Genomic DNA, 57,671 nt, shown 5'->3' on the forward strand with positions numbered 1-57,671 from the left:
TGGCGATGGTACCTTAACACCACCGGTCATTCAAGCAGCGCTGACCCATTCGCTCAGTGTTGTTGACGCTCAGACCGGACTCGATCGCTACACAGGCGCAACGGTTTTCACACCCAATCTGCCTGAAGCCGAGCAAGCTGTTGGTTATTCGCTCGTTAGTCCATCAGGTAATCCGGCTGACCTAACGCAACTTCAGCAAGGTGGACACGCCCTCTTGCAGCTGACTCAGGCAAAGCAAATGCTCATCACTCGTGGCGAAGAGGGGATGAGCCTATTCGATCGCAACGGCACTCAGCACCATATTCCTGCCTTTAATCGTACGGATGTTTTTGATGTAACAGGCGCAGGCGATACCGTTGTTGCTGCCTTCACGCTGGGGCTGATCGCAGGAGCAACTTCATGGGAGGCAACCGTTTTAGGCAACCTGGCAGCCAGCATTGTCGTCCGGCAGTTTGGCACCACACCCACAACGCCAACCGAGATGAAAGCCTCGCTCCAGGCGCTTTTGGATGAGTTTCAGCATGAATAAGGAGTGATGAGGCAAGGAGCTTAGCTATCAGGCGTTAGGAGTCAGAAGCTAGAAGTCGGAACTTAAAAGACTGCTTCTGCTCCCCTGCTTCTCCGCTTTCCTCCCTTACCCCAATAAAAGATCAGAACAGTTGGAATTAAATAGTACAAATATACTGTTCTACGTGTAGAATACTCTCAGCAGAACGTTGAGGAACTCTCTATGCAACCAGCGCTTAAATTCTCGCTCGAAATGGTTGATGGCGAAAAACTGGGTAAGCTTGCTGTGCCCTATGTTCAGGTCGCTCGATGGCTAAATTTCTTGACCTCTCCCCACTACGGTGCACAGATTATTTTCGCCGAGCAGGGCAGAGAGGGCGTCACCATTTATTTCGATGCGTGTGACGGTATGTATAGCTACTTGAACGATCGCCTTAATCCCGAGCGCGCGCCACACCAAGCTGAATCAATCCCGCTCGCGCTGGCTAGCTAAGGTTCTAGCAAGCTTTGCTGACGGTTGGTATCTTTCAAAGCTATTGTTTTTTGTAGGAATGTTATTGCAATATCCCTACAGCTCTGTTCTACTGATACCTACCGTTAGCCCCTATGCCTGAACCAATCCAGCTCCGCGCGGCAACTGCTAGCGATGTGCCGACTATCTTTGCTTTAATTCAGGCATTGGCAGAGTATGAAAAACTTTCTCATGCAGTTACAGGCACGCCGGAAGCATTAAAGGAGCATTTGTTTGGTTCACGTCCCTATGCTGAAGTGGTTTTGGCTGAAACCGCAGGTAACGTTGCTGGACTGGCGCTCTTTTTTTACAACTATTCGACGTTTTTAACAAAACCAGGGCTTTATCTGGAGGATTTGTTTGTTTTGCCAGAGTATCGTCAACGGGGTATCGGCAAGGCTTTGCTGACATCTTTAGCGCAACGGGCGATCGCAGAAGGCTGTGGGCGGCTGGAGTGGAGTGTGCTCGACTGGAACGCACCCGCGATCGCCTTTTACGAGCAGATGGGCGCTACTGTTTTACCCGATTGGCGCATCTGTCGCGTTACAGGAGATGCATTGACGCTGATGGCAGGTAAAACATCGTGAGACGATAGCGGTGAAGCTTGTAGACTGGGAAGTAAGAGTAATTGAGAACGGAGACGAAGAGCGATCGACACTAATTGCTTTGTCTCCGTCTCTAACCAAAACCCTCTAAACACTTCAGGAGCGTGTGATCGTGTCTATTTGGGTAAACGAACAGATTGATCCATCCGGTATCCTCTACTCGTGCATTGCGTGTTGCGATGAAGACCACGCGCAGGACTGCCACCAATCGTTTCAAAACAATCTGACCGCCGAACAAGTAGCAGCAGGCTGGATTGCCCGCCTACGTACCGTCAATTCGTGGGACGAAGTGCCTGCCAATGCGTTAAAGCTGGACTAATCGAGTTGGACTAGCTGAACGATCGTCCTATAGTCCAAGAAGCCAACTCTACTGAACCGTTGGTGTCTCCAAGCCGGGGAACAATTCTCATGGCATGACAGTTTTTGATGATGGTCTTTGCCTAAAATCCAACAGTTGCCCCGTTCTCTATTGAGTCTTTGAACACTTTTGTCAGTTTAAAGTGAAGAAAAATCACTAATAGTTGCAATTACGTTAAAAAGCCCGTTGCCAAAGTAATTGTGACAAAAGGTAGCACTTTTTCTTGGATGCTTATTTCATCGTGATTGTGACTTTGAAGGTCAATTGCTTGCGTCTGCGATCGCTTCGTAAAACTTAAAAATCAATCTTCGTAGACTTCGCTGAATAGCAACGAATCAAGCTCTTAAACCAGTCTATTAAAGGGCTTTGAGCGATAGAAAGAGATTGCAATCGAGTTGATAAATCTTCACAGGCAACGCTGGAATAATAAAAACGGATCTCAATACTATGAGAGTAGGTAAGCAATACCAGCATCTGGTAAAGATTGCCAAACATTTATTTTTTGGCTACGGATTTCCTGTAGTTTCTAGCACTTATTACTACTATGACAACAACCATTCAAAGGCGCGAAAGCGAAAGCGCATGGGATCGGTTTTGTAACTGGGTCACTAGCACTGATAACCGTCTGTATGTAGGCTGGTTTGGAGTGTTGATGATCCCTACCCTGCTGTCAGCAACTATCTGCTTTATCATTGCTTTCATTGCTGCTCCCCCTGTAGATATTGACGGCATTCGTGAGCCTGTGGCTGGCTCTTTGCTGTACGGCAACAACATTATCTCCGGCGCGGTTGTGCCTTCCTCCAACGCGATCGGTCTTCATATGTACCCCATTTGGGAAGCCGCTTCTCTAGATGAGTGGCTCTACAACGGTGGTCCTTATCAGCTCATTGTTTTCCACTTTTTGATTGGCATCTTCGCTTACATGGGTCGCCAGTGGGAACTCTCCTACCGCCTCGGTATGCGTCCCTGGATCTGCGTCGCTTACTCTGCACCTCTAGCGGCAGCTACGTCCGTACTGCTCATCTATCCGATCGGTCAAGGCTCCTTCTCTGACGGGATGCCCCTCGGCATTTCTGGCACCTTTAACTTCATGTTCGTGTTCCAGGCAGAGCACAACATTCTGATGCACCCCTTCCATATGTTGGGTGTGGCAGGTGTTTTCGGTGGTAGCTTGTTCTCCGCGATGCACGGTTCATTGGTCACGTCTTCTTTGGTGCGAGAAACCAGCGAAAACGAGTCGGCGAATAGCGGCTACAAGTTTGGTCAAGAAGAAGAAACTTACAACATCGTGGCAGCACATGGCTACTTCGGTCGTTTGATCTTTCAATACGCCAGCTTTAACAACTCGCGCTCACTGCACTTCTTCCTGGGTGCATGGCCCGTGGTTGGTATCTGGTTGACGGCTCTGGGCATTAGCACGATGGCGTTTAACCTGAATGGGTTTAACTTCAACCAATCAGTGTTGGATTCTCAAGGTCGCGTGGTTAACACCTGGGCGGACATCTTGAACCGCGCCAACCTAGGTATGGAAGTGATGCACGAACGCAATGCTCACAACTTCCCGCTTGACCTGGCAGCAGGCGACGCAATCCTCGTTTCAATGCAGGCTCCTGCGATCGACGGCTAATTACACCAGGCTCTCGCTCAACAAAGCGCTCTCCTTTTAGGAGGGCGTTTTTGTTTAGAAATAAAAAAGTTTGGTAAATGGTTAGAATGACGGCAACAAGTCCGATGAACTTGCCAATAATTAAGAGAAAGAATGGCACCGCTCCTGGAGTGACACAATGGCGACCTCAAATCATCCGACTGATCGCTTTCGTTCAGCAACAGACTTTCCAAAAACGGTAGAGCATCTGAGTCCGTCGGATGTGAGTCAGCTTTATGTAGAGATGCGAGACTGCCTTATTTTTACGAACCGCAGTCGATCGCAGCTCATTCGACGTAATGAAGAGCATAAGCAAACTGTTGTAACGTTACGAAGTGATGTCGCTCGTTTACAGCAACTGATTAATCAGGTAGCTCAAGATAAAGAAGTATTGGCTCAAAACAAACAGGATATTATTACTGCTCTGGAGCAAGAACTAGGCACAATGTCTTCTCATTTGGAGCAAATTTCCCAGGCATTTAGAGAGGTTGAAGACATCGGTAGCCCCATGGGAGCAATGGCTTTCCCCGGTCGGTTTAACCGCTTTTGGCGAGCCTTGAGAGCATTAATTACCTGGTGGCGAGAAGAAAGCGATGATTTGGTGCTCAGTTCAAATCAATCGCCCGCTGCATCGTCCTTACCCTCAAAGCAAGAGGATCGTCAGGAAAATCCGCAAATGTATACTGATCCAGCGTCTGTCCAGCGATCGCTGCGCGACTTATAAGTTTATGGGCAAAAAACGCATTAATCAGTTGTTGGATCAACTGCATATCAATCACGAGGCAGATCTCAAGAATGCTGCCCAGATTTTTACAGTGGCGCAAGTTGCGGTTAATCAACTGCACCAGCAGGCAGAAACGAACTCTCAGGTCTTGCCCGCCGTGCGGTTTCAGCCTCCAGTTGTTCTTGATCAAGCAGGGCTAAAACAACGGTATGGCTCGTTCAATGAGTGTCGTAAAGCAGCACGGCAGCTAGGTATTCAGTTTCATCGCAGTCCCACATGGGCGCAGCTAGTCGTTGCCTTCAGCTATTTTGATGCCCTGCAAAACCTGGTTCAAGACTATACAACTGCTTTTCCAAATGCCAATCTGCATGATGTGACGGTGGCATTCAGGCTGAAGTAGTTACGAGGGTCTTCGGTGATTCTGACCCGTCCTCAAACGCCCGTTTTCCATTACGATCGCCATCTTACCCTCTCTCCAACAATCACTATGGGCAATACCTTCGGTCATCTCTTTCGCATTACCACCTTCGGCGAATCGCATGGCGGTGGCGTTGGTGTCGTCATTGATGGTTGTCCGCCCAGGCTAGAAATCTCGGTTGAGGAAATCCAGGCAGAGTTGAACCGCCGTAGACCGGGACAAAGCAAGATTACAACGCCGCGCAATGAAGCGGATACCTGCGAAATTCTCTCTGGCATGGTTGATGGTAAAACGACGGGCACCCCGATCGCCATCCTCGTTCGCAACAAAGACCAGCGATCGCAAGACTATGACGAAATGGCGGTCAAGTACCGTCCCTCTCATGCCGATGCAACCTATGACGAAAAGTATGGCATTCGTAATTGGCAGGGTGGGGGTCGTTCATCTGCACGGGAGACTATTGGGCGAGTCGCAGCAGGCGCGATCGCTAAAAAGATTCTTCAGCAAGTGGGAGGGGTAGAGATCATCGGCTACGTCAAGCGAATCAAAGATCTGGAAGGTGCCGTTGATGCCGAAACCGTGACTTTGGAGCAGGTGGAGAGCAACATCGTCCGTTGTCCCGATCAAGATGCTGCTGATCGCATGATTGATTTGATTGAACAGATGCGGAAAGAAGGGGATTCGATCGGTGGTGTGGTGGAATGTGTTGCCCGTCATGTCCCCAAAAGTCTGGGAATGCCCGTTTTCGACAAGCTCGAAGCTGATCTAGCAAAAGGTATCATGTCTCTCCCAGCGACTAAAGGCTTTGAAATTGGCTCTGGCTTTGCAGGCACATTGCTAACAGGCAGTGAGCATAACGACGCATTTTACACAGACGATCGCGGCACCATTCGCACCGTTACAAATCGATCGGGCGGTGTACAAGGGGGCATCTCCAACGGCGAAAATATTCTCGTTCGCGTTGCTTTCAAGCCCACTGCTACCATTCGCAAAGAGCAACGCACCGTAACGAATGCAGGCGAAGAAGTGACATTAGCAGCCAAAGGTCGTCACGATCCCTGTGTGTTACCCCGTGCCGTGCCGATGGTTGAAGCAATGATGGCACTCGTACTATGCGATCACCTCTTACGCCAGCAAGGGCAGTGTGGCGTGCTGTGATCTTTGACCAGTGGATGGGCACTTTGAAGAAGGAATTGCATCCACGAAGTCTCAGGAAAAAGGCTATGAAGCAGGTCAAGACTCGCTGGCTAGGCTCTCTAACCAGACGAGTCAGCTCCAGCCTATACGGTTGGCGATCGTTCAGTGGCTTAAGCTTCATCGCCCTGATCATTAGTCTTGGTCTCAACGCTTGTGCCGTCGGGCAGCCAAAATTGCAATCGCTGAAGGTTGGCATTCAGTCGCAGGGCAGGCTAAAACAGTCGATCGCCCAACTGGCTCAACTGTTGCAAGACGATCCACGCGCTGGTCACGTGCCCCGTAAAGATATTGAAATCAGCTCCAGACCAATCACTGCTGCAATTGAGGCTTGGAAAGCTTGAACCAACTCTTGCAATTACGGAAGCAAAGTCTTTCAAAGCAACTCTTGCTTGGCTTTGGGCTTTCCCTCCTAACAGTCGGCTTTGCAACCCTATGGGTAAACTACCGTCTCATCCAGGAAGACTTAGCTCAACAGGTAAAACAACGCGCTCAAACAATTACGCAATCGCTGGAGTTTTCCACTGAGGGGTTGCTGGCGATCGAAAATCGCCATATTCTGCGGCAGGTCGTGCAAAATTACGCCACCCTGCCTGCCGTCATTGAGATTGTCATTGTGAACCCAAGTGGCAAGATTTTGGCACATAGTTCTCAGGACTCAGAGCACTCCTCTCATGGAGTCGCAGACAGCTTTTACACCATCGAGCACCCAGAGTTAGCACCCTCTATTGAGCAAGCGGCACTGAAAGGTACGGAAGTTAGTCAAGCAATGACTCTACATGGCAAACCTGTGCTGGTGCAGGTCTTGCCTTTTAACAGCGTACTCTTTGGTACTTCAGGGCAGCGTGGGCTGGCGATCGCGATCGTTGACCTGCAAGAGATGCAAGCCGACTCAAAACGTTTCTTCTACTCCTCTACTCTGGTTTTGCTGGTTGGCACGATCGGCATTCTGTGTCTCATTGGTGTTCTCATTCATCGAACGGTCTTACTTCCCCTGAGGGTACTGAACGATGCCGTCAGGGACAGCAAACAATCGGGCGCTTTTACAATGCCCCGCATCACGCTTGCTAGCGAAATCCGGTTTCTAGCCATGACCTTTGACACAGTAATTCGAGAATTAGCTACCCATAACCAGCTCAAGTCTGAGATTGCTCAACGCGAGCAGGTTGAAGCAGAATTGCGGGAGAGCGAAGCAGGCGAACGGCAGAAGTCTCAGGCGCTCGAACAAACGCTTCAAGAACTGCGTCAAGCCCAAACGCAACTGGTGCAAAGCGAGAAGATGTCTAGCCTGGGTCAGCTTGTAGCGGGTGTAGCGCATGAAATTAACAATCCAGTCAACTTCATTCACGGCAATATCCATCACGCTAGTCAGTACACACAAGACTTACTCGACCTGTTGGAGCTTTATCAGGAGCATGATCCAGCGCCTACCGCAGCCATTGAAACAACCATTGAAGACATTGACCTGGACTTTCTGCGGAGCGATTTGCCCAAGCTGCTCGTCTCCATGAAAGTAGGGGCAGACCGCATTCGCGAAATTGTGCAATCGCTGCGATCGTTCTCGCGGCTAGACGAAGCCGAAGTGAAAGATGTGGACGTTCATGAGGGTATTGATAGTACGCTGATGATTCTCCACAGTCGGCTGAAGTCAAGAAGTGATCATCCTGCTATTCAAGTAGTGAAAGAGTATGGCAACCTGCCCAGGATCGAATGTTATGCGGGGCAGCTCAATCAGGTGTTTATGAACATCTTAAGCAACGCGATCGACGCGATGGATGACCATAACCAGCAACGTTCACCTGCTGATTGTGTTGCGGAGCCAAGCACCATTACGATTCGTACCAAGCAACGGGGCGATCGTGTCGTCATTCAGATTGCTGACAATGGTCCGGGGATGTCCGAGCAAGTGCAAAAGCGGCTCTTTGACCCCTTCTTCACCACTAAAGCCGTTGGTCAAGGCACGGGCATGGGGATGTCCATCAGCCATCAAGTAATTACCGAACGGCATAAGGGTACGCTTCAGTGCAGTTCTCAGCCTGGGCAAGGCGCAACCTTTGTCATTGAAATTCCAATTCGGCAGACACCTACAGGTAATACAGGCTTGCTGGTCTAGAGCCGCAACCATCCAAACAGCGCGAGCTTACCATGCTGCGTTAACACATTCTTTGTTCAGGGCATGATGAAGACGGTAGTTAAAGCCGCTTTTGTCCTCATAGGGAGTGTTTGACGCGCATGCAGTCCACCGAACTGAGCTTGGATTCAAACGATGAGGGAACTGATCAAGCCACACTACTGCGATCGTTTGCCGAGCATAGCCCGATCGCGATCGCCATGTTCGATCGCACGATGCACTACCTGTTAGCAAGTCGTCGTTGGTGTGAAGACTACGGCTTTGGCGATCGCGACGTTATCGGGCAATCTCACTACGACCTTTCTCCCGACCTGCCACCGCATTGGAAAGGTGTTCATCAGCGGTGTTTGGCAGGTGCAATCGAGCGCTCTGAGGAAGAAGCTGTAACCGACGTTGATGGCAATATCATCTGGCTCAAGTGGGAAGTCCGCCCCTGGTATGGCTCTATGGGCACGATCGGCAGCATTATCATTTTTGCTGAGTTGATTACAGAGCAAAAGCAACACGCTTTAGCGTTACAAGAAGCCAATGCCCAACTAGAGGCTAAAATCACAGCCCGCAATGCTGAACTAGAGCAGACCATTGAGCAATTGCAGCAAGAAATCTCGGAGCGTCATGCTGCCTTGAACGAGCGCAAACATGTTGAGGCAAAACTGCAAGAACAAGAGCAATTTCTACGTAGCATTTATGACGGCGTAAACTGCTCTATTTTTGTCGTCGATCGACTGGAAAACGGTGAATATCGATATGCTAGCCACAACCATGTGGAAGCAAAGCTCATGGGTCGTTTAAGTGCTGAGGTGGAGGGCAAAACGCCAGCCGAGGTGTTTGGTGCAACTGAAGGTGCAGCGATCTGTCAATTTCTAGACCACTGCATTGTTACCAAGACAGCTCTGACGACAGAAGAAAATTTGACGTTTGATAGCAAAGATACCTGGCTGATGACTACCTTTAACCCACTATTCAATCAGGAAGGGAATGTTCATCGTCTTGTCGGCACCAGTTTTAACATTACTGATCGCAAACAAGCAGAAACACAGCTTAAGCAACAAGCAACGGACTTAGAGCACGCTGTGCAAGAACTCTGCCGAACGCAGACGCAAATGGTGCAGAACGAGAAGATGTCGAGTTTGGGGCAACTGGTCGCTGGGGTGGCACACGAAATTAATAACCCCGTTAACTTCATTTACGGCAACTTAACTCATGCGAATGACTATACCCAGGATTTGCTCAGGCTGCTCTCACTCTACGAGGAGCATTACCCTAATCCAGTAGACGCAATTAAAGCTGCGGTCGAGGCGATCGACCTGGAGTTTTTGATGGCAGATCTTCCCAAACTCTTGGTTTCCATGAAAGTGGGTGCCGATCGCATTCAAAAGATTGTTGCATCATTGCGATCGTTCTCGCGGTTGGATGAAGCCGAAGTGAAAGATGTTGATATTCACGAAGGCATCGACAGCACGCTCATGATTCTCCACAATCGGCTGAAGTCTAAGTCAGACTGTCCCGCCATTGAGATCGTGAAGGACTATGGCACGTTGCCGAAGATTGAGTGTTATGCAGGACAACTCAATCAGGTGTTTATGAATATTTTGAGTAATGCGATCGATGCGTTGGATGAGCAGAATCAGCACCGCTCTCTAGCAGCATTCGCAGAGCATCCCAGCACCATTACTATCCAGACAAAGGTAACTGGCAAAACTGTGGTGATTCAAATGACTGATAACGGACCTGGTATTCCCAAAGCGGTTCAGAAACGCTTATTCGATCCCTTCTTTACTACCAAAGCTGTAGGCAAAGGTACGGGCATGGGAATGTCTATCAGCCATCAGGTCATCACCGAACGCCATAAGGGCAGCTTGAAGTGCCGCTCGTTGCCTGGACAGGGTGCCTCTTTCATCATTGAAATCCCCATTCAGCAAACGTGCTAAGTCGTCAAGCATGGCTCAACTAAGGATGTTTTTCGGTTTGTTCCATCCTCTTCTTACCGATTGTGAAATCTACTCAACTTTAGAAATCCTTGCTTTAGAAATCGAAGTAGATGTAAGGCAAGGAATCTTTGGGCGCCAAAACCCAGACCGCAAACAAGCAGAGCGGCACGAGCATCAGCTTGATATGCCAGTTTAGCTGTAGTTTAAACGCGCGATCGCACAGATACGCAGCCCCCATTGCGACGCCCAAGCCCCAAAGCAGCAGCACAATCTGAAACGGTGCGAGACCAAGCGCTTCCAGGTACACTTTTTGAGCAAACTGTGCGTCAGCAGTATGTCCCCACAAGCGCTGCACCACCAACCAAGACTCTTTTAAGTCTGGCAACCGAAAGAAAATCCAGGTACTAAACACCATACTTTGCGTCAAGAACCACGCCAGCACAACGCCTGGTAAGCTTTGCCAAGCGCTTTTTAGCCAGGGCTGCCGCTGTGACAACGCTTCAGTCAGCCGATGAACGACAAGCGCGACCCCATGCAGCAAACCCCAGACAACAAAGCCCCAGGTGGCTCCGTGCCAGATACCCGCGATCGCCATAACAATGACCAAATTCAAGCAGGTACGCAACAAGCCTTGCCGCGAGCCGCCGAGTGGAAAGTAAAGGTAATTGCGTAACCAGTCGCCCAACGTCATATGCCAGCGTCGCCAGAAGTCTGCAATGCTAGTGCTGAAATAGGGAAAGTCAAAATTTTGTGGCAGGTCAAACCCCAACAGCACAGCACTTCCTCGTGCCATATCGACATAGCCGCTAAAGTCTAGATAAAGCTGTAGCCCATACGTAACAGTTGCTAACCACAGATCGCCGCTGCCTGCCCGTTGCAGGTTTTGAAAACTGAGATCAACTAGAACGCCAAGATTATCTGCCAGTAACCCTTTTTTTACTGCGCCGCAGGCAATTAGCCATACGCCTTCAACCAGGCGATCGACCGTTGGAAACGTCTGCGTTTCGACTTGCGCTGCCAGCGAATGATAGCGAGTAATGGGACCACTAATCAGCTTGGCAAAAAAAAGTTTGTAGGCAGAAAACTTGAGAAATTGTTGCGCTGCTGGTGCCCCACGATAAACATCTACCAGATAAGCAATGCACTCGAAACAAAAAAAGCTTAGTCCCAATGGCACAATCAGATTTGATCGCGTCCAGTTCGCGCTGTTTTGTAGGTCTGGGTTGCCCAACACAGCCCCAATCGTTGAAAGCAAAAAGGGTATGTACTTAAACCCGACCAGCAGCAAGACATTGACCCCAATCCCTAGCCACAAGAGCCTCAGTCGTCGCCGATTCCAATCTTGTTGGGCAAACTGCCAGTCATTGTTACGCCAGTCAGGGGGAAGGTCGATCGCCTGCCCTAGCTGAAACGTCACCCATGTACCCGCCACTAGCAACGGCAGATACTGCACTTGAAAAGATGAATAGAAGACAATGCTAGCTGCTAGCAGCGCCCACATACGAAGCCATTGCTGCTGAACCGACCAGTAAATGCCGATCACGCTTAACAGAAACAGTCCGTAGGCGATAGAGATAAAAGTCATGCGGTGAAGGAGTGACGACAGGTTTGGCTTGCAGACAGCCGATTCAACTTGCAGACAAGTGGTGACCCAGAGAAGTGCAGATGGCGTTGATTATAGTGAAGGTTGAGACATTCGCACAGATTCTTGCAGCAGTCTGCGATCGAAACACACGATGGCTCTTAACGTAAAGGGCGATCGTGACTTGCAGCACTACTTTTTAATTTAGGATCAAAATCTACTAACGATGATTTTGGTGCATCTCGTTGTGCTAGGATCTATTTTCGTGGACTGAAGTGGGTCGATGCCCGAGTGGTTAATGGGGGCGGACTGTAAATCCGCTGGCTACGCCTACGCTGGTTCAAATCCAGCTCGGCCCATCCACGATAATGTTGTAAGCAGTGAGTTTTAAGTTTTGAGTTAATCCAACTGGATTCTTTACTTAAAGCTAAAGCTTAAAGTTTATGACCCTGTTTGCCCGTGTGGCTCAGTGGTAGAGCACACCCTTGGTAAGGGTGAGGTCACGAGTTCAATCCTCGTCACGGGCTCTTTTTGTAAGAGACGTTCAGCTTCTAAGAATAATTTTATTGGCATAAACCTGACACAGAGTTTATGCAAAATCGTGGTGTCAGGACGATCGAGTTGTTCCAAGCTGTCTTTAAACCAGTCTGGATGTGCTAGAAGATTACAGCCTATGGACAGCGCTCGTCGTCAAACGATCGTTATCAGACACCAGAAGGGAAAGTCTAGCCAAGGGTATAGCTCTAGCAAAGGGCTACGCTACTAACGTACTTGCTCAAGATAGAGGGTCTAGAAAAGCATAGACGGCATCATTGAAGTTAAAGAGCATTACTAGAGGCTAGAGTCATGAATAGAGTAATTGCTGTCCTCAGTGCCGTTGTCGTAGTTGGTGGCTTAAGTTCTGCTGCAAACGCACAATCTCGTCCCGTTAATGGTGCTGCTGCACTTAGCGGTCTGCAAAGTCAGGCAATTCGGATCAGTGCTACTCCTGCACAAGCGCCCTTGCTAAACCCTTACGAAAAGAGCACGATCGGCGTTTCTGGTTCCTCTGACAACCAAGTTGTTTATGAGCGACTAAACAACGATACATTTTTGGTTATAAGCCCTGTAAAAGACGACAGAGAGCTTTTGGATAACGTGAACGCAGGCGATACAGGTAACAATCGCGTTCAAGTTCTCTTTCAACCAACGCTTTAGCAAGCCGTGCAGTTACCGTTTGAAACCAGACGTTAGCTTGAAAGGACAGCTCGCCCCCTGCTCTAGTTTTATTTAGGTAATTGAAAGGATGTTAAGGGTAGGGAGCGATCGTCACGCTTGAGTTGATGAGTGTGTTTTGGATGAGCGATCGTACTTAAGTCCGCCTTAAAGTTGTCCTAAGAGTAGGGTCAAACTCTGGTGGTGAGACGAGGGAAGGCAATGAGACGAAAGAAACTGTTGCAGTTAGTTTTGCCACTAGCGGCTTCAGTCTGCCCTCACCAGACTACAGCGCTAAGTGTTGGAGGGTTATAGATAGGGACAGTACGGCGATAAAAAGCCTTCTCTAAAATGAGAAAGCCCGGTGCCAGCGACCGGGCGTTGTAAACCTTACTCAGGAGTTCATCAATGGCGAATGCTGCTGGCTTAGCTTAGCGTGCCCATACAGTTAGGCGGATAAACATAGTCAAACAAAACCCCGATCGTTAAACCGGGGTAAAGTATTAGCTTTTAAGTTTTTTGACTGCTTCAGCGCTTACGAATCAGCATTGGTTACTTTCTCAAGGGCTTTCTTAGCACCTTCTAGCAAGCCCCCTTGTTCTTGCTTATGAGCTTTTTGATCTTGGTCGTACGCTTCATCAAGAGCCTGCGGATTGTTAACGGCATCTTTAGCCTCTTTTACGACTTGCTCATAAGCCTGTTCTGGCGTTTGATCTTTCTTGCTACTGTCGCTCATGCGTTCTTGAGCTACTGTTGCATAGCTAGGTTGCACGGCAACGAAAAATGCGCCTGACAAACTGATTAAACTTACTAAACCAATAACTAATAAATTCTTGCCTAAAAAGGAAATGATGCGTTGCATGATAAGCTCTCCCGTATCTTTTGTTAAGTTTTACTTTGCTGAGATCGAAAAAATCTCAAGTGCATCTTAGGGGTTTGCTAAGTACTACGCCTTCTACCTCTAGACGCATTAGATTTCTTTGCTAATAGCTGGTTGCAAAGATGTTTCGAAATAGTTGCAAGTTTTAAAGTCAAGCTTGCGCCCTAAAACTTTTTGATTGCTTAATAGGGCGCGCCGCAGCGTGCCTGTAAATCTGCTTCAGGTAACCCAAAGCTTTGCTGTCGGCAGAGCAAAACTTGGGCAGTGCGTTGCTGAGCATAAATACGATGGGTAAACCAACCGATAGGTGTACCGGCAATCGTACCCAGCACCAGCCCAATGATCAGACTAGAAAACAGATTTTTTCGGGTAATCTGCCGTTCTGTAGGTCGATGAGTAACAGGAGTTTCTTGCATTGGAGGAACCAGATGAACTGAATCTATGGTCTTGCCTCTATTGAAGAAAAGAACGGAGCGTATAGCCTCCTTCTAGCTATAGACATTTGTAACGAGAACTCGGGAGAAGTTCAGTCAAAATTGCAAGCTTTCACACCAAAAGGCACCTGTTAACTGCCTTTTGGAGGAAATTAGACACATAATGCGCTAATGGGGCTTATGGTAGCACTTTAACTGGAGTACCTAAGCTGACGTGTGAAAAGAGGTCTCTCAAGTCACTGTCGTACATATGAATACAGCCGTGGGAGGCAGCTCTGCCGACACTGCTAGCATCTAACGTGCCGTGAAAGCCAATCCAGTTCTTGCCGTTTGTCCAGAAGCCAATCCAATAACCGCGCAGTGGGTTTCTGGGGTCATTAGCAGTGATGCGCTCATCAGTGAAGGGATTGATCCAAGTAGGGTTGCGCTTCTTTTGCATCACGTGAAAGTTGCCTAACGGTGTTTTCCACCCTTCCCGTCCTGTCCCAATCGGATAGCGTTTGATTGGGGTGTTGCCCTGATAAAGCACAGCCTGACGTCGATTGAGGTGAATTTCGAGGTGCGTAACCTTTGCATTTAAGCGGGCTGCGTGCAGCATCGGATCATGAATACCTATCTGGTTGCTGCTTGCACTTAAAGGTAAGGCGGCGATCGACCAACTTGATAGCAAGCCTGTACAACAAGCGATCGTCGCGATCTGTCTAGCTTGTTTTGTTAACGCACTGAACTTAGCTTGACGATACATCGTACATTGCTCCAGATTGAAGTGCTGCAACCGTTCATCTAAAGAAAACGGGTGGATGAGAAGCAGCATACGTCTACAATATGCCTCTTTCTGTACCAATCTCTACACTAAGATAGATGACCATTCATAAATATTCAATCAAGTTCCTGAGCGAGAGTCCATAACGTGCTGGAATTCAGCAATTCTTTATCTCCACTCATCCATCAAAGGACAGTTGTACAATAGAGCCGTTGTGCTGTGCGACACGAACCTTGATTGAGCGTTATACTCTGCCCGAAATGGGCAACTTGTGGACAGATACCTACAAGCTGAAGACCTGGCTGCAAGTCGAAATTGCCGTGTGCGAAGCGCAGGCAGAACTTGGTTATATTCCAACGGATGCGGTGGTAGACATTAAGGCGAAGGCAAACTTCGACCCGAAGCGAGTACTGGAAATTGAGGCGGAAGTACGCCACGACATGATCGCTTTCCTCACGAATGTCAACGAGTACGTGGGCGATGCGGGACGTTATATTCACCTTGGCTTAACCAGTTCTGATGTGCTGGATACAGCTTTAGCGCTCCAGCTTGTCGCTAGTCTAGATGTCTTGATGGCACAGCTAGAATCGCTCGTTCAGGCAATTCGCTATCAGGCTCAGCAGCACCGTCATACCGTAATGATTGGTCGATCGCACGGCATTCATGCAGAACCGATCACCTTCGGCTTTAAGCTTGCTGGCTGGTTAGCGGAAGTTTTACGTCATCGCGATCGCCTTTGCCGTCAACAGCGCAGCATTGCGGTTGGCAAAATTTCTGGCGCAGTAGGAACCTATGCCAACATTGACCCGCAAGTAGAGGCGATCGCCTGCCAGCATCTTGGGTTAGAGCCTGATACTGCTTCAACGCAGGTAATTTCACGCGATCGACATGCTGAGTTTGTGCAAACACTGGCGCTCTTAGCAGCGTCGATCGAGCGCTTTGCTGTCGAAATCCGTAACCTTCAGCGCACTGATGTACTGGAGGTTGAAGAGTATTTTGCCAAAGGGCAGAAAGGCTCCTCTGCAATGCCCCACAAGCGAAACCCCATTCGATCGGAACGTCTAACTGGAATGGCGCGTGTGGTTCGCAACCATGCAGGGACGGCGCTAGAAAACGTGGCGCTTTGGCATGAACGCGATATTTCCCATAGCGCAGCAGAGCGGGTGATTCTACCGGATGCCTGCATCTTGACCCACTTTATGCTCGTCGAAGCAACTGATCTGGTTAAAAACCTGCTGGTCTATCCCGAAAACATGACGCGTAATCTGAACCTTTATGGTGGCGTTGTCTTTAGTCAACGGGTGCTGCTGACGCTGGTCGAGAAAGGCATGAGCCGAGAAGATGCGTATGTTGTAGTACAAGCCTGCGCTCATCAAGCCTGGAATAAACCCGATGGCGATTTTCGTCATCTGATTAGCCAGGATGCTCGTGTTGCCAAGCACCTATCTGCCGAGGAGGTCGAAGCGTGTTTTGATCCGCAGCACCACTTGAAGCACCTTGACCCCATCTATCAGCGTTTAGGTATTTAGCGGTCAGCTTTGGTCTGCTAGTTGGTATGAGGAGACTTCTCACCATTCAAAGACAGCGTTCAGGCATAAACTGCAACGCGTAGGGCGTGCACTGGCTACTCCACAGACAAGCTGATAGCTATCAGCTTGTCTGCTTGAAGCGCTCTTTTGCCGTAGCAAAGGATGCGTTCATTACCTGTTGAATCCGTTTGGGGTCAGGTTTTTTGCCGCCCATTAAGTCGCCAAAGTAAACGCAGGCAGCTTCACCCAGTGCCCAGGTATAAGCGGCTGCCCACGATGCTGCAATCACGCTGCCGAAGCCAGGGATGAATTTGATTAGTTCGCGCCCGATCGCCTGTGCCAAAAACCCACCGCCGATCGCGCTGACGACTCCGCCTGCCTGCGATGGCGACAGTGTTTGCCCATACAGTTGCCCTAGCAACCCCACTAATGAACCCTGTAGCGCGGTCAAAACGGGCATCGTTGCAAAGGGTAACGGCACAGCGGCAAGAGTTGCCGCCATAATCGCAAAGGGCAGAATGTAGCGGCGACCTGCGTCTCTGTAAAGGTTGCCAAGCTGCTGTCCAGCTGTATCGTCTAGAAGCTGATGGATAGCGCGAGCTTCTGCCTCTGGCAATAAATCGGCTAAGGCATTGACCAATGCCTCCACACCATAAAACGTTGGCGTAAACTCGTCTTCCTCTAATGTGAAGTCAATCATGACTGCGCTATCAAACAACCCCTTAAACGATTCTTGTACAGCCGCAAATGCTCGGTTCACCGCCTCTACATCGGGGGGATAAGCGGGATGATCAGTGCGATCGACTGGGTAGAGTTCGTGAAGGGACGTCACAGCTAGTAAGCAAGGCACGTCTGGATGCTGCTTACGGATCGTGCTAGCAATCTGATGTAGCGTATCAGTCGCAAAATCATTAATTTTGACAGTAAGAATCAGGACTCTGGCGCGGCGGTTTTCGTTAGGCTGAAGTTCGCTGATAAGCTCCTGCGCGATCGCTCCTGTCTCCCGAGAAACATCGCCCAAACCAACCGTATCGGTAAAAATGAGCAATGGTAAATCGCTTGTAGGGTAGCTATAGCGCTGCGTGTTCTGAGTATGCGGTCGAAAGCCTTGCCCAACAATAGCAGCAGAAACTCCAGTTAACCCTCGCACAAGCGAACTTTTGCCTGCCTGCGGCTTGCCTACTAGCAGTGCTTCAGTGGTAGGCAACTGTCCCCGCACCTGCTCCAAAATCTCGGCAATCTCGGCTTCACTAACACTAAACCAGGACATTAAAGTGTCTGTAACCCACTGTGCAGGTACAAGGCGCTTCCATCCTTTTAGGGAGCTTAGAATGTCATACCAAAGAGCCGCTGATGTCTCCACTACTGAGGTAGAAACGCTCGCGGCATCCTTCGGCTTTTTAGTTACATCTGAAGGTTGCACTTCAGGTAGTTCAGAGTTCGGCTTTTCAGTTACGTCTGAAGGCTGCACTTCAGGTAGTTCAGACATGGGCTACCTAGTATTAAGCGACTGCACTTCTATAGTAATCAGGATTGGCGCTCTAGGCTCAGTTAAGCATCATCACGCAGATCACTTGAGCCAAACGAACTCGCACCCGGAGACGATTCATAAATTGCGTCCAACTGCTCACGTGCATCTTCCATGCTCATCGACCGCATGACCAGCAGTGGCTCGTTAATCACTTTGCCAGCGTCATCTAAAAACTCTGGATGGGGGACTGCTTGTAGGCGCGATCGTCCTGCTACTTGAGGTTCACCCATCGTCCAACCTTTTGGCGCTGGGGGACGCTGAGATTCCATACCCAGCGTCATCATGTTCCGAATCAGATTGCCAACCGCAAAAAAGGCAAGCGTAGTAAAGGCAATGACATAGAGCAAATGTAATAGCATAGGTTTTTCCTCAAAAGCCGCAGTCTCAGTTGGAGCCGCAATAGTGTGTTTTTATGAATGCTTACAAAGATAGGTGTTTCAAAGTCGCTTGAAGTGATTGGACTAAATCGAGTCATCAACAAAGTTAAAAAGTGATGCTAATCACTCCTCAATCATGCTACGCGACTACCCTAAGTTTATTCAAATGCTACAGTCCGTTACAGTCTTTTTCGTCTGATGCCTGTGCAGCTGCTTCCTGCATCCGTCGGCGCACTGCTACTTGCCAGCATTCTGCTACTAAATCATGCCAGGGTTTCATGACTGACAGCTCAATCCCCACCTGACCACCTGTTGCCCTAAAGAGCATCTGTGCCGTAGAGACTTCCTGCTGCGCTACCACAATCCGCTTTAGCAAAGAGTCTCGTTGCTCAGTACCTAAAAAGGGAAGTGCTTCTGTTTCCAACAAAAGCCGCGATCGCTGGAACCAATACTGAAAATCTTCAAGGAGTGGCTCCAAGATGGAGCGAAGCAGGTCTGCATTCGGTGAAGGGGAATCAAACATTAGTAAAGCTGACTGGTTATGTCCATATTTTCATTTTAGCGCTTTCTCAGGTTCGTAAACCTTCTTTACATAGATTTAAGTAACGCAAAGCCGTTTGCGCCAAGGGGGATCAAGAAGATTCAGTAATATAGAGACTGCGGTCTTTGCGGTAAATGCTTTAGCCGTAGGTGGAATGCGCTGCATCAAACTTTAGACTGGAATCATCTGGCATTTGGATTGATTCTGAGGTCAGGGTTTGATGATAACTCGCTGCGATCGTGCGCTTTCCTCTGTTTGCCCTCTATTGTCTGTTGTATCGATGCCATCTCCTATGCCTGTTTCCGCCTCCCCTGAAGACGATCAACCAGAGAAAATTCATCTGCCTCGCACCAGCGAATCGGAACCGTTGCAGAAGATTCGCCACACCACGTCTCATGTGATGGCGATGGCGGTGCAAAAGCTGTTTCCGAAAGTGCAAGTCACGATCGGACCTTCGATCGAAACTGGCTTCTATTACGACTTTGATAGCCCAGAGCCATTTACTGAGAAGGATCTGAAGGCAATCAAGAAGGAGATGACGAAGATCATCAATCGCAAACTGCCAGTGATTCGGGAAGAGGTGAGCCGGGAAGAGGCTCGGCAGCGTATTCAGGCAATTAACGAACCCTACAAGCTAGAAATTTTAGAAGGCTTGCAAGAACCAATTACGCTCTATCATCTGGGTGACCAGTGGTGGGATTTGTGCGCGGGTCCACACGTTGAGAGTACGGCTGAGCTTAACCCCGATGCCTTTGACTTGGAAAGTGTCGCTGGTGCCTATTGGCGGGGCGATGAAACTAAAGCTCAACTCCAGCGAATCTATGGCACTGCTTGGGAAACTCCGGCACAGTTAGCAGAATACAAGCGGCGTAAAGAAGAAGCCCTGAAGCGCGACCACCGCAAACTGGGCAAAGAACTGGGTCTCTTCATTTTTTCGGATTCAGTTGGTCCTGGTTTGCCGCTGTGGACACCAAAGGGAACGGTGCTGCGATCGATCCTCGAAGATTTTCTTAAGCAGGAACAACTAAAACGGGGCTACCTGCCTGTCGTCACCCCCCACATTGCCAGAGTGGATTTGTTTAAAACCTCTGGGCACTGGCAAAAGTATAAAGAAGACATGTTTCCGCTGATGGCAGAGGATGAGGCAGCAGCGGCACTGGAGCAGGGCTTTGTCATGAAGCCAATGAACTGCCCCTTTCACATTCAAATCTACAAAAACGAACTACGTTCTTACCGTGAGCTACCACTGCGGCTAGCAGAATTTGGCACGGTCTACCGTTATGAGCAATCGGGTGAACTCGGCGGTTTAACCAGAGTGCGCGGCTTTACGGTTGATGACTCGCATTTATTTGTCACGCCTGAACAGTTGGATGCTGAGTTTTTGAGCGTGGTGGATTTGATTCTGTCCGTGTTCAAGAGCCTGCAATTGAAGAACTTCAAAGCGCGTTTGAGCTTCCGCGATCCTGATTCTGATAAGTACATTGGCTCGGATGAAGCATGGGATAAGGCTCAAGGAGCGATTCGTCGTGCGGTAGAAACACTGGGCATGGATCACTTTGAAGGCATTGGGGAAGCGGCATTTTATGGTCCCAAACTAGACTTTATTTTTCAGGATGTGCTCGATCGCGAATGGCAGCTTGGCACAGTTCAGGTAGATTACAACCTCCCCGAACGCTTTGACTTGGAATACGTTGCCGAAGACGGCACTCGCAAGCGACCTGTGATGATTCACCGTGCGCCGTTTGGTTCTCTAGAACGACTGATCGGCATTTTGATTGAAGAGTATGCAGGCGATTTTCCGGTCTGGTTAGCGCCGATTCAGGTGCGCCTGCTGGCGGTTAGCGAAGATCAGCTACCCTTTGCCAAACAGGTGGTGAGCCAACTGCTGGCGATCGGCATTCGGGCAGAAGTGGATACTAGCGGCGATCGTCTCGGCAAGTTGATCCGTAACGCCGAAAAGGACAAAATTCCCGTGATGGCAGTGGTTGGTGCTAAAGAGGTGGAGGCCAATTCTCTTAGCATCCGTACCCGTGCCGCTGGCGAATTGGGCGCAATTCCGGTGGCAGAAGTGCTAGAGCGGCTGAAAGCGGCAAATGAGAACCATGCTAACTTTTGAGGCTATGCCTCAGTGGTAGGACATTAGGAGATTTCTGAGAAAGAATGTACCGCTTGTAGGGGGCAGGTTTTGTCAGAATCTTACTCATAGCCGATCACGTTGGTATCAAACCTGCCCCTACGGGTATTTTGTTTGCTAGCAATCTTCTTAGTAAGCGATACGCTTTCGCGGATCGGCTCGGGTGGCGGAAGTCCAGCTTTTCTACTGGTCTACTGATGCAGGCTGTTGGTTTAGCAGTCGCTCGATGAGGCTAGGAGGAGTAGCTTGACGATAGGCTCCACAGTAATGCATTGTGAGGACTGCCTTAAACGCCCAATGATTGGCAGGCACATCGACAAATGGGTTGGGCAATGTTTCGGCTCGATTCTGTACACAGGCTTCGAGTACCTGTCTAGCAGTTGGTTCAGCCTGTGCTTGATCGCCTGATGTCTGTGCGATCGTGCGAGGTGGGTTATTTGGCAAAGCCGCGCTCGCCGCTAGAGGCAGCATGAGCGTGGCGATCGCCGACAGCATTACTGTGCTGAAAATTGTGCTGAAACGGTTGCAGTTCATAGAACAAACCAAGGAGAGGTTAAGAGTGCTAGAGCTAACATTTAACTGATAAGACTAGTGTAGTCATGCAAGCGCTGAAGTGCATTTAAGGGCAAGTGTTAGTGACGGCTGCTGGACTTGAATGGCGATGATGCTTGCTCTACCAGCACCTCTTACCAGAAATGATTTGTGTACACGCTGTCTTTTTGATGCTGTTATGACTACTACTGTTGCCCGCTTAACAGTTTGCCTGATGAGCCTCGTCGCTTTAACGCTGGGAAGTTGCAGCGCTCCGCCTGTGGCTGATGCTCCTCCTGGCGATCGCAGCCCAGTGCCTACGCCTTCACCGAGCGCGACACAGCCATCACCCTCTCCTAGTGTTGCCGCTCGCCTGACAGCACCGACGGGCACACTCAGTCCGACGACAACAATCAATATCTATAAAGTCGATACGCAATGCGCGAATTTGGCACCAGAAAAGGTGACGGTGACAGCCTCGAAATCCTTGGAGGCAGCGATCGCGCAAGTGCTAGCCGAAACCGATAGCGGTGACTTCAGCATTGCGGGCTACCGAGTCAGCCAAGAAGGGGCGCGGGCGATCGTCGATCTCCGCCTTCCTGCTAATGCTAAACGCAGTTTCTACTCCCTCTCAAGTTGCGAACAACTTGCCCTCTTTGGCGGCATCCGCAAAACGTTGCTCAACAACTCCCAGTGGAAGATTCAATCCGTACAGTTTACGGAGAAAGGGCAGGAGATTGTTTTGTAAGAAAGGCTAAAGGCTAAAAGGGCTGGTTTTATCCTTTAGTTCTTATCTTTATACTTTCTACTTTCGACACGGCTGGGCAGTTTGCCAGATACCAGCGCCAGGGGAAGTCAGCGCCCTGAGTTAAGCCAATGCGGGTTGTTTGAGTCAAGGAATGTGTGCCGTCATCTAGCTGCTGTTGAAACGTGGCATCGCGGTGTTCGAGCCACAGCGGTTGTTCCAGTTGCAGCGGTTGGGCAGTAAAGCTCAGGTCAATCTTGAGGGCGCGACAGAGTTTGCCAGGTCCGGCAGCAATGCGGTGAGGTTTTGGCTCTTTTTGTTGATCGATCCAGGGTGGAATCGTCTCAAGCTGGAGTGCCCGGATTAACACAGCGCTGGGCACTCCATCCAGGTCAGTGACAATATTCAGGCAGTAATACATCCCATAGATGAGATAGACATAGGTCATGCCAGCAGGACCAAACATCACGCTATTGCGATCGGTGCGGCGGCGGTAGGCATGACAGGCAGGATCGCCTGGGGTATATGCTTCAGTTTCGACAATCTGCCCACGCCAGGTCGTGCCATCAGGTAGCAGTCGCGCAAGGGTGCAGCCGATGAGGTCAGGTGCAACGGCTGTAGAAGGGCGGGAAAGCCAGGACGGTGAAATGACCAAACTTGTTGCGAGATTCTGTGAATTGGTAGGATTACGGAAAGACCGTTTTACAATCTTCAAACGTTTAAGAGCGTACTGCGATCGTATGCCGCTCTTTTAACTTAAAGTCAAACCTTCATTTAGAGAGGCATAAAAAGATGGATGTTAAATTAGCACTAGTTGTACTCACGGCTGTCTTTACAGTAGCGTGCTTGTTTTTCGGCACCAAAAATGGCTTTTACGACACTGACGACTATCACGGCAATGGTTCTGCTCATTGAGGCACTCGTAAGACCTGTGCAATCTGATTGCTGAGAGTGTTCAATACCTTACTGGCAGGAACAACGCGCTTGTAAGGTAGCCTCTTATTGCTGTTGCTATAAAGCTTAGAACCTTGGAAAAAGAGTGCATGGGCTGCCCCTGACCAGAATGTGACCCCTGCACCTTGTTTCAACTAAGATGGCTACTGCTTGTAAGACCAAGAGATGCAGAGACTGCAACGCTTTCTAACCGCATACGACATGGTTATTTTCATGTTGATACATTCGTGTCGATATAGTGAGTTGGAGTGCATGGCTGGTTAGTTTGACCCTACGTTGATGAGTCGGCAATATTGCTTCATCGGTGTATCTGGTGCAGAAGTGCAGGAATGTTTGCTCTCTGCACTAGGCTGCTGGACAACTAAGCCTGAAGCTTTGATTTTGCTTAACGAAAGCGCCGCCCTGCAAGATAACCGACGTGAACGCCAGAGTAGGACGACGTGAACGTGAGTGAACTGGAATGTGTAGCATATGGTGTGGGAGCAGATGAGGGCATTTGCCTTCTGCTTAAGCTTGGGCGCTACCGTGTTTTATTAGATTGTGGGCTGGCAGATCTCTCTCCGCTGCTAGCAGAAACGACGCTTCCTCCAGCCGATCTAGTATTGTGCAGCCATGCCCACGCCGATCACGCCAGGGGATTGTTGGCACTGCATCAAGCATTTCCTCAGCTACCTATTTATGCGAGCGAGGTGACGACACAACTGCTGCCGCTGAACTGGTCTAACGTGAACCATAATGTCGATCGCAATGTGAGGGTGATCGATCCATCACCCCTTTGTCATGCCTTACCCTGGCGCACGCCGATCGAGTTTTGTGATGGTCTCAGCGTTGAGCTGTATCCAGCAGGGCATTTGCCTGGTGCAGCAGCGTTCTTGCTCACCTATGCACCGTTGCCAGAGGACGATCGCCCGGTTCGTGCCTACACCATTTTTTATACAGGCGACTTTTTTCTCTCAAATGCGCGACTAGTCGAAGGGCTGCCTCTGGAAGAGTTGCGGGGCATTGCGCCGGATGTCTTGATTGTGGAGGGTAGCTACGGCACGGCACGACATCCCCACCGTCGTCAGCAAGAAAATCAACTGGCAGAACGCATTGACCGAGCGATCGTCAACCAGCAATCGATCTTGCTACCAACGCCAGCGCTAGGGTTAGGGCAAGAACTCTTGATGCTATTGCGGAGCCATCATTATTTCACTGGGCGTGATCTAGATATCTGGGTAGATAGCACGGTTGCCGCAGGCTGTGATGCCTATATGGAGATCTTGCCTCATCTGCCGACTGCGGTGCAAAACTTTGCTCGGCATCAATCCCTTTTTTGGGATGAGCGCGTGCGTCCACGGGTGCGTGCGCTAACCCCAGACCAGCAGTTCCATTTGGAGACGCATCCTGCGATCGTGCTGGCTGATGAAGCTGCTGATCTGAGCCAATACTATGGCACCAACCCTGATGCCTGGTTAATCTTGCAGCCACAGCAACCTCACTTGGCGGGAGAGGAGCGAGGAGAGAGGGGAGAAGAGAAAGATGAAAGGGAGGCAGGGGAAGCAGGCGTAGCAAAGAGGCGAAATGATTCTTACCTCTCACCCCTCACCCCTCTCACCGAAACCTACCTGCTGGCGCAGCATGGCGATGGTCCTGGTACAGCGCAGCTCATTCATAACTTGCGCCCACAGCACGTAGTTTTCATTCATGGTTCGCCCACTTATTTGGCAGATCTCGCAGGCTTAGAAGAACTGCACAACCGCTATCACCTGCACACACCGTCTGCAAACAGTCTAGTGGAACTGCCGATCGGCGAGACGTTTTTGCACACTGCTGCTCCTGAAGCCAGCTATGAAGGTGAATTGACTGAACTCAACACGATCGTAAGTATTACGTTGCCGGATGCAATTACAGCCGATCCGCGCTGGCAACAATTAGCTGATACGGGCTTGGTAGAGGCTCGCTGGCAGGGTGATGAACTGGTGTTGCGGGGTCTACCACAACGGGAACTCCTGCGACCCAGCGATCGCCTGCTGGATTGGGTAGACGGTAATTCGCCGCTGCGTAGCTGCTGTGGCAATTGTCGCCATTATCGTGGACAACGCTGCTGGAATCAGCTTTCGCCCTTGTTTGAGTTTAAGGTTGCACCAGAAGGTTTTTGTCCCGTCTTTGAGCCGCTTCAACCGCCAGAGGATTAAGCCTGGCTGCCTTTGATCAAGATTAGGTTTAGCTTATGAAGTTAGTTGTAGAGCGCAGGTATACCGTTCCAACAGAGAACCGTTAGAGGGAATATACACCACTGACTTGGAAGCCTTGCTGTGATTCTCAGCACCTGGTTTAGTGTCGATCGCCCATACCCTAAACTATTAGAAATGTTGATGAGTCTAATACCGATGAAACCCCTCGCTTCAGCTAATCGTGTTAAACCTGCTAAAGCTGTGAGTCTAGCGATCGCAGTGCTAGCGATCGGTTTTCTCTCTGCTGCCTGCCAAGAAGCCGCTGCACCGCCAGCCAGTACTTCTGCTGGTTCACCGTCACCTGGGACACCTGCTGCTGGTGATGCCAAAAGTCTAAAAATTGGCACCCTACTCCCTGCAACAGGCGACCTAGCTTCTGTCGGTCAGCCAATGCTAGCAGCAGTCCCGCTACTAGTCGAAACCGTTAACCAGTGCGGTGGAGTGAATGGCGCTCCAGTAACGCTCTTAGCCAACACCGATGACCAAACTGATCCAACGGCGGGTGCAGACGGTATGACCAAGCTCGCAGAAGTGGATAAAGTAGCAGGCGTGGTCGGGTCGTTCGCTAGCAGCGTTTCGGCGGCGGCAATTCCGATCGCTATTCGTAACAAGGTAATGCTCGTCTCCCCAGGTAGCACCAGCCCAGTCTTTACAGAACGGGGTCAAAAAGGCGAATTTCAGGGCTATTGGGCGCGCACAGCTCCACCAGATACCTATCAGGCACGGGCGCTGGCAAAGCTTGCCTATGAAAGAGGCATTCGACGAGCAGCCACGGTAGTCATCAACAACGACTACGGCAGAGGGTTTGAGAAAGAATTTGTGCAGGCGTTCAAAACGCTTGGCGGCACCATCACCAATGAAGCAAAACCCGCTCGTTATGACCCTAAAGCCACCACGTTTGCCACCGAAGCTCAAGCTGCCTTTGGCAATAAGCCGGAAGGAGTGGCTGCGGTTGCCTATGCCGAAACAGGTGCGCTGTTGCTGAAAACTGCTTACGAGCAAGGGCTAAGTAAAGGGGTGCAAATTCTACTGACTGATGGTTCCAAGTCTGATCAATTTGCTACTCAAGTAGGCAAGACAAGCGATGGTAAATTTATTCTGCAAGACGCGGTGGGGACCATTCCCGGTGCTGACGGCAAAGCGCTTGATGCATTGACCAAACTCTGGCAGGCAAAATTTAAGCAAGCCCCTGCTGCGTATGCACCCCAATCATGGGATGCTGCTGCCTTGCTGGTACTCGCTGCTCAAGCTGCTAAAGCAAATACCGGTGATGCAATTAAGAGCAAGATTCTTGAAGTGGCAAATGGTCCTGGTAAGGACGTAAGCGACGTGTGTGAAGGGCTGAAGCTATTGAGCCAGGGAGAAACCATCAACTACCAGGGAGCTAGCGGCAACGTCGATATTGACAAGAACGGTGATGTCTCTGGTGTCTATGACGTGTGGCAAGTGGCAGCAGACGGCACGCTAAAGACGGTTAGTAAGGTGAGTCCTGTAACCAAGTAGGGAGTAGGGAGTGAAACTAGAAGTCAGACGTTAGAAAGCACGAACTTTCTAACGTCTGACTTCTAACTCCTTCATTCTCATGAGCGTGGCTGAAGACAGTGCGTTAGGACGACCTAAAAGCCTGCAAAGTTGTAGCCAATTCCGATTAAAACGCCCAGTTCAATGCCATCAATCAAGCCTGCGTTGGCGGCAGCGGTAAGCGTGAGTTGGGGTGAGAGTGGAACGTCAACGCCACCAGAAACAATCAGGTCGGCGTTTTTGCGATCGCCTGTAGAAAACGACGCACCAACGCCCACATAAGGCGCAAAGCTCACTCGTCCAGCGCTTTGAATTGGAAAGTCGAGCGTAACGGGGAACAGGAAGCTGACATCACCATCGATCAAAATTGTTGGTCGTACTGAGATGTTGCTGGTCAAGCCAATCTTGCTCAAGATCGCGCCGCTCAAATCACCAAGAGGCGTGCTGCCGATCGCGCCAATGTTTGCACCGACACCGACATAGCTTGAGCCAGAGCGGGTTGCCCGACCTGGTTCGATCGGCTCAATTTGGGCAAGCACGGGTGCAGTCGTCTGTGCAAAATCCTGCTGCTCGGCAAAAGCAGATGTTGACGCTTCAAGGTCAAGTGCTGCTGCCGACGTAGGCACTGTGCCAGGGGCAGGAACGGCTAGCGTGGTTGCAGCCGTCGAGCTAGCAGCCGTCTCTACCTGAGGCACGTTTACTGATTGAGCTGACAAATTCGCTGGCTGATTCGCTACCGACGCAGCTGGCTCTAACGCCGCAGACAAAACAGCTGTTGTCTCCTGGGGAGCCACAGCAGCATTGCTGAAAGACGCTGCCTCTGGCAATATCGGATTGCTGGTCAGACGAATCGTATCAGCCGTCTGTAGCATTGGGGCTTCGGAAACCGGATTGGTTGTTTCGGCTTGAACCGCTAACTGACCACAGGCGATCGCAGAAACAGCAAGACTAAACGACAGACACAGACGATCGATCGAACGGTTAAATTTCACGGACACATCTCCACACGTAATAAAAAATTGGGTAGCTACAATTGGTGTTAAATCGAGCGGTTCATACAAGTCTGCTCTCTCACTCTAGTTAAACGCGGCAAAGCGATCGTCCCGGTGGCGATTGAGAACGTATTTCCACAAAGCCTGTTGCCAGGTAGAGCGTTGATACTTAGCGTCATCAGGCTTCAGCATTCAGAAGTCTGAGTAACAGCAAACTGTATAAAAGCGCTTCCAATAACGGCAAATTGCTTCTACCTCTATTCAATGAGAAACGGAGTGCTGGTGAGTCACTCCTACGGTAGATCATGTCCTAAAAGCTCAATTCTCTTAGGGCTTACACACTTGACGCTTGAAATATTGCTCCCTTAAAAGGGGAAATGCCAAAAGTCCCTTTTTTGATGAAAGTAGAAACTTCTGCTGCGTCAGTCCTATCTTTTTACGCTATCGACCAAGCCAAGGGTCAAAATCGAGGATGATTGGATAGCAACGCGATATGACAGCATCAGCCAAACGCTAAAAGCAAAGATGGGCACCCGAGCAGTTTTGTGTGGATATTATGGGCAGGGCAATGGTGGCGATGAGGCGCTGCTGGCATCGCTGCTGCAAATGCTGCCAGCGTCGGTAACGCCGATCGTGCTGTCGGGTAATCCTGCGCAAACCCACGATCGCTACCACGTGGAGGCGATCGATCGCAAAAATCCCTATGCGATCCAGCAAGCCTTACGCAGTGCCCAGGTCTTTATTTGGGGTGGTGGCAGTCTGCTTCAAGACGCGACGAGTGCGGTTAGCCCTCTCTACTATGCAGGCTTGATGGCGCTGGCACAAAAACTGGGGTTGAAAACGATCGCCTGGGCGCAGGGCGTTGGTCCACTTCAGCGATCGTTCACACAATGGATGGCACATCAGACGTTTGCAGGCTGTAATGCGGTTAGCGTGCGTGATCATGGCTCGGCTGCCATGCTGTCCAACTGGGGCATTCCTTTTACGCTGGCTCCCGATCCAGTTTGGGCACTCGAATCAACGCCAGTCGAGGGTTTGTGGGATTTGCCTGCGCCTCGTGTTGCTGTTAACTTACGCTCCCATCCACAGCTAACTCCAGCGCGGCTAGAGGCGTTAACGCAGGCATTGATCACCTTTCAGAAAGCAACTCAGACTTGCCTTTTGCTGCTGCCCTTTCAAGCCGCTCAAGACCTGGAGATCGCCGAAGCCATTCAGTCCCAATTACCTGGTGTCAGCCACATTCTGCAATTAGAAGATCCACAGCAGTTGAAAGGGGTGTTTCGTGGCGTAGAGATGGCGATCGCCATGCGCTTTCACGGTCTCATCATGGCAGCTGCCGAAGGCTGTCGTTGCTTTGCCCTCAGCTATGACCCCAAGGTCAGCAACTTGATGCAGGCACTCGATCTACCAGGCTGGTCTCTCGCAGAGATTCCCGATGATCCAAACGCCATTAGTCAAACCTGGCTCGAACTCTATGCCAATGGTGAAGCCCTCTCTACGGATCAAATACAGTTTCAGGTTGATCGGGCGTTGATTCATCGAGAGGTCTTGGAGACAGCGATCGGGGAGTAGGAGGAGAGGGCAGAGGGCAGGAGGCAGAGGGTAGCATTTAGGATTTAAAGCTCAGCACCTCTAGCGCAGGGGCGCAAAGTGCTGCGCAAAGTTTCCCTTGCTTCCTCTGCTACTCTTACTTCCCCCGCTTCCCCATCTTCTCCGCTCTCGCTTTTCGCCCCTAAGCCAAGTAAAATACAACCTGCGACGATCGCCCAAAGGCAACTGACATGGATTATCGAGAGGCGGGTGTAGACGTTGAGGCGGGGCGAGCGTTTGTGCAGCGTATCCGCAGTATGGTAGACAGCACAACACGACCAGAGGTTTTGGGCAACTTTGGTGGGTTTAGTGGGCTGTTTCAACTGCCAATTGGTTACCGTGAGCCTGTGTTGGTGTCTGGCACCGATGGCGTGGGGACAAAGCTCAAGCTGGCGCAGAACCTCGATCGCCATGAAACCGTTGGCATTGATCTGGTCGCTATGTGCGTAAACGATGTGCTGACCTGTGGCGCAGAGCCACTGTTTTTTCTCGACTATTTGGCAACGGGAACGCTGAACTCAGAGCAATTGGCAAATGTCGTGTCGGGCATCACAGCAGGTTGTCGGCAGTCAGGCTGTGCGCTGCTAGGCGGCGAAACGGCAGAGATGCCAGGGTTTTATCAGGTGGGAGAATATGACTTGGCGGGCTTCTGCGTCGGCATTGTAGAGAAGAGTAAAATTCTCGATGGGTCGCAGGTGCAGCTTGGCGATGTGGCGCTCGGTCTTGCCAGTCAGGGAGTCCACAGCAACGGCTTTAGTCTGGTACGCAAGATTGTGGACGATCGCGGCTACAACTGGAGCGATCGTCCAGATGCCTTTGACGGCAAAAGTCTGGGCGACGTACTGCTGACCCCCACGCAAATCTATGTGCAGCCCATTCTAGGGGCGCTCAAACAGGAATTACCAATCCACGGTATGGCGCACATTACAGGTGGTGGGCTGCCAGAAAACCTGCCGCGCTGTCTCGGTGTGGGGCAAGCGGTCAAGGTCGATCCAACAGCGTGGACGGTGCTACCCATCTTTGATTGGTTAGCGGCTGAAGGCGATGTTTCCCCAACGGCAATGTTCCACACCTTCAATATGGGGATTGGGTTTGTTGTGCTGGTACCAGCGGATGCTGTCGTCACTACCATGCAGTATTTTTCAAACCAGAATTTAGCTGCTTACGCGATCGGCGAAGTGATTTCTGGCAGTGGTGTTGTGGGTCTACCGGAGTAACCCTGTGCCCCAACCCCGTAAAAAATTTGCCCAACACTGGCTTCGTAGCGAAAAAGCACTCAACAGTATTGTGAATGCTGCCGCGTTGACAGAGCGCGATCGTGTCCTCGAAATTGGTCCTGGTACAGGCATCCTCACCCGACAATTGTTGGCGCTTGCCCAGGCAGTCATTGCCGTAGAAATCGATCGAGATTTATGTGAGCTATTAGTCAAAAAGTTTGGCAAAGTCGAGCATTTTTTGCTGCTACAAGACGACTTTCTCGCTACCGATCTTGATCGCTTACTGGCACTATCGCCAGAGTTTCAAAATCCGAACAAGGTTGTTGCCAATATCCCTTACAACATCACAGGACCGATTATCGAGAAACTGCTGGGCACGATCGCCGCTCCCAATCCTCAACCGTTTGATGCGATCGTTCTTCTGGTGCAAAAAGAAGTCGCCCTGCGTCTTTGCAGCAAGCCTGGTTCCACCCATTTTGGGGCACTGTCTGTGCGAGTGCAATATCTTGCCGAGTGCCAGTTTATTTGTGATGTCTCTGCCAAAGCGTTTCAGCCACCGCCCAAAGTTGACTCTGCCGTAATTCGCCTGTGTCCTCGTCCTGTAGTCACGCCTGCCCATAACCCTCGGCATCTGGAAACGATCGTCAAAGCCGGTTTTGCCAGTAAGCGCAAAATGCTACGCAATAATCTAAAAAGCTTAGTCGATGGCGACCGACTCACCCACCTACTAGAGCAATTAAACGTTAATCCCCAAGTGCGCGCTGAAGACCTGAGCGTTGAGCAGTGGATTTCGTTGAGCAATGAACTACAAGAAGGTTGTTAGTTATTAGAAGGCAGAAGGCAGAAGGCAAAAGGCAAAAAGCTGTACTCAAAGCTCTCTAACGAAGCGGCGCAAAGCGCTACTCAAAACTCAAAACTTCCCCCCACTCCCTACTCCCTACTCCCCACCCCATGCGTTCTTACTCCCTTCTCGCTCCTGCCAAGATCAATCTCTATCTCGAAATTCTGGGCGACCACGTAACGGGTGGCGAAGATTCTCGACCGTCTGGCTTTCACGAAATGGTTATGGTGCTTCAGAGCATTAGTTTGACCGATCGCGTTGATGTACGAGCCAGTGGCACCGATCTGATTCGGGTTTACTGCTCACATCCTCAAGTGCCCAACGACGCTAGCAATCTGGCGTATCGAGCGGCAGCGCTCATGAGCAAGCAGTTTCCAGACAAGTTTGCTCGCTACGGTGGGGTCGATATCACGATTCACAAACAGATTCCAGTAGGGGCAGGGTTAGCAGGTGGGTCGAGCAATGCGGCTGCTGTGCTAGTGGGGCTAGATCTGTTATGGGAGTTGGGGCTAACACGAGATGAATTACAGGATCTCGGTGCAGTACTTGGCTCTGATGTACCATTTTGCATTGCGGGAGGCACTGCCCTTGCAACCGGGCGCGGCGAACAGCTTGATGCGTTGCCTGCCTTGACCGATCGCTATGTGGTGCTGGCAAAGTATCGCAGCCTATCAGTGTCAACAGCATGGGCATACCAAACCTATCGACAACAGTTTGGTGCATCGTATTTACGTCGAGGTAGTGACCTGGAGCAACGCCAACAGCAAATTCATTCAGGTGCAATGATGGCTGCGATCGCCCAACGAGACGCCACTAAGATGGGACAACTGCTGCGAAATGATTTGGAAAAAGTTGTCTTACCAGCGCATCCTCAAGTCGTGCAGCTACGGGAAGCGTTTCAGCAGACCAACCCACTCGGCACGATGATGTCTGGCTCTGGTCCCACCGTCTTTGCGTTAGCAGAATCGCAGACACAGGCGGAAGACATACAGGCACGGGTAAAAGCGGCGATCGCCAACCCAGACCTGGAATTTTGGATCGCTACCTTTAACCCGTTTGGCATTCGGATAGTAGAGTAGAGACTTAAGGGCTTTTAGATTGCAGCCTAAAGCGTGTGCGTTTACAACCTTTAAGCTGTTCACTGCACTAATCCACAAACCCACTACATTCTTATTGCTATGAGCGAACCAACTAACTCTGCTCCGGTTGTTCAGGTTTCTAAAGAAGGTGCACCTGCACCAAGCCCATTACGCTGTATTGGTGGGTCGATCGTCGCCGGTGCCATTGCGGTTGTCCTTTATCGGCTGACTAGCTCGATCGCGATTGCCTTCGCCTCCAAACCGCTCCAAACCGATAATTTCACTACGCAACGCATTTCTGCCGCCGTTCGTACGCTAATCATTGGGTTAAGCTCACTAGGAACGGGCATCTTTGCCTTAGCAGCATTTGGGCTTTTTGCCCTGGGCATCCAACTACTGCTCCAGCGATCTAAGGAAGAGTCAACTCCACCCAACGCTTGAATCTATGTTCTCAAGTGTCCATTAGAAAGATGATCTGACAACTGCTGAAAGATGTCTTTCTAGACGCGCATGAAACCGATTGTGCTAGATCAATCTGACCAAAACCGTACATAGCACATGCTGACTAGTGCTGTGATCAATCTTAAGCAAACGGTGGCATGGTGACAGGGTTGCCCTATGCTCAAGCACAGTTGGCTTGCTTCGCTACGCGCACCTAGGCAAACTACCTCTAGCAGCTTTACTATTAGTATCTATTGCTACTTAATCCTCTGCTACTTATAGTTTACAAAGAAAAAGTATTCGCAATTTATTATATATTTGCAGAAAAAGTCATTTGATTAAAGTATAAGTAAATAGGGTCGTGGAAATAAAGGCTCTAATTTAATATGCAGAGAGATTGATTAATTGACAGTGGCACTCATTCAGGATTCACCAATTAAATAGAAAATTTAAACAAACCTAGGGAGTTTAAGATGGATCTCTCTCTAAAAACTGTGGTTCCACCAATTAGTGTGGAACCTACAATGATGTTTAGTTATCCTACGTGTGCAGCGGATGTCTATACGCCCAGGGTTGAACAAATCTATTTGCCTGGTAAAGAAGATGTGCCAGAACTTCCAGTTGAGGTTAAAGTCACTACAAAATACACTTGGGCAGTACAACTAACTAGTTGGAAATGGAAGTTTATTGAAAAATCAGTCAAGCTTAGTGGGCATAAAAAAGCGCTCGATTATACAGGGCATTTTATCTTCGATGCTCGTAACGAAGCTGATAAAAATGTTGCACACCTTCTTGAAAATAGTTGTACCTATGCGTTGCTGGCAAAGAAGCTGCTCTCAGAGCATCTTGGGCGGGCAGTTGAAGTCAGTGTGATTTTGAAGAAAAATGTACCTGCTTTTGCACGTGAGTTGTTTAACTCCTTAGGTATTCCAATTATTTGCACTAATTTTGAAGTTTATGGAGATGTCGTCGAAGTTGTTCATAACTATAACTACCGACTGTATGGCATTCAGGCAGAGCTGTTTAATGTAGAGCTTAAAGACTACAATCCAACTACTCCCGAACGAGTCTTTATTCCTCGCCGTGGTAGCCGTCAATTAATCAATAATAATGAAGTTGTCAATTTTCTTAAGGAGAGAGGCTTTACAACCTATTACTTTGAGGATCTGACTGCAAGTGAAAAGTGGTCAATTGCTCGCAACGCTAAAATAGTTGTTTCGGTTCATGGTGCTGGAACAGGAAACTTTATTTTTAATCGTTTAAGATTAGCACCTCAGGCAGAAAAAGGAAGTGGGTTGCGCCTTATTGAGTTGCTTTCTCCAAGTTTTACAATTCATACCTATAGACAATTCGGCACTATTTTAAACGGAAAATGGTGTGGTGTCCGTGGTCAGATTACCCCTGAAGTGTTGCGGTATCTAGACTTTGACACGCGCCCCCGTAATACGCTTAAATCACCAATTCGCGATCCGTTCAAGATCGATTTGTCTAGCTTGCAAATGGCACTAGATTTTATGGCTGTTGATCAAGTGAAGTTGCCTTCGGAAGAGTTGGCACCTAAAGGAGTTGGGATCGGGTAGGAGGTGAGGTGACTCCCATCCCTCTAGGCTTTAGGTCATATAGTTCCATATCGCGACGATTCATGAAGCCGACTGGCATGGATGCCCTTGTTTAGGCAGTGACAAGAGCCTCAGGGGGGGTGATTGAAGCGAAACCAAAAGATAGGGCAATAAAGAACTTTTGAAGTCTGAAGCAATGTAAAGCCGTAGCCTGAAACGTACGATCGCTGATTGCGTAGGTTGGGTTAGCTTTATGAAAGTTGATCTCCATATGCCAGAGCGGTCATAGCAAGAAACATTACTTGTTCACTGCTGAAACGGCTTTTCTCAAATTTCCTTGGTGGTCTGCCAAAAGCTGATCGCCCGCTTCTTTCCCCAGTCCTGTCCAGTGCATTAAAAGCGCTAGTTTAACGCTGCGATCGCTTTGTTCTAGCAGATGCCCCGCTTCCTCACGGCTCAAATCTGTCAGATCTTGCAAAATGCGAAGGGCGCGATCGTGCAGCTTTTTGTTTGTAACCGCAACATCTACCATGCGGTTGCCGTACACCTTGCCTAGCTGCACCATTACGCCTGTAGAGAGGATATTAAGCGCTAGCTTTGTTACGGTGCCTGCCTTAAGGCGCGTCGATCCTGCCAGCACTTCGGGACCCACTAGCAAGCGAATGTCTACATCAACTTGAGCGCTCACCTGATCGGCAGGTACACAGGCAATAAAAATTGTTGTGGCTCCTTGTTGACGTGCTGCTTGCAAAGCACCATGGACATAGGGTGTGGTGCCGCCTGCGGTAATACCAACTACGACATCCAGCATCGTAATCTGTCGATTGTCGATCGCCGCTGCACCGTCATCTGCCCGGTCCTCCAGCCCTTCAGAACTACGGACTAATGCCTCGGTTCCGCCAGCAAGAATGCCTTGCACCTGTTCTGGATAAGAACAAAACGTAGGTGGACATTCTGCTGCATCCAGCACGCCTAAGCGCCCGCTCGTACCTGCCCCGATATAAAACAGTCGTCCGCCCTGCCGTAGTGCCTTCGCTGTGAGATCGATCGCCGTTGCCAGTGGCTCGCGTGCCTGCGCGATCGCCTCGATCGTTCGTGCATCCTCATGGTTAAACAGATCTACCAACTCCAGCGTCGTTAACTGATCTAAATGCTGGCTCTTCGGGTTTGCCTGCTCAGTCAGTAAGTGTCCGCGTTCATCTAGCTTTGGCATAAAGGGGAGGAGAAGATAAAGGATAAAAAAGATCAGGATAAAAGGATAAACGAAGTTAGCTTTTAGCCTTTAGCCTTCAGCTTTTTTACAGCAGTCCCTCCAGTTGACGACGAATGCGCTCTAGCTCTGCTGCCGCGATCGCATCGGCTTCGGATTCCGGCTCTGATTCTGGCTGTGGTGTCTCTGGCTGCTTGTCTTTTTGCCAATCGGTTTCAACCAAATTGCTCTCAGGCGGCGCTAGTAGTAGGCGCTCAGCATCTGTCTGAGGGACAAAGCCAGCCGGTACAAGCTGACCTTCGTAACCAGCGCTCTCACAGAACTCTTCAATATCAGCCTGTTCCATCGCTTCAACGGTGGGCACCGGAAAATCCTGTGCCTCTAGCAACAGTGCGTAGCGGGTAGCATCGTCTTCCTGCTCAAAAATCAGCACGAGGTTGCGATCGCCAATGCGAATGGTGTGGATGCCCTCATTCTCCCTTCCCGCATTAAACAGTAAAACAAACACCTGCATAGTTACAGTCTTCTAATTAAAGTTGTTCAGTCTTGATTATTCTCCGCCCTTAAGTTAGTCAGCCTCGTCGCTAGTGGTCACTTGTTAAGAGCGGCAACACAAGAAGGTAAGATGCAGCGGCAATGGTCAATTTTTAGAAGAATGATCATTGGTCATTAAGGTCAGAGTTCATTTTACTCCTTCACCCCCCTACCCGTTCCAAGAAGAAGCGATACCCCTTCACCCTTTTTTCTCTTTCACTTCTTCACCAACTTTAGACTCTCCTTCATTAACCGTAACCATTCAGTGATAAGCTGATCGTGGCAATTTAATAGTGATAATTTAAGTTCAAGACCGCATTCCGGCAGAAAATCGTTCCCGGCGTGCGATCGCTGAATCACAACATCTTAAGTTACTGAGGCTACACCACAGCATAAGGCGCGAGCATGGTCACCACCACAGAAAAAACTCACATCGGCTATATCACGCAGGTCATTGGTCCCGTTCTGGATGTTAAATTTCCAAGCGGCAAGCTGCCAGCTATCTACAACGCTTTGACGATTAGAGGCACCAACGCAGCCGGACAAGAAGTATCCGTTACTGGCGAAGTGCAACAGTTACTCGGCGACAGTCAGGTACGGGCAGTTGCTATGAGCACTACCGACGGCTTAGTACGCGGTATGGAAGTAACAGATACAGGTGCACCGATTAATGTCCCGGTTGGTCCGGCGACCTTAGGGCGCATCTTCAACGTCCTTGGTGAACCAGTTGATAACAAGGGTCCCGTTGATACCAGCGAAACATCACCCATCCATCGCTCTGCACCAAAGTTCACCGATCTAGAAACAACGCCATCTGTCTTTGAGACAGGTATTAAGGTGATTGACTTGCTGACCCCCTACCGTCGGGGCGGCAAAATTGGTCTGTTTGGTGGTGCTGGTGTAGGCAAAACCGTCATCATGATGGAATTGATCAACAACATTGCAACAAATCACGGTGGTGTGTCGGTCTTTGGCGGCGTGGGCGAGCGCACCCGTGAAGGTAATGACCTTTACAACGAAATGATCGAATCAGGTGTGATCAACAAAGACAACCTGAGTGAGTCGAAGATTGCCCTGGTCTACGGTCAGATGAACGAGCCACCCGGAGCCAGAATGCGGGTGGGTCTGTCTGCTCTCACCATGGCTGAATACTTCCGCGACGTGAACAAGCAGGATGTGCTGTTGTTTATCGACAACATCTTCCGGTTTGTGCAGGCGGGTTCGGAAGTGTCAGCGCTATTAGGTCGGATGCCGTCTGCGGTAGGCTACCAGCCCACCCTCGGTACAGATGTAGGCGATCTGCAAGAGCGGATTACCTCTACAACTGAAGGTTCCATCACCTCTGTGCAAGCGGTTTACGTCCCTGCGGATGACTTGACCGACCCTGCACCTGCAACGACGTTTGCTCACTTGGATGGCACAACTGTGCTGTCACGGGGTTTAGCATCGAAGGGCATTTATCCAGCGGTTGATCCATTGGATTCGACCTCGACCATGTTGCAGCCTGCGATCGTTGGCAGTGACCACTACGACACGGCGCGGGCAGTGCAATCTACCCTACAGCGCTACAAGGAACTTCAGGATATCATCGCGATCCTGGGTCTAGATGAGCTGTCGGAAGACGATCGCCTGACCGTTGCTCGTGCGCGGAAGGTTGAGCGCTTCCTGTCACAGCCGTTCTTTGTGGCTGAAGTGTTTACCGGCTCTCCTGGTAAATATGTCAGCCTTGAGAAAACAATCAACGGCTTCAAGCGTATTCTGGCAGGCGAACTGGATGATCTGCCTGAGCAGGCGTTTTATCTGGTGGGCGACATTGACGAGGCGATCGCCAAGGGCGAGAAGTTGAAGTCAGACAGCAAGTAAAAGGTCGTTAGTAGTTGGTAGTTGGTTGTTAGAAAAAATGCTAACCACCAACTACTAACTGCTAACAACTCTCTTGATCAATCGGTTTGACTTTAGGAGAAATTTTATGCCATTGACCGTTCGTATTGTTGCACCCGATAAAACCGTCTGGGATGCAGAAGCAGAAGAAGTAATTTTGCCTAGCACTACCGGGCAACTAGGCATCTTGGCAGGTCATGCACCTTTGTTAACAGCGTTAGATACTGGCGTGTTGCGCGTTCGCTCTGGCAAAACCTGGACTCCGATCGCATTGCTAGGTGGCTTTGCTGAAGTTGATAATAACGAAGTCACTGTGCTGGTGAATGCAGCGGAACGTGGCGACACGATCGACAAAGAAAAAGCACGGACTGCCTATGCGGACGCTGAAACAAAGTATAACCAGTCGCTACAAAGTGACGATCGCTCAGCGCGGATCCAGGCGACACAAGCCTTCAAACGTGCGCGAGCAAGGCTTCAGGCAGCAGGCGGAACAGTTTAATAATTCGACCGCAACAACGAAATAGCAGCAAAGGGTACGGCATTGCTGTACCCTTTGCTGTTTTGCCCCTACCGTTTGTGTAGGGTGCGCTGCCGCGAGTGCCGATCAAATGATACCTAGACAAGATTCCTTCAGCGTTCGGGCATACTAAACCGTAAGATAAGGGAGGCGTGACTGGACTTCGGCGATCGTGAAAGCAATTTCCCTTCTTGGCTCCACTGGCTCCATTGGTACTCAAACACTCGATATTGTTGCCCAGCATCCCGACCAGTTTCGCATTGTGGGGTTAGCGGCAGGACGCAACGTTGCCTTACTAGCCCAGCAAATCCGCCAATTCCGCCCCGCGATCGTGGCGCTTTGCGACACAGACTTATTACCTGATCTCCAAGCTGCGATCGCCGATCTTGATCCGCAGCCAACGCTTCTGGCTGGTGAAGCTGGAGTGATTGAGGTTGCCCGCTGGAGTACAGCCGATGTGGTCGTCACAGGCATTGTGGGCTGTGCCGGACTATTGCCAACCATTGCAGCGATCGAAGCCGGTAAAGATATTGCCTTGGCGAACAAGGAAACGCTAATTGCTGGTGCGCCTGTTGTGCTGCCGCTGGTGCAAAAGCATGGCGTAAAGCTACTGCCTGCGGACTCCGAGCATTCAGCGATTTTTCAATGTCTCCAGGGTGTGCCAGAGGGAGGACTGCGCCGGATTTTGCTCACTGCTTCAGGTGGGGCGTTCCGAGATCTGCCAGTTGAACAGCTAGCAAACGTTACCGTTGCCGATGCGCTGAAACATCCCAACTGGTCAATGGGGCGAAAGATTACGATCGACTCCGCCACCTTAATGAATAAAGGGTTAGAAGTCATCGAAGCGCACTATTTGTTTGGCGTAGCCTACGATCAGATTGCGATCGTCATCCATCCTCAAAGCATTATTCATTCACTGATTGAGCTTCAGGATACCTCTGTACTGGCGCAATTGGGCTGGGCAGATATGCGCCTACCGTTACTCTACGCGTTGTCTTATCCAGAACGCATTGCCACTAATTGGGAACCACTTGATCTGGTTAAAGCAGGCACGCTAACCTTCCGAGAACCCGATCACCAAAAATACCCCTGTATGCAATTAGCGTATGCAGCCGGTCGTGCGGGTGGCTGTATGCCCGCCGTGTTGAATGCCGCTAATGAGCAGGCGGTGGCTCTCTTTTTGGATGAAAAAATTCAATTTCTAGACATTCCGCGCCTGATTGAGCGTGTGTGCGATCACTATCAGGCACTCAACCGACCCGACCCAAGCCTTGATGAGATTATTGATGCTGATAACTGGGCGAGGCAAGCAATCCTGACTGCCAGCCAAACACCACTCCCGCTGCTTTCAAGTCGATAATTGCAAGCTGCTAGTAATGCCTTTCTACAGGAAGGCTGTACGTTAAGGCGCAGTAAGCTTGACCAGTGCTTCTTTCACAGCAGGCGGTAATTGGCGCATAATTTTGCCTTTCTCGCGATCGACTGCCACCAGCGCTACACGAGCCGTCGCGAACAGATCTTGCCCATCCGTGGACTGAATCTGATAATCCCAGTTAACACGGGCTCCCTCCATATTTACCATGCGGGTTCGCACTACCACTGCCATACCCATCTGCACCGATTGGTGATAGCGAATCGACAGCTCAACGACCGGCAAATCACAGCCTAGCGCAACTAAATCAGCAAACTCAATGCCAATGGAACGCAAGCACTCTACCCTTGCTTCTTCCATCCATGTCACATAGGCACCATGCCAGACGATGCCAGCGTAGTCTGTATGGTGCGGATGCGCCCTGACTAAATACTCAAACCAATGCTCTGAAGCGACCTGCAATGAATTTTGGAGCACTCCTGTTGGTGGGAGTTGGCGTTGATCCGGCTGATCATTTGTCATAGAGTCAAGCGTTCTAGCGATCGAGGCTTTTGTATTATTTTATATCAATCTATCCGGCATTTGTTTACGTTAATTAACTCAATCACTTTCTTTACTCTTAAAAGTTATTAATGAAGTGATAACGCGCAGCCCAGAAAGGCAACGTGTTCACTCTGTAGCAATTAGCTGCAAAGCTTTCTAGGCAACGAATATGTTAGGGAAAAACCCTAAAACCTTCCTTCAAAGCAGGGCTAAAAAGCTGAGCGATCGACTAATCTTTCTTGACATCTCTTCATGCTCGATGGTGCAACAATGCGTAACAGTCCTCCTAGTTTGCTAGAGGTTAACGGTAAAATCCTAGATTAGAAAGCAGTGGCTCAACTACTGTTCTGCGTGCTCCTTGCCTAACCTTTAGCCTCTTAGTAATAACTGCCAGCGATAGCTGTCAGATTGTACTAGCGGCGATCGCAGCGTTGTCCTCCGCCATAGCAATCCCTCAGTCAGTTACGTCTCGTACGTATTGATTGAAGTCTTACCGCAGCGGACTAATATGGGCTACGGCTGACAACCTGAATTGGCTTGCCATTGCTGCCGCACCAGGGGTTAGAAACTCTAATTTGTTTTTATGAAAAGCGTGAGGTAAACCCATGATCGAAAAAATTCTTCTTGCTGATTCTGGTACTGGGCACTCTGAAGAAATGCTCAAAGCGCTGGCAGATATTCCTTCGATGCGGACGGCATCGGTAACAGTTTTGCACGTTGTACCGCCCCAGATTACGTCTACTGGAATGGAAGAGCAGCGCGAAAAAGGCGGCGAAATTCTTGCTAGCGCGATCCAATCACTGAACCTTGATCCCGATCGCGTCTCTGGTCTTTTACGTGAAGGCGATCCCAAAGATGTCGTTTGTAAAGTGGCTGATGAGATCGATGCTGATTTAATCATCATGGGTTCCAGGGGGCTTCAGCGCCTGGTCTCAATTCTGGAAAACTCCGTTAGCCAGTATGTCTTTCAACTCTCGTCTCGTCCCATGCTGTTGGTGAGAGATGATATTTATGTCAAAAAGGTCAAGCGCGTTATGGTAGCGCTCGATCGGTCGGAGTCGGCGAAGCAAAGCCTTAAACTGGCGCTGTTCTTGCTCCGCGACCTCAAAGGTGGCGAACTCATTCTGACGCACATTGATCCTGACCTGACGGGCAAATCTGGTTGCTCTACTGGTGCTGTATCTGAGCATGACCCCGTATTTGCAACTGCTATTGCTGATGCGAAACGGCTTGGTATTAGCTACCGCTGCCTCTCCTGCGTTGGCAAACCGGCTAAAGAACTCTGCCGTTTAGCTGACGAGCTAAATGTAGATTTGCTGCTGTTAGGTTCGCCAGAGCGTCGTCCCTCGATCGCCAAAGGTTTGCCTGACCTCGATCGCTTGCTGGGCAACTCCCTTTCAGACTATGTGCGGGTTTACGCCAACTGCCCCGTGCTGCTGGCACGTACGGCAACCTAGCGCCGCCTCTTCAACTTACAATCTGGCGACGGAGCGTTTCGATCGACGGGGTATTGAGTGTGAGCAACATTCAATACCCCGTTTGCGTCTGTGGTAGACACAGACCGTCTTTCCATAGCCTGCTGCAAGCTTCGTTGAATCTTCATGCCCTACGTAATCTTTCTTTGCAGTTATGGCGCTATGCTTGCGGATAGTACGGAACACCTCCTACCTTGAATGACTTTTGATCGCGCTGAAGCGATGCTAGTTCCGTACAACCCGCATGATACAGGCGTTTTTGGACTGGCATAATGACTTCTACTGCACCCCTACTTACCCGTACTTCTACTGCCTTCACTGATACTGCCTTCACTGACGTTGCGATCAAGCGGCAAGAGGATGTGTGCTCCAAGCAACTCCTTAGCGGTGAGATTGTGCTGGAAACCCGTAGTCATTCTGCCTGGGGTGGTGCGGTGACAGCTCAGATGTACTTGCCTCTAGAGCGGGCGAATGCATGGCGGCAATTAACAGACTATCCCCGCTGGGTGCAATACTTCCCCGCACTGACCCGTAGCGAAGTTATTAGCCACAACGATTTCAGGCTTGGCAAGCAAAGTGCAAAAGATGGTTGTAAGCGTTTGTACCAGGTAGCGGGTAAAGCATTTTTGTTTCTGACCGCACAAGTAGATATCTATTTAAAGGTGATCGAAACTGCACACCAGCAGATTCAGTTTCGGCTAGAGTCGGGCAGTTTCCATGACTTTGCGGCGGATTTGACTCTGCAAGACTATAGTGATGGCACCTTGTTAACCTATTCTGTGCAGGCAACGCCTACCATTCCAGTGCCTTCTATCTTTATTCAGCAGGCAATTCAGATGGATCTGCCAGCCAATATGCGAAGAATGCGCCAAGTTCTCTGCCGCTAGCAGCTAGCCATCACTAGAGTAAGTAGCGTCTTAAAGATAGAGGGCTAGAACTCCTCTGTCTTAACGGTTTGATTACTGCTTTAAAGAGCTCTGTTTGGAAGTAAATGTAATTTCGGTTACTTAACCTTCTCTTTACTGACGCACGCTAGCGTTAGGGCAGATGTGTTAAGTTGCAGAATTTATGATCTCCTCTCTAAAAGCAGCCCGTTGGGCATTCTCGGCTTCGGCGATCGCCCTCACAGTCGGTCTTGCAGCCTGCGGACCAAGCACACCTCCAGCTGGTGGTCCTGCTCCAGGTGGCAGCGCGGCTCCAGCAGCAAGTTCAGGTGCTGGCGGTGGTACGATTTCCCTTAGTGGTGCAGGCGCAACGTTTCCAGCACCTCTCTATCAGCGCTGGTTCTCTGAGTACAATAAAACAAACCCAAACGTTCAAATCAGCTATCAGTCTGTAGGCAGCGGTGCCGGAGTTAAGCAGTTCATCGCTAAAACTGTGGACTTTGGTGCGACTGATGCTCCCTTGAACGACAAAGAACGGGCTCAGTATCCAAAGGATCTTGGTCAACCGCTGCAAGTTCCCATGACGGGGGGCGCAGTTGTCTTTGCCTATAATCTGGATGGCGTTGACAACTTAAAGCTGTCGCGTGAAGTTTACTGCGGCATTACTGGGGGCACTATCAAAAAATGGAATGACCCCAAAATTGTGAAAGACAATCCTAATGCCAAGCTTCCAGATGCTGATATTGCGTTTACCCATCGCTCAGATGGTAGCGGTACAACCTATCTCTTCACCAGTCACCTGAAAGCTGCCTGCCCAGGCTGGCAAGCGGGTGCTGCTAAGTCGGTTGAGTGGCCCGTTGGCACAGGCGCTAAGGGGAACGAGGGTGTAACGGCTCAAATCCAGCAGACAAAGAATGCCGTTGGCTATGTTGAGTATGCGTACGCTAAAGAAAACAACCTGAAGTTTGCCGAATTGCAGAATAAAGCAGGCGGGTTTATTGCGGCTACGCCTGAAGCGGCTGCCAAGTCACTAGAAGGCGCGACTCTGCCAGCAGACTTCTCGCTGGCAGTGCCTGATCCAGCAGCTAAGGACGCTTATCCGATCGTCGGGTTGACCTGGCTGTTGATTTATGGTCAATACAGTGACCCTGCAAAGGCTGATGCGCTCAAGAACTTCATCAAGTGGGCATACAGTGCCGAAGGCTCTAAGTATGCGACCGAGCTGGGTTATCTACCAATTCCGCAAGACATTTCCGGCAAGGCGACTGCTGCTCTTGATAATGTTAAGGTTGCAGCCAAGTAGCATCGTGACGTAATTAGCACGTAGCTATCGTCATGCTTGCGGCGGTGGCAGCTACAACAGTGATGTGTAAAGCATCAACGCTGATGGCTGTCACTGCTTTACCAGTTAAGGCTGCTTTTTTAGAGTTTTGCTTTCTTGTTCCCACGCCCTACTCATCGATCACTATGTCTTCTTCCCCGATCGACCCCTCATCACCCATGAACTGGAAGCGTTCAGCAGCCTCGCGCTCGCTCGACACAGGCTTCTTTTGGGTGACAGGCGCTTTTGCGGTTGGCATTGCTGTCATTCTCTTTACGATCGCCATTCAGGTTGGGCATGATGCGCTCCCAGCCATTCAGCAATTTGGCGCTGGCTTTATCACGGGTTCTCGCTGGGACCCGGTGGCAAATATTTATGGGGCATGGCCTCAAGTCTACGGAACCCTTGTTACTTCAATCATTGCGTTGCTTCTAGCTGTGCCGATCGGCATTGGAGTGGCACTGTTTCTGAGTGAAGACTTTTTGCCCCCACGTATTCAGCAGCCGATCGTGTTTTTGGTTGAGCTGCTCGCCGCCATTCCTAGCGTTGTTTACGGACTGTGGGGCATTTTTGTGCTGATTCCAATCCTGAATCCGATCGGGCTCTGGTTGAACAAGAACTTCGGTTTTATCCCTCTCTTTAAAACGCCACCAGCGGGTCCAGGGCTTTATGTGGCTGGCATTATCCTGGCAATCATGATTCTGCCGATTATTGCCGCTATTTCGCGAGACGCTCTCATCTCTGTACCTCCCGAATTGCGTCAAGCTGCCTATGGTCTGGGTGCTACTCGTTGGGAAACAATCTTTCAAGTGGTGCTACCAGCCGCGATTTCTGGAATTATTGGCGGCATCATGCTGGCGCTTGGGCGAGCAATGGGTGAAACAATGGCAGTGACGATGGTGATTGGCAATAGCAATCGGGTCACTGGCTCTATCTTAGATTCGGGTTCAACCGTCTCCTCGCTGTTAGCAAATCAGTTTGCGGAGGCAGGCGGTTTGCAGATTTCTTCTCTAATGTATGCAGCCTTGATTTTGTTCGGCTTGACGCTGCTCGTAAATGTGCTGGCTGAGGTCATTGTTCGCCACTTTAGATTGAATCTTTAAGGCTGGAAACGGTGTAGTTGAACCGTTTCATCGTTTGTTTGACCGTCTACAAGGCTGTGGTGAATCAGTTAGTATGAAGTTAGGAAGGCATTAAGATGGCTAGTCAGGAAATCGCTGCTCCGTTGGCGGAAAGGAGCATGAAGCGTTCTTCAATGTCACCGCGAACATTGTTTTCCTCGGTGATGACAGGTGTGTCGATCGTTTTTACATTGATGGCCCTGATCCCGCTCTTTGCCATCTTGATTTATGTATTTATCCAGGGTGCTAGCCGTCTGAGTTTAGATTTGTTTACGCAGCTTCCGCCGCCGCCCCTTGTTAAGGGAGGTGGCTTTGGTAATGCTATTGTTGGCACCTTGCTAATGGTCGGTATTGCGTCAGCCCTCAGCATTCCGTTTGGTGTTGCTGCCGCCATTTTTCTATCAGAATTTGCTAGAGATACTAAGTTAGCCAATGCGGTTGATTTCTTCACCAACGTCTTGAGTGGTGTCCCCTCCATTGTCATTGGTGTGTTTGCTTATGCGATCGTTGTTCTAAAAACAGGCACGTTTTCAGCTTTTGCAGGGGGGGTTGCACTGTCGGTACTGATGCTGCCGACGATCGTTCGTACTGCAGCAGAAGCATTAGAAGCCGTACCGAGAGACTATCGGCAGGCATCAGTAGGGCTGGGTGCAACTCAGTTTCAAACGGTGGTCAGGATTGTGCTTCCGGCAGCGATTCCAGCGATTGTAACGGGGGTGATGCTGGCGATCGCCCGTGCGGCTGGTGAAACGGCACCGCTTATTTTTACTGCCCTATTTAACCAATACTGGGCTAGAGGCGTTTGGGAACCGACAGCATCGTTGGCTGTATTAGTCTTTAACTTCGCTATTGTTCCGTATAAAAACCAGCAGGAGCTTGCCTGGGCAGGTTCGCTCGTCCTTGTGGCGATGGTTTTGCTAACGAGTATCTTGGCACGCTGGGTCACTAAAAAACGTAAATAGTCGCTGGAATGAGTCAGGTCACTGAAGGCTTTGCTGATAGAAGGATGGCAGCCTCTCGCTCTTCCTGCCATTCGTATTCATTTTTCTGCATAAACGGTAACAACTTACTCAACCCCAACTTATGAGCACTAACCTCCAAGCAGCCCGCCAGACTGAAACCGTTTTTCGGACTCAAGATCTAAACATCTACTACGGTGATTTTCTAGCTGTAAAAAACGTCTCGATCGAGATCCCAAAAAATAAAATTACTGCGTTTATTGGTCCGTCGGGCTGTGGCAAAAGTACGGTGATTCGTTGCTTCAACCGTCTTAATGATTTGATTAAGTCGTTTCACCTTGATGGCAAGATCTTTTACAAGGAGCAGGATCTTTACGCTGCTGATATTGACCCCGTAGAAGTGCGCCGTCAGATTGGCATGGTGTTTCAAAAACCAAATCCTTTTCCAAAGTCAATTTACGAGAATATTGCGTTTGGTCCTCGGTTGGTTGGCTACAAAGGTGACATGGACGAACTGGTGGAGCGTTCCCTCAAGCAAGCCGCTTTGTGGGATGACGTCAAAGACAAGCTCAAAGCGATGGGCACTGACCTCTCTGGTGGGCAACAGCAGCGTCTATGTATCGCACGGGCAATAGCCGTGCAACCTGACGTCATTTTGATGGATGAACCCTGTTCAGCGCTTGATCCAATCTCAACGCTTAAAGTTGAAGACTTGCTGCAAGAGCTGAAAGAGCGTTATACGATTGTTATCGTGACTCATAATATGCAGCAGGCATCGCGAGCCTCTGATTTCACGGCGTTTTATAACGTCGAAGCAAACGATAAGGGTCAGCGAACGGGCTACATCGTAGAGTATGAACGCACTGAAGCGATTTTTCAGTCACCTAAGCATCAAGCCACTCAAGAGTATGTCAGTGGTCGCTTCGGTTAAAGTAAGGTTTGTTTCCTAAGGCTGATTAACCTCTCCTATAGGGTGCATGATCCCCGTTCCTGATCGCGGTAGGATGGAGGCTATCTGGTACATCACAGAAGGCTGAACCGTTGTTTAACCCTTTTTGCGAATGCTTATGAAGCGCTTTCTTTCCGTTATTTTGGTTATTTTTATCAGCCTGATTGGGTTTACCCAAACTGCAAGTGCAGCAACTGCCCTGACGGGAGACTATCGGCAGGACACATCAGCCGTTGTTACCACCCTAAGGGAATCTATCCAGCTACCCGACGACTCGCCCGATCGCAGTGCGGCGCAAACAGAAGCACGTCAGTTGATCAATGACTTTACTGCTCGTTACAGACGCAATAATTCGGTGGCAAAGCTGACCTCCTATACGACGATGCGTACGGCGTTAAACTCTTTGGCGGGTCACTATAGCTCCTACCCAAATCGCCCTGTTCCCCAAAAAATGCGCGATCGTCTGGAGCAAGAATTTAAGCAAATTGAGCTTTTCCTGAGTCGAGGCTCTTAGCCATAGTTACTCTTAGCCGTAGTAAGTGATGCATTAAACTGCCTGTGAAGTGGCTTCTACCCAGCCTTTTCACAGGCAGTTTTTTGTTAACGTTGAGCGATCTCGTAGGGGTTGGCTGCCTCTCGATCAGGCTCAATCTTAAGCAAGCCGTTTAAAAGCGAGGCAGGGCGCTGGCTATAGGGCCATGCAAACGCATGACGGAAGGCTGCATCCTGACACGCTTGTAATTGCTCAAAGCCGATAATGTCGTGGGTTAGCAGATTTTCATATTCAAACGGTAGGCGAACGTCGTGTAAACCCGCGTTGTCGGTACAGATAGCGATGTCAACACCGGCATCAAAGCAGCGATCGAACACCAGCTTTAGTTGCGAAATGTCCTCTAAGGTTCCGGTTTGCAGATAAGTTGTTGGGCAGACCTCTAGGCATTGTCCGCGTTCGGCAACTTCTTTCAGTAAGTGCGGATGGTGCAAGGGAATCTGAATACCATGCCCAATCCGCATTAGGTAGGGCAGTAGTTCGGGATAACAACCGTCTCTCGTTTCGTAGAGGTGCCCCGTGGTGCTGAGTCCCAGCGATCGCGCATAGGCGTACAGTTCAACAAACTCATCCAGACGCTCACCATAGTGATTGTCACCGCCCGCTATATCGATCGCGCAGACGTAATCAGGTGACTGGGCTGCGAGATCAACGATCGCTCGGTTGACTTCATAGGGCAGCCGCGTGTGCATACACAAAATTTGGCTGGTGACGATCGGGTATTCGTTGAGCCGACTTGCTTTGCCAACGATCGACACAATTTCTGCCATCAAATCAATGCGTTGTGCTTGTGTGAGATGATCAGGCGTGCGTAAGTACGGTGTATAGCGCAACTCAAGGTAAGCCAAATTCTCAAAAATATAGGCACCCCGCATCAAGCGATAGATAAAGTAAGGGAGCGCCTCTGCCGTTTGCACAGATTCCACCAGGGTATGCAACTCCAGATATTCGTCTAGAGTGCTACGGGGACGGGTGTAAAAATCCTCAAACTCAGGGTAAAGCGGAAAGCGTTGCGCCAGCTTAGAATCATTCCGTTGCAGGTACCGCCACAGAACGCGGGGCACAACTGATCCTCCAAGGTGACGGTGTAACTCAGCGTATAAAGCCACAAGAACCTCTTCAGGGTAAAAATAAGGTGTTTTTAGTCTAAAAGGACTCTCAAGCTGCGAACCGCAATAGGCGCAGTCGTCGATCATTTGTGATATCCTAACGAATCTGCTGAAGGCGTAAGATCGTCTTCAAGTGCTGCCAGGCTGAAAGTAGCTCTATGGCTAAGTGATACTAGCCACCTATTTTGTTCGGCGACGTTTTGCTACTGACACGTTGACACAAGTGTCTCTTTCTGGTGATAATCAACGTTTGTGCAAACTCTAGCGCTGATCAAAACTCTTGGCTAACGTTGTTGTCATCGGTGCCCAGTGGGGCGATGAAGGAAAAGGAAAAATCACCGATCTGCTGAGTAAATCGGCAGATGTTGTTGTTCGCTACCAGGGTGGAGTGAACGCGGGTCATACAGTGGTGGTGGATGAGCAGATCTTTAAGCTCCATCTCATCCCATCCGGCATTCTTTATCCCGATACGGAATGCATCATTGGCTCTGGCACCGTGATCGACCCCAAAGTCTTAATTGGTGAGCTAGATCAGCTAGAGTTGCTCAACGTTTCGACCCGCAATTTACTGATTTCGGAAACCGCTCACGTCACGATGCCCTACCATCGGTTGATTGACCAGGCATCAGAGGAGCGGCGGGGCGAACACAAAATTGGCACGACTGGTCGAGGCATTGGTCCTACCTACGCTGATAAGTCTGAGCGTACGGGTATCCGGGTCATAGATTTGATGGACTCTGACTCGTTGCGGAAAAAGCTGCGGTGGACAGTGGAGTACAAGAATGCCATTTTAGAAAAGCTCTACGCTTTGCCACCGCTCGATGCTGATGCCGTCATTGCTGAGTATGTGCAATATGCCGATCGCCTGCGTCCACACGTTGTAGATAGTTCGCTGCGGATTTACGATGCGATTAAACGCAAGCGCAACATCTTATTTGAAGGCGCGCAGGGCACCTTGTTGGATTTAGATCACGGCACTTATCCCTACGTTACCTCCTCTAACCCGGTTGCTGGTGGCGCTTGTATCGGTACAGGCGTAGGTCCAACGATGATCGATCGAGTCATTGGGGTCGCCAAGGCATATACTACCCGTGTTGGCGAGGGACCCTTTCCCACTGAGCTTCATGGCACAATGGGAGAGTTGCTGTGCGATCGTGGCGCAGAGTTTGGCACAACCACAGGACGGAAACGTCGCTGCGGCTGGTTTGATGCGGTAATTGGTCGCTATGCTGTCCGCATTAATGGGCTGGACTGCTTAGCAATTACCAAATTGGATGTGCTCGATGAGCTAGAGGAGATCAATATTTGCACGGCTTATGAGGTTGATGGCGAAACTTGTCACGATTTTCCAAGTAATTCGCGCAAGTTTGCTCGCTGTCAGCCGATTTACAAAACGGTTCCTGGCTGGAAGCAGTCTACTGCCGACTGTCGATCGCTCAACGATTTGCCACAGCCTGCTCTAGACTACCTCAAGGTGCTTGCAGAGTTGATGGAAGTACCGATTGCGATCGTCTCCCTCGGTGCCAGCCGTGACCAGACCATCATTGTTGAAGACCCAATCCACGGTCCTAAGCGTGCCCTTTTGTACACTAACGGCACCACAGCAACCGAAACGCACAAGCTAGAAGTCTAAATTTGAGCGGAACGAGATGTAAGGAACAAGTCAAGTATGATTCCTCACAGCTGTCTCCGCCTGATTGCCTCTTTGTTTTACCCCTGTTTGCTTTTTCACCCCTCGTCCTTCATTTGATTCACCATGGAACTTACGCTTGAATGTCAAACTCGCCCTGCTGGCAGCAAGGCAAATGCTCTCCGTCGCGCTGGCTTGATCCCGGCAGTGCTGTATGGTCACAAAGGTGCGGAATCAGTCTCCCTAACTGTTAAAGCTAAGACGGCTGAACTGCTCGTCCGTGATGCATCAGTTAACAACACGTTGATTCAGGTAAATGTGCCTGAAATACCGTGGAAAGGCAAAGCATTGCTGAGAGAAGTACATTCCCATCCCTGGCGTGGTTATGTCTATCACCTAAGCTTTTTCTCCGTTGGCTCTCAAGAGTCTTTAGATGTGGATGTGCCTATTCATCTAGTTGGCGAAGCAACCGGTGTGAAAAACGGTGGTGGCTCGATCGATCACGGTTTGACAGAACTACAGGTGCGCTGTGCGCCCGATTTGATTCCAGAATCTATTGAAATTGATGTGACCGGATTGGATGTTGGCGATTCGCTCCACGTCCACGAACTCACTCTGCCAAACGGCGTGACGGCATTGGGCGAGCCCGATCGCGTGGTCGTAACGGTGTTGGCACCATCTAGCACTGTAGCAGCCGAGGCTGCTGAAGAAGAAGCTGCTGCCGCTGCCGCTTCAACTTCGGGAACCTAATAGTATCTACTCTAATAGCGCAGCATTGCAGTGATTGATTAAAGGGCATCCCTAGGGGTGCCCTTTAGTTGTTAATGGGTACTGTACTCTTACGCCTCTTTTTTAAGCTTTTTGGCATCTGCCATACAGCCACAGTTATGTCATTTGATCATCTTTGCAAGTTGCTCTCCGAACATCTACAGCATTTTGCCGCCTGGACTTTGGGGGTAATGCCAAAGCTGGTAAGCGTACTTAAAACGGAGTTAAGCATTGAACCCATTTGGGCGGATTCTGTCACCATTGTTCCGGGAGGGCAGGATGTGGGGGTCCGTTCTTTACCAGGAAACACTCTAGGAAGGTCGCCCAGAAGAGGTTTGACGCTTATCTTGAGACGGCTGAAATGCCGCTTTGGCACGATCGACGAATCTGTGCAGTCGCAAGTTACAACCCTCCCCTCTTTTAAAGGATTAGGGGAAGCTCTGTTAGACTTCTCTGAACCAGCCGATTTAAGCAGCTGGTTACAAAAGACATCAAGATTAAGCAACCGTCTACAATCAGGTGAGATCCAACACTTTCGCAACGGTTTGGACATCCTTGTCACCGCGACCAGAGCAGTTAATGACAATGCGAGGATTGCCAGAAAGCTGCGGGCAGAGCATTTCAAGTAGGGCGATCGCATGTGCCGTCTCCAGCGCAGGGATGATGCCTTCTAATTGCGACAACCGTTGAAAGGCAGCAAGCGCTTCAGCATCTGTGACGCTGTAATATTCCGCCCGACCCAGATCTTTTAGGTAGCTGTGTTCCGGTCCCACACCGGGATAATCTAGTCCTGCGCTGATGGAGTGCGCTTCTGTTACCTGACCATCTTCATCTTGCAACAGGTAGCTCATAGCACCATGCAGTACACCCACGCGCCCTTGTGTGAGAGTTGCTGCGTGTTTTTCTGTATTGACACCTTCTCCGGCTGCTTCCACACCAATGAGACGAATGCTTGGCTCGTCGATAAATTCGTGGAATAGCCCGATCGCATTGGAGCCACCACCTACACACGCCAGCAAAATATCTGGTAAGCCGCCCCATTTTTCCTGGCATTGAGCACGGGTTTCTTGCCCAATGACTGCATGGAACTCCCGCACAAGCATGGGATAGGGGTGCGGTCCTGCTACAGAGCCAAGAATGTAGTGCGTGTCCTCCACATTCGTGACCCAATCTCGAATTGCCTCAGAGGTCGCATCTTTCAGCGTCCCAGTGCCTGCTTCTACGGGTGATACTTCTGCACCCATCAGCCGCATACGAAAGACGTTCAGCGCTTGCCGCTCCATATCCTGTACGCCCATATAAATGACGCACTTAAGACCAAACCGCGCACACACAGTCGCCGTTGCCACGCCATGCTGCCCTGCACCTGTTTCGGCAATTACGCGCTGCTTGCCCATACGCTTTGCCAACAGTACTTGTGCTAAGGCATTGTTGATCTTGTGAGCACCTGTATGATTCAGGTCTTCGCGCTTCAGGTAGATCTGTACACCCGTGCCATCCGGTCGAGCATAGTGAGCCGTAAGCCGTTCAGCAAAATAGAGTGGGCTGGGTCGTCCTACGTAGTCTCGCAAGAGTCCCTGAAGTTCCTGTTGGAAGTCGGGTTCGGCATGATAGCGCTGAAACGCTGCTTCTAGCTCAAACAAAGCAGGCATGAGCGTTTCGGGGACGTACTTGCCGCCAAATTTGCCAAACCGCCCCAATGCATCAGGACGATTTTGCAGTAAAGCGGCTGCCGTTTGAAGCTGGGAGGGGAGAGGCGTTGTAGTCACAAGTTCACGGGAGTGGAGAATAGCCTTTATTATACGTCTGAGACTGTGAGGCGTTCAGTCGAGGGACTAGTTTCTGTCCGGAGTCTTATAACCTTGTCTAACAAAAGGCATCAATTGAGCCATGCCTGAGCACTCTGCACAGCGCTAATGTTCTATCTCTAAAGCACTTTATTGGTTATCGGCATTAGTACAGGACATAGACAACTTAGGAATGGGAATTAAATAAGTTCGATCCTTGGTAGGAGGGGGTTTTGCTGTCCAAGCGATTGCAGGCTGCCGTTTGGTCTGCTAAACCCGCCCGTACAGTTTGCGGATTGATTAAAGTCACGATCCTTAGTCGTCCCGATCGAACCGATGGAGGAGAAAGTCTAAGGCAGCCGCGTGAAGCTGTTGATAAGCAGGATCATGGCGAATAGCCATGCGATCGCGCGGGTGCGGAAAGGGGACATGCAGAATCTCGCCGATCGTCGCCTCTGGTCCATTAGTCATCAAAACAATGCGATCGCTCATGTAAATCGCTTCATCAATATCGTGGGTAATCATCATCACTGCCTGACGCTGGCTTTCCCAAATTCTCAGAACCTGCTGCTGCAACTTGCTGCGAGTCAGCGCATCTAATGCTCCAAACGGTTCATCCATGAGCAAAATCTTGGGCCGCACTGCCAGCGCACGAGCAATGCCAACCCGTTGCTTCATGCCGCCTGACAGTTGATCGGGGTATTTCTCAGCGGCAGCAACGAGATTCACCATTTCTAGATGAGCGTTAACTAGCTCAGCTTTGCGAGCCCCAGGTAACGACTCAAACACCTCGTCTACTGCAAGGCGAATGTTCTGGCGCACTGTTAGCCAGGGCAAGAGGCAGTATTGCTGAAACACCATCATACGGTCAGAGCCCGGTTTGCGAATGGGCTGACCTTCCAGTCGTATACTACCCTGCGTGATTGGCTCTAAACCGGCTACTAGCCGCAACAGCGTTGATTTGCCGCAGCCAGAATGACCCACGATCGTCACAAACTCTTGCTCGCCGAGCGTTAAGTTGATGTGATCCAGCACGATTGAGTGTCCGCCCTGAGGCTTAGGGTAGGCTTTAACGAGATTCTCAATTTCTAGAAAGGCTGTAGACCCAGCATCCGGACGCACTTCATTTGCAGGCTGGGGAGAAACATTAAGCATAAGAACCTCCTGTAGAATACGATTTAGAGTCTGCTTGCCTTGTCTTACGCAAGGGAGAATTACGCAAGAGAGATATTGGTCGGACGATTGGCACGAATTTCAAAGCTTTTTAGATAGCCATCCAGATCGCTGGGGTCAAACGATTTGTTGTCCATAAATAACGTGCCCGGTTCAACTTTGTAATCCTCTTTAGGGCACGCAATCCCCATCTCGGCGGCAATGTCTCGATACAAATCGGTACGCCATGCCTCACGCGCAATCTTTTCTGCCTGGGGCGGGATCGCAGGAATTTGCCCCCACCGAGCCGATTGGGTCATGAGCCAAAGGCTTTGCGATTGCCAGAGAAAGGTCGAATGATTGCCTGCAATGTTACCTTCTGCCGCTGCTAGCTCAGACGGAATGTCAAAGAAAACAGTGGTTTCATCCGGTTTGTTGACAACGCGCGATCGCTCGTCAAAACCACCATAATCGTAATTGCCCAAAATGGCAGGGCGAGTCATCTTCGGTTTGGCACCAGTAAACGATCGCTCTGAGATTAATTCTGCTACCTCTTGCCGATTGTTCGGATCACTGCAATACTGGCAGGCTTCAATCATGGCTTTCACCAGCGATCGATAGGTTTTCGGGTTTTCGTTGATAAAGGACTCCTGCACCGCTAAGAGGCGATCAGGATGCCCTCGCCAAATTTCTCGCCCTTGAGCAAAGGTAAAGCCAATGCCTTCGTTGCCCTTAATGGCACGGGTGTTCCAGGGTTCAGCGACCATATACGCCTGCATTGCACCGATTCGCATATTGACTAACATCTGTGGCGGCGGCACGATGATGATGCGAAATTCTTCAAGTGGGTTGATGCCTACTGCCGCAACGATATAGCGCACAAAATACTCGTAGATCGCGGAACTCAGGACCACTGCCATAATGCGTTCTTCCGATGGCAGGCTGTTGAAGTAGCGATGAAAATCCTGCCTAAACGCATCCAGGTTGCCATTGTAGTCCTGCCAGGGACGTATACCTGCATCCCACATGGCTCGGTTCATGGTGATAGCATTGCCATGCCGATGAATTGTCATCGCTGCACATATTGGGGCACTCCTGGCACCTTCTGCTCCAGTACGGGCATTCGTCACAGCGCCAGAAACTACTGGAGCCGCATCTAAACGACCAAAAACAACGCCATCACGCGACGTTGCCCAACTGGCTTCACGGTTGAGTTTGACGTTTAAGCCATATTTGCGAAAAAAGCCTTTCTTCCAGGCGATCGCAAACGGGGCACAATCATTAACAGGCACATAGCCAATGACAAGGTTGGACTTTTCTAACGTTTCGGGCTGCACCACACGTTCGACTGCCAAAGCCTCGGGCGTGAGCGCTGACGGGCTACGATTGCTATCGATATTCAGTGAAAAAAGTGCGGCACCTGTCAGGGATGCTCCGGTTGCAGTGAGAAAACTGCGCCGTGACCAGCGTCTACGATGACTCATAATGTGTTGCTCAATGAGGAACAGCAGTTGTTAAAACTAACAATTAGCAAAGCCGTAAAGCTAACAATTGACGAAGATGGCTAGGGAAATGAGAAAGAAAAAGCTAACTACAAGAACCTGAGCTAGCAGCCAATTTCATGTTTAATGAAGCCGTTCTCAATACCTCTACCTCTACCTATAACTACGCTAGCTATCCATTAATGAAAGGTTGATGGATAGAGCAAGCTTATAGAGTTGGTTTAACAGTGTTTAATGCTAAAGATTCAGAGCCAGCGATCACTATAATCGCAATGCTAAAAAAGCAGTAGCTTATGATTGTGCGGGTCTATGGGTTACGGCTTCCTGAAGCTTGCAAAGCAGCCAATCGAGCACCAAACCTGTGAGACCAATCAACACCACCGCCATAAAGACAGCACTAAGATTTAAGCGACTCCACTCATCCCACACAAAAAAGCCAATACCAACCCCGCCCGTCAGCATTTCAACGGCTACGATGACCAACCACGCTACCCCTAAGCTGATGCGTAGTCCGGTGAAAATATAGCTCAAGCTCGCTGGCAGAATAATCTTTAGAAGCTGTCGCCAACGCGGCATTTCTAACACTTTAGAAACATCAATGTAGTCCTGAGGCACGCTAGAAACGCCTAAGGCAGTATTAATCACCGTTGACCAGAGCGACGTAATGAAAATGACAAAAATTGCAGAAGGATTAGCTAGGTTGAAAATAGCTAACGCAATAGGCAACCATGCTAGCGGCGAAACGGGTTTAAGCACTTGAATCAGCGGATTGAGCGCCAGATAGGCAGGACGATACAGCCCGATTAAGAAGCCGATCGGCACAGCGACGATCGCCCCCAACACAAACCCAATTAGTACACGGCGAATGCTCGCTAACAAAAGCCAGCCGACACCTAAATTGCCAGGACCACGCCTGTAAAACGGATGGATGATGTAGTCCCAGTTTGCCGTCAGCGCTTGCCAGGGCGTTGGCATAATCTCGCTTCTAATGGTTGCAAGCAGCCACCAGAGAGCAATTACACCAGCAAAACCAGCGAGCGGCAACAGCACCGTATCGCGCCAAAAAGCTTTACGAAAACGATTAGCGGTAGCATAACTGGCATTCACCGCCAGATCTAGCAGCAATGTCATGGATCGCACCTCATTTCATCAGAACGTTGGCTGTTTCTGAATATCCAGTCAAGAAGTCTGATGAAACCGACACTGCATGACAACAGGCATCTCAAAGCCTATCGCTATGGAGCAATCATCAATCAGTCTTCTCTCAATGCCTACGAGGTTAGCTGTCGGGCTAGGGTTGAGAGATACCCTTCATCAAAGCCTTTACCATACAGATAAAGTGCCCTTGAAAATGCGCCCCATACTCTTGGGTCTTGGTTCCCCCGCTCTTCACTCTGTCTTAAGCGCTATAGACTTAAACTGTAGAGTGCAAATTAGGCTGACTATTCAGTTAAACAGAAACTAACATTAAAAGCTTCAGTTTTCAACACTCCTCTTCAAAAAATCCTTGAGGTAATGCTTTGAAGTCCGTTAATGTTTCAACGTTTTACATCTCATTGTTTTTCTTAAAGTTAGTAGCATTTTAGTAGGCTTAGTAGGCGATCGTTTGTCTGTTACACTCTCCCCTCATGCTTGATCGTCCCCTATCTACTGCCAAGCTGACCGCTACTCCCTTCATTCCGCATTACGACTTGATCAAGGAACTCGACTTGATGCTGCGGGCACACTATCC

At 49.9% G+C, this 57,671-nt stretch carries 55 protein-coding genes, 2 tRNA genes and 1 riboswitch (2 of these 58 cut by a window edge); of the genes, 39 read left to right on the forward strand and 18 right to left on the reverse strand.

Translation table 11 applies throughout. The features are described from left to right. The 11 genes from H6F86_RS15540 to H6F86_RS15590 form a co-directional block, all read left to right on the forward strand. Positions 1-529, forward strand: the 3' portion of a protein-coding gene (locus tag H6F86_RS15540; RefSeq protein ID WP_190449651.1) for a PfkB family carbohydrate kinase. 530 nt of this gene lie to the left of the window's left edge; only the last 529 of its 1,059 coding nucleotides appear in the window; the start codon falls outside the window, past its left edge; the stop codon is at positions 527-529. 201 nt (positions 530-730) lie between these two features. Next, on the forward strand, positions 731-1,000 hold the full coding sequence (locus H6F86_RS15545) for a hypothetical protein (RefSeq protein WP_190449519.1): 270 nt from the start codon (positions 731-733) through the stop codon (positions 998-1,000). Positions 1,001-1,113: 113 nt separating this feature from the next. Further along, entirely contained in the window at positions 1,114-1,605 is a 492-nt protein-coding gene (locus tag H6F86_RS15550; RefSeq protein WP_190449520.1) for a GNAT family N-acetyltransferase, read from the forward strand. A gap of 130 nt (positions 1,606-1,735) precedes the next feature. Beyond that, positions 1,736-1,942, forward strand: a complete 207-nt coding sequence (locus tag H6F86_RS15555; RefSeq protein ID WP_190449521.1) for a glycogen debranching protein — start codon at positions 1,736-1,738, stop codon at positions 1,940-1,942. Between the two features lie 583 nt (positions 1,943-2,525). Continuing rightward, entirely contained in the window at positions 2,526-3,608 is a 1,083-nt protein-coding gene (psbA, locus tag H6F86_RS15560) for a photosystem II q(b) protein (protein ID WP_190449522.1), read from the forward strand. A gap of 157 nt (positions 3,609-3,765) precedes the next feature. Beyond that, positions 3,766-4,350, forward strand: a complete 585-nt coding sequence (locus tag H6F86_RS15565) for a hypothetical protein (protein WP_190449523.1) — start codon at positions 3,766-3,768, stop codon at positions 4,348-4,350. A 4-nt stretch (positions 4,351-4,354) separates the two neighbouring features. Next, a complete protein-coding gene (locus H6F86_RS15570; protein WP_190449524.1) occupies positions 4,355-4,750 on the forward strand; it encodes a hypothetical protein in 396 nt (131 codons plus the stop codon). Positions 4,751-4,837: 87 nt separating this feature from the next. After that, positions 4,838-5,926, forward strand: a complete 1,089-nt coding sequence (gene aroC / locus H6F86_RS15575) for a chorismate synthase (protein ID WP_190449652.1) — start codon at positions 4,838-4,840, stop codon at positions 5,924-5,926. A gap of 65 nt (positions 5,927-5,991) precedes the next feature. Next, positions 5,992-6,306, forward strand: a complete 315-nt coding sequence (locus H6F86_RS15580; RefSeq protein WP_190449525.1) for a hypothetical protein — start codon at positions 5,992-5,994, stop codon at positions 6,304-6,306. Next, the gene (locus H6F86_RS15585; RefSeq protein WP_242033543.1) at positions 6,303-8,075 is read left to right on the forward strand and encodes an ATP-binding protein; all 1,773 of its coding nucleotides are present in this window, start codon (positions 6,303-6,305) and stop codon (positions 8,073-8,075) included. The genes H6F86_RS15580 and H6F86_RS15585 overlap by 4 nt, the downstream gene beginning before the upstream one ends. A gap of 119 nt (positions 8,076-8,194) precedes the next feature. After that, positions 8,195-10,024 (forward strand): ATP-binding protein, encoded by a 1,830-nt coding sequence (locus H6F86_RS15590; protein WP_199305305.1) that lies wholly within the window; start codon positions 8,195-8,197, stop codon positions 10,022-10,024. A gap of 94 nt (positions 10,025-10,118) precedes the next feature. On the opposite strand, the gene H6F86_RS15595 is transcribed toward H6F86_RS15590, so the two are convergent. Further along, complete coding sequence (locus H6F86_RS15595) at positions 10,119-11,609, reverse strand: MBOAT family protein (protein ID WP_190449526.1); 1,491 nt, start codon at positions 11,607-11,609, stop codon at positions 10,119-10,121. A 274-nt stretch (positions 11,610-11,883) separates the two neighbouring features. On the opposite strand from H6F86_RS15595, the gene H6F86_RS15600 reads away from it, so the two are divergent. The 3 genes from H6F86_RS15600 to H6F86_RS15610 all read left to right on the forward strand — a co-directional run bounded on the left by H6F86_RS15600 (position 11,884) and on the right by H6F86_RS15610 (position 12,803). Continuing rightward, positions 11,884-11,965, forward strand: a tRNA-Tyr gene (locus H6F86_RS15600). A 96-nt stretch (positions 11,966-12,061) separates the two neighbouring features. Further along, a tRNA-Thr gene (locus tag H6F86_RS15605) sits at positions 12,062-12,133 on the forward strand. A gap of 319 nt (positions 12,134-12,452) precedes the next feature. Then, positions 12,453-12,803 carry a hypothetical protein gene (locus tag H6F86_RS15610; protein ID WP_190449527.1) on the forward strand — a complete coding sequence of 117 codons (351 nt, stop codon included), beginning with the start codon at positions 12,453-12,455 and terminating at the stop codon, positions 12,801-12,803. A 532-nt stretch (positions 12,804-13,335) separates the two neighbouring features. Here H6F86_RS15610 and H6F86_RS15615 read toward each other — a convergent pair. The 3 genes from H6F86_RS15615 to H6F86_RS15625 all read right to left on the reverse strand — a co-directional run bounded on the left by H6F86_RS15615 (position 13,336) and on the right by H6F86_RS15625 (position 14,928). Next, on the reverse strand, positions 13,336-13,662 hold the full coding sequence (locus tag H6F86_RS15615; protein WP_190449528.1) for a hypothetical protein: 327 nt from the start codon (positions 13,660-13,662) through the stop codon (positions 13,336-13,338). A 200-nt stretch (positions 13,663-13,862) separates the two neighbouring features. Continuing rightward, positions 13,863-14,096, reverse strand: a complete 234-nt coding sequence (locus H6F86_RS15620) for a hypothetical protein (RefSeq protein ID WP_190449529.1) — start codon at positions 14,094-14,096, stop codon at positions 13,863-13,865. Between the two features lie 196 nt (positions 14,097-14,292). Continuing rightward, positions 14,293-14,928 (reverse strand): L,D-transpeptidase, encoded by a 636-nt coding sequence (locus tag H6F86_RS15625; RefSeq protein ID WP_199305306.1) that lies wholly within the window; start codon positions 14,926-14,928, stop codon positions 14,293-14,295. 182 nt (positions 14,929-15,110) lie between these two features. On the opposite strand from H6F86_RS15625, the gene purB reads away from it, so the two are divergent. After that, positions 15,111-16,406, forward strand: coding sequence for an adenylosuccinate lyase (purB, locus tag H6F86_RS15630; protein WP_190449530.1), 1,296 nt, complete (start codon positions 15,111-15,113; stop codon positions 16,404-16,406). A 121-nt stretch (positions 16,407-16,527) separates the two neighbouring features. Here purB and H6F86_RS15635 read toward each other — a convergent pair whose 3' ends face one another. The 3 genes from H6F86_RS15635 to H6F86_RS15645 form a co-directional block, all read right to left on the reverse strand. Then, positions 16,528-17,895, reverse strand: coding sequence for a 50S ribosome-binding GTPase (locus H6F86_RS15635; protein WP_190449531.1), 1,368 nt, complete (start codon positions 17,893-17,895; stop codon positions 16,528-16,530). Positions 17,896-17,957: 62 nt separating this feature from the next. Further along, positions 17,958-18,296, reverse strand: a complete 339-nt coding sequence (locus tag H6F86_RS15640) for a DUF2973 domain-containing protein (protein ID WP_190449532.1) — start codon at positions 18,294-18,296, stop codon at positions 17,958-17,960. A gap of 187 nt (positions 18,297-18,483) precedes the next feature. Continuing rightward, positions 18,484-18,837 carry a DUF2605 domain-containing protein gene (locus H6F86_RS15645; RefSeq protein WP_190449533.1) on the reverse strand — a complete coding sequence of 118 codons (354 nt, stop codon included), beginning with the start codon at positions 18,835-18,837 and terminating at the stop codon, positions 18,484-18,486. A gap of 298 nt (positions 18,838-19,135) precedes the next feature. On the opposite strand from H6F86_RS15645, the gene thrS reads away from it, so the two are divergent. Continuing rightward, positions 19,136-20,971: a threonine--tRNA ligase gene (gene thrS, locus H6F86_RS15650; protein ID WP_190449534.1), complete on the forward strand. Its 1,836-nt coding sequence runs from the start codon at positions 19,136-19,138 to the stop codon at positions 20,969-20,971. A gap of 201 nt (positions 20,972-21,172) precedes the next feature. Here the strand turns inward: thrS and H6F86_RS32285 are convergent, their stop codons facing one another. Next, the gene (locus tag H6F86_RS32285) at positions 21,173-21,523 is read right to left on the reverse strand and encodes an S-layer protein (RefSeq protein WP_190449535.1); all 351 of its coding nucleotides are present in this window, start codon (positions 21,521-21,523) and stop codon (positions 21,173-21,175) included. A 196-nt stretch (positions 21,524-21,719) separates the two neighbouring features. Here H6F86_RS32285 and H6F86_RS15660 point away from each other — a divergent pair, with 196 nt between their 5' ends. Further along, positions 21,720-22,268, forward strand: a complete 549-nt coding sequence (locus H6F86_RS15660) for a sporulation/spore germination protein (RefSeq protein ID WP_190449536.1) — start codon at positions 21,720-21,722, stop codon at positions 22,266-22,268. A gap of 28 nt (positions 22,269-22,296) precedes the next feature. Here the strand turns inward: H6F86_RS15660 and H6F86_RS15665 are convergent, their stop codons facing one another. Then, positions 22,297-22,980, reverse strand: coding sequence for a DNA-3-methyladenine glycosylase (locus H6F86_RS15665; RefSeq protein ID WP_347240457.1), 684 nt, complete (start codon positions 22,978-22,980; stop codon positions 22,297-22,299). Positions 22,981-23,057: 77 nt separating this feature from the next. Between H6F86_RS15665 and H6F86_RS32835 the strand changes: the two genes are divergently transcribed. From H6F86_RS32835 to H6F86_RS15675, 3 genes are all read left to right on the forward strand, one after another. Continuing rightward, positions 23,058-23,180 carry a hypothetical protein gene (locus tag H6F86_RS32835; protein WP_277881239.1) on the forward strand — a complete coding sequence of 41 codons (123 nt, stop codon included), beginning with the start codon at positions 23,058-23,060 and terminating at the stop codon, positions 23,178-23,180. A 485-nt stretch (positions 23,181-23,665) separates the two neighbouring features. Further along, positions 23,666-25,396 carry an MBL fold metallo-hydrolase gene (locus tag H6F86_RS15670; RefSeq protein ID WP_190449537.1) on the forward strand — a complete coding sequence of 577 codons (1,731 nt, stop codon included), beginning with the start codon at positions 23,666-23,668 and terminating at the stop codon, positions 25,394-25,396. Between the two features lie 120 nt (positions 25,397-25,516). Then, positions 25,517-26,938, forward strand: a complete 1,422-nt coding sequence (locus H6F86_RS15675; RefSeq protein ID WP_347240459.1) for an ABC transporter substrate-binding protein — start codon at positions 25,517-25,519, stop codon at positions 26,936-26,938. Positions 26,939-27,051: 113 nt separating this feature from the next. Here the strand turns inward: H6F86_RS15675 and H6F86_RS15680 are convergent, their stop codons facing one another. Further along, a complete protein-coding gene (locus tag H6F86_RS15680; RefSeq protein WP_190449538.1) occupies positions 27,052-27,948 on the reverse strand; it encodes a hypothetical protein in 897 nt (298 codons plus the stop codon). A 525-nt stretch (positions 27,949-28,473) separates the two neighbouring features. Between H6F86_RS15680 and csaB the strand changes: the two genes are divergently transcribed. The 6 genes from csaB to H6F86_RS15710 all read left to right on the forward strand — a co-directional run bounded on the left by csaB (position 28,474) and on the right by H6F86_RS15710 (position 34,696). Next, complete coding sequence (gene csaB, locus H6F86_RS15685) at positions 28,474-29,520, forward strand: polysaccharide pyruvyl transferase CsaB (protein WP_190449539.1); 1,047 nt, start codon at positions 28,474-28,476, stop codon at positions 29,518-29,520. 209 nt (positions 29,521-29,729) lie between these two features. Further along, positions 29,730-30,755, forward strand: coding sequence for a phosphoribosylformylglycinamidine cyclo-ligase (purM, locus tag H6F86_RS15690; RefSeq protein WP_190449540.1), 1,026 nt, complete (start codon positions 29,730-29,732; stop codon positions 30,753-30,755). A 4-nt stretch (positions 30,756-30,759) separates the two neighbouring features. Beyond that, on the forward strand, positions 30,760-31,578 hold the full coding sequence (rsmA, locus tag H6F86_RS15695) for a 16S rRNA (adenine(1518)-N(6)/adenine(1519)-N(6))-dimethyltransferase RsmA (RefSeq protein ID WP_190449541.1): 819 nt from the start codon (positions 30,760-30,762) through the stop codon (positions 31,576-31,578). Positions 31,579-31,706: 128 nt separating this feature from the next. Then, positions 31,707-32,675, forward strand: a complete 969-nt coding sequence (gene ispE / locus H6F86_RS15700; RefSeq protein ID WP_190449542.1) for a 4-(cytidine 5'-diphospho)-2-C-methyl-D-erythritol kinase — start codon at positions 31,707-31,709, stop codon at positions 32,673-32,675. Between the two features lie 99 nt (positions 32,676-32,774). Beyond that, the gene (locus H6F86_RS15705) at positions 32,775-33,116 is read left to right on the forward strand and encodes a DUF3082 domain-containing protein (RefSeq protein WP_190449543.1); all 342 of its coding nucleotides are present in this window, start codon (positions 32,775-32,777) and stop codon (positions 33,114-33,116) included. 473 nt (positions 33,117-33,589) lie between these two features. Beyond that, positions 33,590-34,696: a glycosyltransferase family 61 protein gene (locus tag H6F86_RS15710; RefSeq protein ID WP_190449544.1), complete on the forward strand. Its 1,107-nt coding sequence runs from the start codon at positions 33,590-33,592 to the stop codon at positions 34,694-34,696. Positions 34,697-34,973: 277 nt separating this feature from the next. Here H6F86_RS15710 and murQ read toward each other — a convergent pair whose 3' ends face one another. Together murQ and H6F86_RS15720 are read right to left on the reverse strand one after the other, a co-directional pair. Further along, complete coding sequence (gene murQ, locus H6F86_RS15715; RefSeq protein ID WP_190449545.1) at positions 34,974-35,888, reverse strand: N-acetylmuramic acid 6-phosphate etherase; 915 nt, start codon at positions 35,886-35,888, stop codon at positions 34,974-34,976. Positions 35,889-35,973: 85 nt separating this feature from the next. Next, complete coding sequence (locus H6F86_RS15720) at positions 35,974-36,399, reverse strand: DUF3110 domain-containing protein (protein ID WP_190449546.1); 426 nt, start codon at positions 36,397-36,399, stop codon at positions 35,974-35,976. A gap of 425 nt (positions 36,400-36,824) precedes the next feature. On the opposite strand from H6F86_RS15720, the gene atpD reads away from it, so the two are divergent. The 3 genes from atpD (at position 36,825) to dxr (ending at position 40,177) form a co-directional block, all read left to right on the forward strand. Continuing rightward, complete coding sequence (gene atpD / locus H6F86_RS15725) at positions 36,825-38,282, forward strand: F0F1 ATP synthase subunit beta (RefSeq protein ID WP_190449547.1); 1,458 nt, start codon at positions 36,825-36,827, stop codon at positions 38,280-38,282. A 106-nt stretch (positions 38,283-38,388) separates the two neighbouring features. After that, complete coding sequence (gene atpC / locus H6F86_RS15730; protein ID WP_190449548.1) at positions 38,389-38,799, forward strand: ATP synthase F1 subunit epsilon; 411 nt, start codon at positions 38,389-38,391, stop codon at positions 38,797-38,799. 190 nt (positions 38,800-38,989) lie between these two features. After that, complete coding sequence (dxr, locus tag H6F86_RS15735) at positions 38,990-40,177, forward strand: 1-deoxy-D-xylulose-5-phosphate reductoisomerase (RefSeq protein WP_190449549.1); 1,188 nt, start codon at positions 38,990-38,992, stop codon at positions 40,175-40,177. Between the two features lie 42 nt (positions 40,178-40,219). Here dxr and H6F86_RS15740 read toward each other — a convergent pair whose 3' ends face one another. Continuing rightward, a complete protein-coding gene (locus H6F86_RS15740) occupies positions 40,220-40,711 on the reverse strand; it encodes a thioesterase family protein (RefSeq protein WP_190449550.1) in 492 nt (163 codons plus the stop codon). Positions 40,712-41,337: 626 nt separating this feature from the next. On the opposite strand from H6F86_RS15740, the gene H6F86_RS15745 reads away from it, so the two are divergent. The 7 genes from H6F86_RS15745 to psb27 all read left to right on the forward strand — a co-directional run bounded on the left by H6F86_RS15745 (position 41,338) and on the right by psb27 (position 47,955). Further along, on the forward strand, positions 41,338-42,189 hold the full coding sequence (locus H6F86_RS15745; RefSeq protein ID WP_190449551.1) for a universal stress protein: 852 nt from the start codon (positions 41,338-41,340) through the stop codon (positions 42,187-42,189). Between the two features lie 290 nt (positions 42,190-42,479). After that, positions 42,480-43,094, forward strand: coding sequence for an SRPBCC family protein (locus H6F86_RS15750; RefSeq protein ID WP_190449552.1), 615 nt, complete (start codon positions 42,480-42,482; stop codon positions 43,092-43,094). 181 nt (positions 43,095-43,275) lie between these two features. After that, the gene (gene pstS / locus H6F86_RS15755; RefSeq protein WP_190449553.1) at positions 43,276-44,394 is read left to right on the forward strand and encodes a phosphate ABC transporter substrate-binding protein PstS; all 1,119 of its coding nucleotides are present in this window, start codon (positions 43,276-43,278) and stop codon (positions 44,392-44,394) included. Between the two features lie 164 nt (positions 44,395-44,558). Next, positions 44,559-45,515 carry a phosphate ABC transporter permease subunit PstC gene (gene pstC, locus H6F86_RS15760; protein ID WP_190449554.1) on the forward strand — a complete coding sequence of 319 codons (957 nt, stop codon included), beginning with the start codon at positions 44,559-44,561 and terminating at the stop codon, positions 45,513-45,515. A gap of 95 nt (positions 45,516-45,610) precedes the next feature. Further along, positions 45,611-46,495 (forward strand): phosphate ABC transporter permease PstA, encoded by an 885-nt coding sequence (gene pstA, locus H6F86_RS15765; RefSeq protein ID WP_190449555.1) that lies wholly within the window; start codon positions 45,611-45,613, stop codon positions 46,493-46,495. A 121-nt stretch (positions 46,496-46,616) separates the two neighbouring features. Then, entirely contained in the window at positions 46,617-47,423 is an 807-nt protein-coding gene (gene pstB / locus H6F86_RS15770) for a phosphate ABC transporter ATP-binding protein PstB (RefSeq protein WP_190449556.1), read from the forward strand. Between the two features lie 130 nt (positions 47,424-47,553). After that, the gene (gene psb27, locus H6F86_RS15775) at positions 47,554-47,955 is read left to right on the forward strand and encodes a photosystem II protein Psb27 (RefSeq protein WP_190449557.1); all 402 of its coding nucleotides are present in this window, start codon (positions 47,554-47,556) and stop codon (positions 47,953-47,955) included. Positions 47,956-48,041: 86 nt separating this feature from the next. Here psb27 and H6F86_RS15780 read toward each other — a convergent pair whose 3' ends face one another. Then, positions 48,042-49,100: an adenosine deaminase gene (locus tag H6F86_RS15780; protein ID WP_190449558.1), complete on the reverse strand. Its 1,059-nt coding sequence runs from the start codon at positions 49,098-49,100 to the stop codon at positions 48,042-48,044. A gap of 280 nt (positions 49,101-49,380) precedes the next feature. On the opposite strand from H6F86_RS15780, the gene H6F86_RS15785 reads away from it, so the two are divergent. After that, positions 49,381-50,733, forward strand: coding sequence for an adenylosuccinate synthase (locus H6F86_RS15785; RefSeq protein ID WP_190449560.1), 1,353 nt, complete (start codon positions 49,381-49,383; stop codon positions 50,731-50,733). A 123-nt stretch (positions 50,734-50,856) separates the two neighbouring features. After that, positions 50,857-51,480, forward strand: coding sequence for a 50S ribosomal protein L25/general stress protein Ctc (locus H6F86_RS15790; protein WP_190449561.1), 624 nt, complete (start codon positions 50,857-50,859; stop codon positions 51,478-51,480). A 533-nt stretch (positions 51,481-52,013) separates the two neighbouring features. Here the strand turns inward: H6F86_RS15790 and trpB are convergent. The 4 genes from trpB to ntrB form a co-directional block, all read right to left on the reverse strand. Then, entirely contained in the window at positions 52,014-53,267 is a 1,254-nt protein-coding gene (gene trpB / locus H6F86_RS15800; protein WP_190449563.1) for a tryptophan synthase subunit beta, read from the reverse strand. A 333-nt stretch (positions 53,268-53,600) separates the two neighbouring features. After that, positions 53,601-54,440: an ABC transporter ATP-binding protein gene (locus tag H6F86_RS15805; RefSeq protein WP_190449564.1), complete on the reverse strand. Its 840-nt coding sequence runs from the start codon at positions 54,438-54,440 to the stop codon at positions 53,601-53,603. Positions 54,441-54,499: 59 nt separating this feature from the next. Next, positions 54,500-55,921, reverse strand: coding sequence for a CmpA/NrtA family ABC transporter substrate-binding protein (locus H6F86_RS15810; RefSeq protein WP_190449565.1), 1,422 nt, complete (start codon positions 55,919-55,921; stop codon positions 54,500-54,502). A 309-nt stretch (positions 55,922-56,230) separates the two neighbouring features. Beyond that, a complete protein-coding gene (gene ntrB / locus H6F86_RS15815) occupies positions 56,231-57,070 on the reverse strand; it encodes a nitrate ABC transporter permease (RefSeq protein ID WP_190449566.1) in 840 nt (279 codons plus the stop codon). 123 nt (positions 57,071-57,193) lie between these two features. After that, positions 57,194-57,355: riboswitch (cyclic di-AMP (ydaO/yuaA leader) on the reverse strand. Between the two features lie 296 nt (positions 57,356-57,651). Between ntrB and H6F86_RS15820 the strand changes: the two genes are divergently transcribed. Continuing rightward, positions 57,652-57,671: the 5' end (the start) of an AAA family ATPase gene (locus tag H6F86_RS15820; protein ID WP_190449660.1), read on the forward strand. It continues 1,522 nt past the right edge of the window; the window shows 20 of its 1,542 coding nt (coding positions 1-20); its start codon is at positions 57,652-57,654; its stop codon lies off the right edge, out of view.

It is taken from the genome of Phormidium sp. FACHB-592 (genome assembly GCF_014695795.1).
Lineage (GTDB): Bacteria > Cyanobacteriota > Cyanobacteriia > Leptolyngbyales > Leptolyngbyaceae > Stenomitos.

Excerpts from the sequence above, each read along its gene's own strand:
- aroC (WP_190449652.1), top strand. The coding sequence starts at position 4,838 with ATGGGCAATACCTTCGGTCATCTCTTTCGCATTACCACCTTCGGCGAA.
- H6F86_RS15590 (WP_199305305.1), top strand. The coding sequence starts at position 8,195 with ATGCAGTCCACCGAACTGAGCTTGGATTCAAACGATGAGGGAACTGAT.
- H6F86_RS15595 (WP_190449526.1), bottom strand. The coding sequence starts at position 11,609 with ATGACTTTTATCTCTATCGCCTACGGACTGTTTCTGTTAAGCGTGATC.
- thrS (WP_190449534.1), top strand. The coding sequence starts at position 19,136 with ATGCCATCTCCTATGCCTGTTTCCGCCTCCCCTGAAGACGATCAACCA.
- H6F86_RS15570 (WP_190449524.1), top strand. The coding sequence starts at position 4,355 with ATGGGCAAAAAACGCATTAATCAGTTGTTGGATCAACTGCATATCAAT.
- H6F86_RS15620 (WP_190449529.1), bottom strand. The coding sequence starts at position 14,096 with ATGCAAGAAACTCCTGTTACTCATCGACCTACAGAACGGCAGATTACC.
- H6F86_RS15710 (WP_190449544.1), top strand. The coding sequence starts at position 33,590 with ATGGATCTCTCTCTAAAAACTGTGGTTCCACCAATTAGTGTGGAACCT.
- H6F86_RS15615 (WP_190449528.1), bottom strand. The coding sequence starts at position 13,662 with ATGCAACGCATCATTTCCTTTTTAGGCAAGAATTTATTAGTTATTGGT.
- H6F86_RS15635 (WP_190449531.1), bottom strand. The coding sequence starts at position 17,895 with ATGTCTGAACTACCTGAAGTGCAGCCTTCAGACGTAACTGAAAAGCCG.
- ispE (WP_190449542.1), top strand. The coding sequence starts at position 31,707 with ATGCGTTCTTACTCCCTTCTCGCTCCTGCCAAGATCAATCTCTATCTC.
- H6F86_RS15545 (WP_190449519.1), top strand. The coding sequence starts at position 731 with ATGCAACCAGCGCTTAAATTCTCGCTCGAAATGGTTGATGGCGAAAAA.
- pstA (WP_190449555.1), top strand. The coding sequence starts at position 45,611 with ATGGCTAGTCAGGAAATCGCTGCTCCGTTGGCGGAAAGGAGCATGAAG.
- H6F86_RS15625 (WP_199305306.1), bottom strand. The coding sequence starts at position 14,928 with ATGCTGCTTCTCATCCACCCGTTTTCTTTAGATGAACGGTTGCAGCAC.
- H6F86_RS15550 (WP_190449520.1), top strand. The coding sequence starts at position 1,114 with ATGCCTGAACCAATCCAGCTCCGCGCGGCAACTGCTAGCGATGTGCCG.
- H6F86_RS15645 (WP_190449533.1), bottom strand. The coding sequence starts at position 18,837 with ATGTTTGATTCCCCTTCACCGAATGCAGACCTGCTTCGCTCCATCTTG.
- purM (WP_190449540.1), top strand. The coding sequence starts at position 29,730 with ATGGATTATCGAGAGGCGGGTGTAGACGTTGAGGCGGGGCGAGCGTTT.
- H6F86_RS15565 (WP_190449523.1), top strand. The coding sequence starts at position 3,766 with ATGGCGACCTCAAATCATCCGACTGATCGCTTTCGTTCAGCAACAGAC.
- H6F86_RS15790 (WP_190449561.1), top strand. The coding sequence starts at position 50,857 with ATGGAACTTACGCTTGAATGTCAAACTCGCCCTGCTGGCAGCAAGGCA.
- psb27 (WP_190449557.1), top strand. The coding sequence starts at position 47,554 with ATGCTTATGAAGCGCTTTCTTTCCGTTATTTTGGTTATTTTTATCAGC.
- pstC (WP_190449554.1), top strand. The coding sequence starts at position 44,559 with ATGTCTTCTTCCCCGATCGACCCCTCATCACCCATGAACTGGAAGCGT.
- H6F86_RS32285 (WP_190449535.1), bottom strand. The coding sequence starts at position 21,523 with ATGAACTGCAACCGTTTCAGCACAATTTTCAGCACAGTAATGCTGTCG.
- ntrB (WP_190449566.1), bottom strand. The coding sequence starts at position 57,070 with ATGACATTGCTGCTAGATCTGGCGGTGAATGCCAGTTATGCTACCGCT.
- atpC (WP_190449548.1), top strand. The coding sequence starts at position 38,389 with ATGCCATTGACCGTTCGTATTGTTGCACCCGATAAAACCGTCTGGGAT.
- H6F86_RS15805 (WP_190449564.1), bottom strand. The coding sequence starts at position 54,440 with ATGCTTAATGTTTCTCCCCAGCCTGCAAATGAAGTGCGTCCGGATGCT.
- H6F86_RS15610 (WP_190449527.1), top strand. The coding sequence starts at position 12,453 with ATGAATAGAGTAATTGCTGTCCTCAGTGCCGTTGTCGTAGTTGGTGGC.
- pstB (WP_190449556.1), top strand. The coding sequence starts at position 46,617 with ATGAGCACTAACCTCCAAGCAGCCCGCCAGACTGAAACCGTTTTTCGG.
- H6F86_RS32835 (WP_277881239.1), top strand. The coding sequence starts at position 23,058 with ATGGATGTTAAATTAGCACTAGTTGTACTCACGGCTGTCTTTACAGTA.
- atpD (WP_190449547.1), top strand. The coding sequence starts at position 36,825 with ATGGTCACCACCACAGAAAAAACTCACATCGGCTATATCACGCAGGTC.
- H6F86_RS15750 (WP_190449552.1), top strand. The coding sequence starts at position 42,480 with ATGACTTCTACTGCACCCCTACTTACCCGTACTTCTACTGCCTTCACT.
- pstS (WP_190449553.1), top strand. The coding sequence starts at position 43,276 with ATGATCTCCTCTCTAAAAGCAGCCCGTTGGGCATTCTCGGCTTCGGCG.
- H6F86_RS15580 (WP_190449525.1), top strand. The coding sequence starts at position 5,992 with ATGAAGCAGGTCAAGACTCGCTGGCTAGGCTCTCTAACCAGACGAGTC.
- psbA (WP_190449522.1), top strand. The coding sequence starts at position 2,526 with ATGACAACAACCATTCAAAGGCGCGAAAGCGAAAGCGCATGGGATCGG.
- H6F86_RS15720 (WP_190449546.1), bottom strand. The coding sequence starts at position 36,399 with ATGCAGGTGTTTGTTTTACTGTTTAATGCGGGAAGGGAGAATGAGGGC.
- csaB (WP_190449539.1), top strand. The coding sequence starts at position 28,474 with ATGGGCACCCGAGCAGTTTTGTGTGGATATTATGGGCAGGGCAATGGT.
- H6F86_RS15745 (WP_190449551.1), top strand. The coding sequence starts at position 41,338 with ATGATCGAAAAAATTCTTCTTGCTGATTCTGGTACTGGGCACTCTGAA.
- H6F86_RS15740 (WP_190449550.1), bottom strand. The coding sequence starts at position 40,711 with ATGACAAATGATCAGCCGGATCAACGCCAACTCCCACCAACAGGAGTG.
- H6F86_RS15640 (WP_190449532.1), bottom strand. The coding sequence starts at position 18,296 with ATGCTATTACATTTGCTCTATGTCATTGCCTTTACTACGCTTGCCTTT.
- H6F86_RS15660 (WP_190449536.1), top strand. The coding sequence starts at position 21,720 with ATGACTACTACTGTTGCCCGCTTAACAGTTTGCCTGATGAGCCTCGTC.
- murQ (WP_190449545.1), bottom strand. The coding sequence starts at position 35,888 with ATGCCAAAGCTAGATGAACGCGGACACTTACTGACTGAGCAGGCAAAC.
- H6F86_RS15705 (WP_190449543.1), top strand. The coding sequence starts at position 32,775 with ATGAGCGAACCAACTAACTCTGCTCCGGTTGTTCAGGTTTCTAAAGAA.
- H6F86_RS15810 (WP_190449565.1), bottom strand. The coding sequence starts at position 55,921 with ATGAGTCATCGTAGACGCTGGTCACGGCGCAGTTTTCTCACTGCAACC.